General features: G+C 36.3%; 47 protein-coding genes. 17 read left to right on the top strand and 30 right to left on the bottom strand.

What is annotated here, in order from left to right; all coding sequences use genetic code 11:
- Positions 1 to 98: 98 nt before the first annotated feature.
- Positions 99 to 1,172 (bottom strand): branched-chain amino acid aminotransferase, encoded by a 1,074-nt coding sequence (locus AC2A07_RS01890; protein WP_484048967.1) that lies wholly within the window; start codon positions 1,170 to 1,172, stop codon positions 99 to 101.
- Between the two features lie 84 nt (positions 1,173 to 1,256).
- On the opposite strand from AC2A07_RS01890, the gene mnmC2 reads away from it, so the two are divergent.
- The gene (gene mnmC2, locus AC2A07_RS01885; RefSeq protein ID WP_484049163.1) at positions 1,257 to 1,943 is read left to right on the top strand and encodes a tRNA (5-methylaminomethyl-2-thiouridine)(34)-methyltransferase MnmC2; all 687 of its coding nucleotides are present in this window, start codon (positions 1,257 to 1,259) and stop codon (positions 1,941 to 1,943) included.
- 107 nt (positions 1,944 to 2,050) lie between these two features.
- Positions 2,051 to 2,467: an NUDIX domain-containing protein gene (locus AC2A07_RS01880; protein WP_484048966.1), complete on the top strand. Its 417-nt coding sequence runs from the start codon at positions 2,051 to 2,053 to the stop codon at positions 2,465 to 2,467.
- A 23-nt stretch (positions 2,468 to 2,490) separates the two neighbouring features.
- Here AC2A07_RS01880 and AC2A07_RS01875 read toward each other — a convergent pair whose 3' ends face one another.
- Complete coding sequence (locus AC2A07_RS01875) at positions 2,491 to 3,198, bottom strand: DUF4294 domain-containing protein (protein ID WP_314490394.1); 708 nt, start codon at positions 3,196 to 3,198, stop codon at positions 2,491 to 2,493.
- A gap of 52 nt (positions 3,199 to 3,250) precedes the next feature.
- On the opposite strand from AC2A07_RS01875, the gene chrP reads away from it, so the two are divergent.
- Both chrP and rpe read left to right on the top strand, forming a co-directional pair.
- On the top strand, positions 3,251 to 4,327 hold the full coding sequence (gene chrP, locus AC2A07_RS01870; RefSeq protein ID WP_484048965.1) for a chryseobasin maturation metalloprotease ChrP: 1,077 nt from the start codon (positions 3,251 to 3,253) through the stop codon (positions 4,325 to 4,327).
- Between the two features lie 91 nt (positions 4,328 to 4,418).
- Positions 4,419 to 5,069 carry a ribulose-phosphate 3-epimerase gene (gene rpe / locus AC2A07_RS01865; protein ID WP_484048964.1) on the top strand — a complete coding sequence of 217 codons (651 nt, stop codon included), beginning with the start codon at positions 4,419 to 4,421 and terminating at the stop codon, positions 5,067 to 5,069.
- Between the two features lie 256 nt (positions 5,070 to 5,325).
- On the opposite strand, the gene AC2A07_RS01860 is transcribed toward rpe, so the two are convergent.
- The 9 genes from AC2A07_RS01860 to AC2A07_RS01820 all read right to left on the bottom strand — a co-directional run bounded on the left by AC2A07_RS01860 (position 5,326) and on the right by AC2A07_RS01820 (position 15,758).
- Complete coding sequence (locus AC2A07_RS01860) at positions 5,326 to 5,742, bottom strand: nucleoside-diphosphate kinase (protein WP_484048963.1); 417 nt, start codon at positions 5,740 to 5,742, stop codon at positions 5,326 to 5,328.
- Positions 5,743 to 6,062: 320 nt separating this feature from the next.
- On the bottom strand, positions 6,063 to 6,989 hold the full coding sequence (gene rsgA, locus AC2A07_RS01855) for a ribosome small subunit-dependent GTPase A (RefSeq protein WP_314490386.1): 927 nt from the start codon (positions 6,987 to 6,989) through the stop codon (positions 6,063 to 6,065).
- Between the two features lie 106 nt (positions 6,990 to 7,095).
- Positions 7,096 to 8,178: a chorismate mutase gene (locus tag AC2A07_RS01850; RefSeq protein WP_484048962.1), complete on the bottom strand. Its 1,083-nt coding sequence runs from the start codon at positions 8,176 to 8,178 to the stop codon at positions 7,096 to 7,098.
- A gap of 375 nt (positions 8,179 to 8,553) precedes the next feature.
- Positions 8,554 to 9,129 (bottom strand): hypothetical protein, encoded by a 576-nt coding sequence (locus AC2A07_RS01845; RefSeq protein WP_484048961.1) that lies wholly within the window; start codon positions 9,127 to 9,129, stop codon positions 8,554 to 8,556.
- Positions 9,130 to 9,167: 38 nt separating this feature from the next.
- Positions 9,168 to 10,250, bottom strand: coding sequence for a DNA polymerase III subunit gamma/tau (gene dnaX / locus AC2A07_RS01840; RefSeq protein WP_484048960.1), 1,083 nt, complete (start codon positions 10,248 to 10,250; stop codon positions 9,168 to 9,170).
- 85 nt (positions 10,251 to 10,335) lie between these two features.
- Positions 10,336 to 10,965, bottom strand: a complete 630-nt coding sequence (locus AC2A07_RS01835; protein WP_484048959.1) for a TetR/AcrR family transcriptional regulator — start codon at positions 10,963 to 10,965, stop codon at positions 10,336 to 10,338.
- Positions 10,966 to 11,574: 609 nt separating this feature from the next.
- Positions 11,575 to 13,236: an SNIPE associated domain-containing protein gene (locus AC2A07_RS01830; RefSeq protein WP_484048958.1), complete on the bottom strand. Its 1,662-nt coding sequence runs from the start codon at positions 13,234 to 13,236 to the stop codon at positions 11,575 to 11,577.
- Between the two features lie 12 nt (positions 13,237 to 13,248).
- Positions 13,249 to 13,776, bottom strand: a complete 528-nt coding sequence (locus AC2A07_RS01825) for a TM2 domain-containing protein (protein ID WP_484048957.1) — start codon at positions 13,774 to 13,776, stop codon at positions 13,249 to 13,251.
- Between the two features lie 173 nt (positions 13,777 to 13,949).
- Positions 13,950 to 15,758 (bottom strand): hypothetical protein, encoded by a 1,809-nt coding sequence (locus AC2A07_RS01820; protein WP_484048956.1) that lies wholly within the window; start codon positions 15,756 to 15,758, stop codon positions 13,950 to 13,952.
- A 272-nt stretch (positions 15,759 to 16,030) separates the two neighbouring features.
- Here AC2A07_RS01820 and AC2A07_RS01815 point away from each other — a divergent pair, with 272 nt between their 5' ends.
- The 9 genes from AC2A07_RS01815 (at position 16,031) to AC2A07_RS01775 (ending at position 24,518) form a co-directional block, all read left to right on the top strand.
- On the top strand, positions 16,031 to 17,440 hold the full coding sequence (locus AC2A07_RS01815) for a tetratricopeptide repeat protein (RefSeq protein ID WP_484048955.1): 1,410 nt from the start codon (positions 16,031 to 16,033) through the stop codon (positions 17,438 to 17,440).
- A gap of 349 nt (positions 17,441 to 17,789) precedes the next feature.
- Positions 17,790 to 19,145 carry a T9SS type A sorting domain-containing protein gene (locus tag AC2A07_RS01810; RefSeq protein WP_484048954.1) on the top strand — a complete coding sequence of 452 codons (1,356 nt, stop codon included), beginning with the start codon at positions 17,790 to 17,792 and terminating at the stop codon, positions 19,143 to 19,145.
- 187 nt (positions 19,146 to 19,332) lie between these two features.
- Positions 19,333 to 20,007 (top strand): MarR family winged helix-turn-helix transcriptional regulator, encoded by a 675-nt coding sequence (locus AC2A07_RS01805; RefSeq protein ID WP_484048953.1) that lies wholly within the window; start codon positions 19,333 to 19,335, stop codon positions 20,005 to 20,007.
- Position 20,008: 1 nt separating this feature from the next.
- Positions 20,009 to 21,472, top strand: a complete 1,464-nt coding sequence (locus AC2A07_RS01800) for a phytoene desaturase family protein (RefSeq protein ID WP_484048952.1) — start codon at positions 20,009 to 20,011, stop codon at positions 21,470 to 21,472.
- Between the two features lie 11 nt (positions 21,473 to 21,483).
- The gene (locus tag AC2A07_RS01795; protein WP_484048951.1) at positions 21,484 to 22,320 is read left to right on the top strand and encodes a phytoene/squalene synthase family protein; all 837 of its coding nucleotides are present in this window, start codon (positions 21,484 to 21,486) and stop codon (positions 22,318 to 22,320) included.
- A gap of 27 nt (positions 22,321 to 22,347) precedes the next feature.
- Positions 22,348 to 22,815, top strand: coding sequence for an SRPBCC family protein (locus AC2A07_RS01790; RefSeq protein ID WP_484048950.1), 468 nt, complete (start codon positions 22,348 to 22,350; stop codon positions 22,813 to 22,815).
- A gap of 2 nt (positions 22,816 to 22,817) precedes the next feature.
- Positions 22,818 to 23,276, top strand: a complete 459-nt coding sequence (locus AC2A07_RS01785) for a sterol desaturase family protein (RefSeq protein ID WP_484048949.1) — start codon at positions 22,818 to 22,820, stop codon at positions 23,274 to 23,276.
- A 3-nt stretch (positions 23,277 to 23,279) separates the two neighbouring features.
- Positions 23,280 to 24,008 (top strand): lycopene cyclase domain-containing protein, encoded by a 729-nt coding sequence (locus AC2A07_RS01780; protein WP_484048948.1) that lies wholly within the window; start codon positions 23,280 to 23,282, stop codon positions 24,006 to 24,008.
- 87 nt (positions 24,009 to 24,095) lie between these two features.
- Positions 24,096 to 24,518 carry a hypothetical protein gene (locus AC2A07_RS01775; RefSeq protein ID WP_484048947.1) on the top strand — a complete coding sequence of 141 codons (423 nt, stop codon included), beginning with the start codon at positions 24,096 to 24,098 and terminating at the stop codon, positions 24,516 to 24,518.
- 83 nt (positions 24,519 to 24,601) lie between these two features.
- Here AC2A07_RS01775 and AC2A07_RS01770 read toward each other — a convergent pair whose 3' ends face one another.
- The gene (locus tag AC2A07_RS01770) at positions 24,602 to 25,309 is read right to left on the bottom strand and encodes a DUF421 domain-containing protein (protein ID WP_484048946.1); all 708 of its coding nucleotides are present in this window, start codon (positions 25,307 to 25,309) and stop codon (positions 24,602 to 24,604) included.
- Between the two features lie 154 nt (positions 25,310 to 25,463).
- Positions 25,464 to 25,730, bottom strand: coding sequence for a hypothetical protein (locus tag AC2A07_RS01765; RefSeq protein ID WP_484048945.1), 267 nt, complete (start codon positions 25,728 to 25,730; stop codon positions 25,464 to 25,466).
- Between the two features lie 193 nt (positions 25,731 to 25,923).
- Here AC2A07_RS01765 and AC2A07_RS01760 point away from each other — a divergent pair, with 193 nt between their 5' ends.
- Positions 25,924 to 26,301, top strand: a complete 378-nt coding sequence (locus AC2A07_RS01760) for a DoxX family protein (RefSeq protein ID WP_484048944.1) — start codon at positions 25,924 to 25,926, stop codon at positions 26,299 to 26,301.
- 79 nt (positions 26,302 to 26,380) lie between these two features.
- Here the strand turns inward: AC2A07_RS01760 and AC2A07_RS01755 are convergent, their stop codons facing one another.
- From AC2A07_RS01755 to AC2A07_RS01725, 7 genes are all read right to left on the bottom strand, one after another.
- On the bottom strand, positions 26,381 to 27,589 hold the full coding sequence (locus AC2A07_RS01755; protein ID WP_484048943.1) for a hypothetical protein: 1,209 nt from the start codon (positions 27,587 to 27,589) through the stop codon (positions 26,381 to 26,383).
- Entirely contained in the window at positions 27,582 to 28,682 is a 1,101-nt protein-coding gene (gene glf, locus AC2A07_RS01750; RefSeq protein ID WP_484048942.1) for a UDP-galactopyranose mutase, read from the bottom strand. Before glf ends, AC2A07_RS01755 begins: the two co-directional genes overlap by 8 nt.
- On the bottom strand, positions 28,675 to 29,787 hold the full coding sequence (locus tag AC2A07_RS01745) for a glycosyltransferase family 1 protein (protein WP_484048941.1): 1,113 nt from the start codon (positions 29,785 to 29,787) through the stop codon (positions 28,675 to 28,677). Before AC2A07_RS01745 ends, glf begins: the two co-directional genes overlap by 8 nt.
- A 308-nt stretch (positions 29,788 to 30,095) precedes the next feature.
- Positions 30,096 to 31,310, bottom strand: coding sequence for a PQQ-dependent sugar dehydrogenase (locus AC2A07_RS01740; RefSeq protein ID WP_484048940.1), 1,215 nt, complete (start codon positions 31,308 to 31,310; stop codon positions 30,096 to 30,098).
- 2,359 nt (positions 31,311 to 33,669) lie between these two features.
- Positions 33,670 to 35,880: a xanthine dehydrogenase family protein molybdopterin-binding subunit gene (locus AC2A07_RS01735; RefSeq protein WP_484048939.1), complete on the bottom strand. Its 2,211-nt coding sequence runs from the start codon at positions 35,878 to 35,880 to the stop codon at positions 33,670 to 33,672.
- A 36-nt stretch (positions 35,881 to 35,916) separates the two neighbouring features.
- Positions 35,917 to 36,894, bottom strand: a complete 978-nt coding sequence (locus tag AC2A07_RS01730; RefSeq protein WP_484048938.1) for an FAD binding domain-containing protein — start codon at positions 36,892 to 36,894, stop codon at positions 35,917 to 35,919.
- Positions 36,891 to 37,484, bottom strand: coding sequence for a (2Fe-2S)-binding protein (locus AC2A07_RS01725; protein ID WP_484048937.1), 594 nt, complete (start codon positions 37,482 to 37,484; stop codon positions 36,891 to 36,893). The genes AC2A07_RS01730 and AC2A07_RS01725 overlap by 4 nt, the downstream gene beginning before the upstream one ends.
- 892 nt (positions 37,485 to 38,376) lie before the next feature.
- Between AC2A07_RS01725 and AC2A07_RS01720 the strand changes: the two genes are divergently transcribed.
- Positions 38,377 to 39,342 (top strand): bifunctional helix-turn-helix transcriptional regulator/GNAT family N-acetyltransferase, encoded by a 966-nt coding sequence (locus AC2A07_RS01720; protein WP_484048936.1) that lies wholly within the window; start codon positions 38,377 to 38,379, stop codon positions 39,340 to 39,342.
- Positions 39,343 to 39,484: 142 nt separating this feature from the next.
- Here the strand turns inward: AC2A07_RS01720 and AC2A07_RS01715 are convergent, their stop codons facing one another.
- From AC2A07_RS01715 to AC2A07_RS01680, 8 genes are all read right to left on the bottom strand, one after another.
- Positions 39,485 to 40,294 carry a DUF4249 domain-containing protein gene (locus tag AC2A07_RS01715; protein ID WP_484048935.1) on the bottom strand — a complete coding sequence of 270 codons (810 nt, stop codon included), beginning with the start codon at positions 40,292 to 40,294 and terminating at the stop codon, positions 39,485 to 39,487.
- 4 nt (positions 40,295 to 40,298) lie between these two features.
- Entirely contained in the window at positions 40,299 to 42,629 is a 2,331-nt protein-coding gene (locus tag AC2A07_RS01710; RefSeq protein ID WP_484048934.1) for a TonB-dependent receptor, read from the bottom strand.
- A gap of 262 nt (positions 42,630 to 42,891) precedes the next feature.
- On the bottom strand, positions 42,892 to 43,257 hold the full coding sequence (locus AC2A07_RS01705) for a response regulator (protein WP_314490299.1): 366 nt from the start codon (positions 43,255 to 43,257) through the stop codon (positions 42,892 to 42,894).
- Positions 43,258 to 43,276: 19 nt separating this feature from the next.
- Positions 43,277 to 43,861 carry a chemotaxis protein CheB gene (locus AC2A07_RS01700; RefSeq protein WP_484048933.1) on the bottom strand — a complete coding sequence of 195 codons (585 nt, stop codon included), beginning with the start codon at positions 43,859 to 43,861 and terminating at the stop codon, positions 43,277 to 43,279.
- Between the two features lie 7 nt (positions 43,862 to 43,868).
- Complete coding sequence (locus tag AC2A07_RS01695; RefSeq protein WP_484048932.1) at positions 43,869 to 44,699, bottom strand: CheR family methyltransferase; 831 nt, start codon at positions 44,697 to 44,699, stop codon at positions 43,869 to 43,871.
- Positions 44,700 to 45,065 carry a response regulator gene (locus AC2A07_RS01690; protein ID WP_484048931.1) on the bottom strand — a complete coding sequence of 122 codons (366 nt, stop codon included), beginning with the start codon at positions 45,063 to 45,065 and terminating at the stop codon, positions 44,700 to 44,702.
- Between the two features lie 15 nt (positions 45,066 to 45,080).
- Positions 45,081 to 48,704: a response regulator gene (locus tag AC2A07_RS01685; protein WP_484048930.1), complete on the bottom strand. Its 3,624-nt coding sequence runs from the start codon at positions 48,702 to 48,704 to the stop codon at positions 45,081 to 45,083.
- Positions 48,705 to 48,708: 4 nt separating this feature from the next.
- Entirely contained in the window at positions 48,709 to 50,178 is a 1,470-nt protein-coding gene (locus AC2A07_RS01680) for a hybrid sensor histidine kinase/response regulator (RefSeq protein WP_484048929.1), read from the bottom strand.
- A 318-nt stretch (positions 50,179 to 50,496) separates the two neighbouring features.
- On the opposite strand from AC2A07_RS01680, the gene AC2A07_RS01675 reads away from it, so the two are divergent.
- Positions 50,497 to 50,727, top strand: a complete 231-nt coding sequence (locus tag AC2A07_RS01675; protein ID WP_314490284.1) for a hypothetical protein — start codon at positions 50,497 to 50,499, stop codon at positions 50,725 to 50,727.
- On the opposite strand, the gene AC2A07_RS01670 is transcribed toward AC2A07_RS01675, so the two are convergent.
- Positions 50,724 to 51,857, bottom strand: a complete 1,134-nt coding sequence (locus tag AC2A07_RS01670; protein WP_484048928.1) for a 1-acyl-sn-glycerol-3-phosphate acyltransferase — start codon at positions 51,855 to 51,857, stop codon at positions 50,724 to 50,726. The two genes, AC2A07_RS01675 and AC2A07_RS01670, sit on opposite strands and share 4 nt — an antisense overlap.
- A 333-nt stretch (positions 51,858 to 52,190) precedes the next feature.
- Here AC2A07_RS01670 and AC2A07_RS01665 point away from each other — a divergent pair, with 333 nt between their 5' ends.
- Positions 52,191 to 54,674 carry a hypothetical protein gene (locus AC2A07_RS01665; RefSeq protein ID WP_484048927.1) on the top strand — a complete coding sequence of 828 codons (2,484 nt, stop codon included), beginning with the start codon at positions 52,191 to 52,193 and terminating at the stop codon, positions 54,672 to 54,674.
- Positions 54,675 to 54,692: 18 nt separating this feature from the next.
- Here AC2A07_RS01665 and AC2A07_RS01660 read toward each other — a convergent pair whose 3' ends face one another.
- Positions 54,693 to 55,493 carry a Cof-type HAD-IIB family hydrolase gene (locus tag AC2A07_RS01660; protein WP_484048926.1) on the bottom strand — a complete coding sequence of 267 codons (801 nt, stop codon included), beginning with the start codon at positions 55,491 to 55,493 and terminating at the stop codon, positions 54,693 to 54,695.
- Between the last annotated feature and the right edge of the window lie 2,178 nt (positions 55,494 to 57,671).

Here is a 57,671-nt window from a genome sequence, read left to right as displayed (position 1 = left end):
ATATACAGAAGGGTAAACAGTGATAAAATAAATCGCTTCATATAAAGGAAAAGCCGGAAAAAATTCCGGCTTTATATATAGTAACTGATCAGCTTAAATTACGCTGTTTCCCAAACATCTTTTTCAACCAGTACTCTCCAGCCGAATGAATCTTCAGTAAGATTTGTCTGCAGGCTTACCAAATCATTTTTCAACAGTTCCGCATAGCTTTCTTCGGCAGAAAGAGAAGGAAGTTCCAGTTTTTCACCGTTGTATCCCAATGCTTTGAATACTGTTGTCACTACAGCAGTACCCACCCCCCAGACTTCTTTTAAAGTTCCGTTCTGATGTGCTGCTATAACTGATTTTACAGGGATTGGCTCTATTTTGATATCAAGTCCTCTTTTGTTAGCCAGCTGGATAAAACTGTCTCTGGTAACTCCGTCTAAAATTTTCTCTGAAGTAGGAGGCGTATAGATGGTATCGTTGATTCTTACAAAAACATTCATCGTTCCGCTTTCCTCAAAATATTCGTGGGTTGCATCATCCGTCCAGATAATCTGATCGTATCCTTCTTCAATAGCCAATTGGGTCGGGTAGAAAGAGGCTGCATAATTTCCGGCTGCTTTTGCCGAACCTACTCCACCGTTTGCCGCTCTTGAATAGTGATCAGAAATTTTCACAGATACAGGCTCGGAATAATAACTCTTTGCCGGGGTAGCAACAATCGCAAACATATATTTATTGGCAACTCTCGCTTTTAACGCTTCCTCCGTAGCAAAAATCAAAGGTCTGATGTATAATGACATTCCTTCTCCCTGAGGAATCCAGTTTCTGTCTGTATCTACCAGTGCTTTAAGACCGTCTAAGAATATCTCCTCTGTTAATTCCGGCATGGCAAGACGTTTTGCAGATTTATTGATACGTTCAAAATTCTTTTCAGGCCTGAAAAGGAAAACCTGTCCGTCATTGTCTTTATAGGCTTTCATGCCTTCAAAACAAGCCTGTCCGTAATTTACGCCCATCATCGCAGGTGTAAATAATAAAGGACCGTAAGGAACCAATTTCACATCTCCCCACTGACCGTCTTCATATTCACAGATGATCATGTGATCACTGAAAGTATTTCCGAACGAAAAATTATTGGGATCGAAAGTAGAAATTCTGGAGTTTTCTGTTTTTTGAATTATCATTTCTTAAAATTTTTATGATGTTCTACAAATTTAACATAATTTTCCAAATATAAAAATTTTACATTAAATTTGAAAAAAAATACTTTGGAAAGAGAAATAAGAACTACTAACGATGGTAGCAAAACACTGTTTATCAACGAATTAAACGAAAATTACCATTCACACCACGGTGCACTACAGGAAGCAGAACACGTGTTTATCAAAAATGGATTAAATCTAATAAATGATTACGAAATTAACATTTTAGAACTCGGTTTTGGAACAGGTTTAAACGTTTTGGTGACAATTAATGAATATTTAAAAACTGACAAAAATCATGTTATCAACTATTTTACCCTGGAAAAGTATCCGGTAAATGAATCAGAAATAGAGAATCTCTCCTATTCTGATCATTTTGATAACCCTGAATTAAAAAATATTTATCAGAAAATTCATCAGGCGGACTGGGAAAATCTGACAGAAATCACTAAAGGTTTCCACCTGAAAAAGATAAAATGTGACTTTTTTGACCTGAAAAACATCGACTTACCAAAGATCAATCTGGTATATTATGACTGTTTCGGGGCAAGAGTACAGCCTGATCTCTGGGAAATGCCTCTATTTGAGATGGTCTCCGATAAAATGAATGTAAACGGACTGTTAACAACTTACTCATCCAAAGGGAGTGTCAGAAGAGTCTTACAGGAACTGAATTTTAAGGTAGAAAAAAAACAGGGACCGCCGGGAAAACGGGAAATGATCAATGCTGTAAAACTGCAGCCTGAATTGTAAAAAGCTAAAATCTGAATTTTCAACCGTATTTCACTGGTTATATCTCATACCACCTTTCTGCAGACTTCCGGCAAAAATTCCTAAATTAGCTTCACAAAACATACTGTATGATTAATAAAATCAACGTAAGAGTTTATGCCTGTGCTGTAAAAGATAAAAAGGTACTGACTTTATTTGAAGAATATGCAGGACAGCCTTTACTGAAGTTTCCGGGTGGCGGACTGGAATTCGGGGAAGGTCTTACCGACTGCCTCCACCGTGAATTCGATGAAGAGCTTAATGTAAAAATAGATATTGTAGAACACCTGTACACCCAGGAAGATTTCTTAGTTTCAAGATTCAGAGAGAATGAGCAGCTCCTTACTATATATTATATGGTGAAAATTAGCAATGAGGAAGATTTCCTGATCCTTGATCCATGTATAGAAAAAGCTGAATGGCTTCCTATTGACACTGAAGTAAATCCGTTTTCGTTACCTGTAGACAAAATTGTTTTTGAAAAATTAAAAGAAAAATTCCTGTAAAATAATTTTACAGGAATTTTTTATTATTTAGAAACTTTAAAATCTCTTGCTCCGGGATACGGCTGCAGGTAACCTGAGTTCCAGTTAGACTGTAATAAAGATTCCAGAAACTCATCAGTTCTGTTTTTATGAGGATTATATTTATCCTTTAGATCAATGTCTGCTATCTTTCCTTTAACATTCCACCAGAATGCACTCCATCCACCGCGCATTTCTTTAATGATTTCAAAAACATTTTTTCCGGTTGCCCTGTTCATCAGTTTTGCGAACACCTGACCTTCTGTTGTCGTCAAATCTCTCAGCTGCTTCTCATACTGACTGGCAAGCATATTCTGACGGTCTTTGATATACTTCCGTTTTGCAGCGGTATCCATCACTCTCATTTCTACCTGAATATCCCTGTACTGCTGTAGAGCTGTCAGAAATAACGGGTATACCCTGTAAAGCTTTTTATTCAGGAAAAAGTAATAATTTTTGTCCAGCTGATTATTGAATTTGGGTTTATTCAGCAAAACCAGCTCATCCATCACCACTACGGTTTCGCCGTTGATTTCATAGATTTTGGCTTTCTGTCTTTCATCATAATAATACTGATTTCCGAATTCATCGGTTTTCAGCTGATCCTGGGGATATTGGTTTAATGGCTTGGCTATAATAGAATCCCTCTGCTGTCCAAAGGCAGCAACACCAAAAAAGAGCAGAAAAAGAAAGGTGATTTTATGAAATTTCATTATTTTTACACGTATTATAACGAAATTTAACTACAAAAATCATTCCTCAAATATGAAATTCGAGAAGAAATCTTTGAAATTTTTAGAAAAATATTTAAACACTTCATCACCAACCGGATACGAACATAAAGGCCAGGAAGTCTGGATGAATTATATAGCTCCTTATGTTGACAAAATTGAAGTTGACCATTACGGTACCTGCTACGGTATCATTAATCCTGAAGAAGAATTTAAAGTGGTCATTGAAGCTCACGCTGATGAAATTTCATGGTATGTGAATTACATTACTGATGACGGATTGATCTACGTGATCAGAAACGGGGGTTCAGATCAGACCATTGCCCCATCTAAAATTGTCCATATCCACGGAGAAAAAGGAATTGTAAAAGGTGTTTTCGGATGGCCGGCCATTCATACGAGAAGTGCCAATCAGAATGAACCGACCCCAAAAATTGAAAATATTTTCATCGACTGCGGCGCAACGACTAAACAGGAAGTTGAAGATATGGGAATATTTGTAGGATGCATGATTACCTATCCTGACGAGTTTTTTGAGATGAACGACCGTTATTTTGTCTGCAGAGCCCTGGATAACAGGATCGGAGGATTCATGATCGCTGAAGTTGCAAGACTTTTAAAGGAAAACAAAAAGACTCTTCCCTTCGGTCTTTATATTACCAATTCAGTACAGGAGGAAGTAGGTCTTTACGGCGCAGATATGATCGCTGACACCATCAAACCGAATATTGCTATCGTTACTGACGTTACCCACGACACGACAACACCCATGATTGAAAAGAAAAAAGAGGGTGACCAGAAATGTGGTGACGGACCGGTCGTATTTTTTGCACCGAGTATTCATCACGTGATCAGAGAACTGATCATTGACACGGCAAAAAAGAAAGAAATCCCTTTTCAGAGAGCAGCTGCCAGCAGAGCTACCGGAACCGACACTGACGCTTTTGCACACTCTAACGGAGGAGTACCAAGTGCATTAATCTCTTTACCTTTGCGATACATGCACACTACCGTGGAAATGGTTGCAAAAGAAGATGTAGGAAACGTGATTCAATTGATTTACGAAACACTTCTCAACATAAAACCTGAAATGAAACTGAAATATCATTAAAATAGATCTGAGATGCCAGACACGAAATTTATTGATTCACGCAATGTCTCCTGTCTGAAATCTTTTATCTGAAATCTTATACAAAGTAAAAATGAAAACTAAACTCATCGCCCCTTCCCTTTTAGCTGCAGATTTTGGCAACCTCCAGAAAGATATTGAAATGCTGAATAATTCTCAGGCAGACTGGCTTCACGTTGACGTTATGGATGGCAGGTTCGTTCCTAATATTTCATTCGGGTTCCCGGTGATGAAAACTGTTCAGCAGCATACCCGAAAATTCGTTGATGTTCATTTGATGATCGTAGAACCTGAAAAATACGTGGAGGAATTTATAGAATATGGCGCTGATCTGATTTCTGTACATTATGAAGCATGCACTCATCTTCACAGAACAATTAATTTTATTCAGAGCAAAGGAGCCAAAGCAGGCGTTGTTCTCAATCCTTCCACTCCTGTATTAATGCTTGAAGATATCATAGCAGATGTTGATCTCGTATTACTGATGAGTGTCAATCCCGGTTTTGGGGGACAGAAATTTATTGAGAATACCTACAAAAAAATCGCAGAAACAAAAGACCTGATCTTAAGCAACAATTCTACGGCGTTGATAGAGATCGATGGTGGCGTTAATCTGGATAACGCTTCAAAATTATTTGAAGCCGGAGCGGATGTTCTGGTTGCAGGCAATGCTGTTTTTTCGGCAGAAAATCCGGAACGAACCATTGAGCTGATGAAGGTGTAAACTGAAAGATATTTTAAAATGATCTCATATATTAAAAAAAACGACAGATCTAATCATAATATTGACATCAAAAAGGATTTATGAAATTGATAAAATTCAGCAGATTATTTATTCACTTTCTATTTTCTAAAAAACAGCTGTAATTTATTAAAGATATTGTTTTACTGGTGACAAAATGTCACAAAAATTTAAGATTTGATCATAAACAGAAAAATCCGGAAAATTTCCGGATTTTTTATTTAAAAAGAGATTATGATTAAAAAATCTCCTTCCCTGCAAAGTGAAACTGAGCTTCGATTAATGCGTTCTCATCAGAATCAGATCCGTGTACTGCATTCTCTCCGATGCTTCTGGCAAACATTTTTCTGATTGTTCCTTCGGCAGCATCAGCAGGATTTGTGGCACCAATTAAAGTTCTGAAATCCTCCACCGCATTGTCCTTTTCTAATACCGCAGCAACTATTGGTCCTGAACTCATAAAATCAACCAATTCTCCATAAAATGGTCTCTCGGCATGAACTTCGTAGAATTTTTTTGCATCAGCAACAGTCAATTGCGTTAATTTCAATGCTTTGATTTTAAAACCTCCTTCTGAAATTTTTCCTAAAATAGCTCCGATGTACCCATCAGCAACTGCATCAGGCTTAATCATAGTGAATGTAATGTTAGACATAAATGTATATATTTTGATGGCACAAAATTACAAAAAAATTCCAAAGTATAATTTTAATTTTATTTTAACACAAAATAACTTTTATTAAGAAATCTGCCAGGAATTTTTGGCACACTATTTGCAATTATAAATTCGATTCTCATGTTTAATTTGAGTTTTCATGGTTATTAGTTTTTACCCAGCTTCGGCTGGGTTTTTTATTTTCAATAATAACGCAAAAAAATTACATATTTCATAATTATAAAATATGTAATAAGCATATATTTCAAATTATTGCTTCTATTTCAATCAATAAAGCAAAATCTAATTTTTCACTACCGTTAATTTTGAGCGTTTTCTTCTGCCTCTTCCATCAGCTTAATATACGTTGAATATCGGGAATATTGAATTTCGCCGGTTTCGAGAGCGTCAAGAACGGCACATTTCGGTTCATTAATGTGCATACAGTTATGAAATTTGCATTCTTTTCTTTTTCTGAAAATTTCAGGAAAGTAATGCTGCACTTCTTCTTTTTCAATATCAATCATCGCAAACTCCCTTACTCCCGGCGTATCAATTACATTTCCGCCAAAATGCCAGAAATGCATCTGGGCAAAAGTAGTCGTGTGTTTCCCTTTAAGATGGGTATCTGAAATTTCTGATGTACGGAGATTAAGATCAGGTTGCAGCGCATTCACCAGTGTAGATTTTCCACATCCGGAATGTCCGAAAAACACAGATGTTTCATCTTTAAGAAGATTCTGTAAATCTTCCAGATTCAATTTGGAATATGAAGAAATTTCAAGACTGTCATATCCTATTTCCTGATAGAGAAACTGAATATCTTTTACAACTTCTATTTCTTCATCATTAAGAACATCCATCTTATTAAAAAGAATAAGCGGTCTGATATTGTAGGCTTCACAACAGGCAAGAAAACGGTCTAAGAAACCGAAAGATGTTTCAGGATGCTTGAGTGTAAAAATAAAACAGGCGAGGTCAATATTGGAAGCAATAATATGAGCTTCTTTAGAGAGGTTGACTGATTTTCTGATCAGGTAATTTCTGCGTGGTTCGATCTTGGTGATCCATGCGATATCGTCCTGCTCCAGCTGAAACTCAACAAAATCTCCTACAGCCAGTGGATTGGTCAGCCTGGTTTTTATCAGCTTGAATTTTCCACGAATCCGTGCTTCAAAAATTTTACCGGTTTTCATTTCCAAAACCTGGTACCAGCTTCCTGTAGATTTAATGATTTTTCCTTCCATATATATGACTGCAAATATAAGGAATTAGGATTTAGGTAACAGGATTTAGTTGAAGCTGTTGAACGGCGTTCTTCTACATTCCAAACCCTGTTACCTTTCCTGTATATTACTTTCTGTCGATCATGATATTATTTTGCTTTTCGATAGATTCTTCATGAATCGCCTTGAATACTTTTTCAATAAAATCCTGAGACATTCCTGTTTCTCTGGCTTTCTGTACAGCATACTCAGTAATCACCTTCCAACGTTCCGGCTGAAAGATCGCAATATCATTCTCTTTTTTCAGCTTTCCTATTTTTTCTGAAATCTTCATTCGCTGAGAAAGCAGTTCAATCATCTGAAAATCAAGATCAGAAATCAAAGTCCTGTGTCTACCCATTTCATTGTCAAAACCTGCAATACCGGAATTTCTTATTTTCAGATTAGAGATCAGTTCAGCCAGAACTTCAGGGGTTATCTGCTGAGAGGCATCACTCCACGCTTCATCAGGATTGGAGTGGGTTTCAATAATAGCTCCCTGGTAACCTACGTTCAGAGCCTCCTGGGTAATATCTGCAAGACCAGTTCTGTTCCCGCAAATGTGAGAAGGGTCAACCAACATCGGAATATTCGGAAACTGACTTTTAAAATCCAAAGCAATCTGCCAGTTTGGATTATTCCGGTACTTGGTTTTCTGGTAGGTTGAGAATCCACGGTGAATAGCTCCTAAATTGGTAATCCCCTGTCCCAAAAGTCTTTCTAATGCTCCTATCCACAAAGCCAAATCGGGATTCACAGGATTTTTCACCAGTACAATTTTTTCAGTTCCTTTTAAAGCCTCGGCAATTTCCTGAACCGTAAAAGGGTTTACTGTTGACCTTGCTCCGATCCAAAGGATATCAAGATCCGCTTCAAGAGCCGCAGAAACGTGATGAGCATTGGCCACTTCAGTAGCTGTTTTAAATCCGTATTCCTGCTTTACTTTTTTCAGCCAGTTAAGGCCAATCACTCCAACTCCTTCAAAACCATTTGGTTTAGTACGTGGCTTCCAGATACCCGCACGGAAAACCGGAACCTGCGCACCCGTGTTTTTTAATCGCTGCGCTGTTTCCAGCATCTGTGCTTCACTTTCTGCACTGCATGGTCCCGCAATCATCATAGGCTGCGAAAACTCTTTGATCCATTCGTTTTTTAAATCTGTTAAATTCATATTGTAAAGTTATATTTAATTAAATGTTACATTCATTGACAAAGCCTTATAAAGTTTTCTTTATAATTCCTTTCAAAAAATGATATACAAAAATGTTATGAAATCAGGGATGGAAAATGATTATTTTCCGTTTTTTGAGAAAGAAATTCAGTTAGCTATACCAATAAAATCGATAATAATTTCTGAAATTTCTATAATAAGACGTATAAAAACTAAAATAACTGCTAAAGAAATCAGCAGGTGTAAAAGCAGACAGATATGAGAATACTATTTTCTCCACTTTGATGGCAGAATTGTCTATTTTTAGTTTTTAACAATAATTGAATTTTGCGAAAACATTCATTTCCTGCAAAATTATCTGACAAATATATGAAATTATGTGAGATCAAACTTCATTAAATCATTAAGATCTTTTAGTAATGGGTTGATCTCAACAAATCTTTCAAACTTTTTTTTGGTCGTAAGCACCTCTATTTTAAGGTTTTGCAGGTCCTGTTTATATTCAATCTTAATTGCATAATTATTTACTTTTCTTTTAAAATGATTGAAAAATTCACCACTTATTTTGTCAAATTCTACTTTTGCAGACTCTGAAGGATACTGAACCTGTATGATTTTTTCGTCAATTTTTTCGAGTTTGAAAGATTTTATGGCATTAAAAACAAACGGATCTTTGGTTCGAAGCTGCATGAGAAGCAGGTTCCATTCAGCCTGAAGATCTGTTTCTGTAAAATGGTGTTCCTGTAAATGGTCGTTAACGGAAGCAGATACTTCTTCAACTTCCTGTTTTTCTTCTTTATTAATAAAAGAATTAATACTGAAACCGGATGTAACCTTAGGTCTGGAAAGCGGCTTCGAAGCAGTTTTTACCGTAAATTCCTGAGCTTTTTCCTGAATGATCTCAGGTTTTACGACAACTTCCTCCTTTTTCTCCCTGATTTCGGATGGCAACTGTACCTCCTGTTTTTCATGAAGAAATGGAGCTAATATTATAAACTTTTTTTTTTAGTGACTTCTCCGGCCGTCAGAGAAGCAAGTTGCATCAGTGCAATTTCTACCGTAAGCCTCGGATTTTTAGAGTTTTTATAATTGATATCTGCATAATTGCAAATCTCTATGCCGTCAATCAGTTGCTGAGCATTCCATTTCTGAGCCTGCTCTATAAATTTTGCCTTGGTCTGTTCTCCCACTTCTATCAAATCAATCGTTGAAGGATTCTGGGCCATCATCAAATCTCTGAAATGATTTCCCAGACCTGCTACGAAGATATGCGGATCAAAACCCTTTTTCACAATTTCATTAAAAGCTGAAAGCACTTCCGGAATCTTGTTTTCTTTAGCAAAATCAACAATTTTAAGATACTGATCGTAATCTAAAATATTAAGAACTTCTGCTGCTTTTGCAAGCGTAATATTTTTTTGTGAAAAGGTAGATAACCTGTCAAAAATAGAAAGTGCATCTCTCAATGCGCCATCAGCTTTCTGGGCAATAAGGTAAAGGGCATCATCTTCATACCGAATATTTTCTTTAGCAGCAATATTCTTCAGATGATCCTGAATATCAAGAATAGTAATTCTTTTAAAATCATAGATCTGACACCGGGATAAAATCGTAGGAATGATTTTATGCTTTTCCGTTGTAGCCAGAATAAAAATAGCATGTGCGGGCGGTTCTTCTAATGTTTTCAGAAAAGCATTGAATGCTGCAGATGAGAGCATATGCACCTCATCAATAATATATACCTTATACTGACCAACCTGAGGGGCGAAACGTACCTGATCTATCAGTTCACGGATATCGTCAACCGAGTTGTTGGATGCCGCATCCAATTCATAGATATTATAGGCAAATCCGTCTTCTGAAACCGAACCGTCTTTTTCGTTAATTTTCCTTGCCAGAATTCTGGCGCAGGTTGTTTTTCCTACACCTCTGGGACCACAGAAAAGTAAAGCCTGAGCCAGTTGATTTTCTTCAATGGCATGTTCTAAAGTATCTGTAATATGAGATTGTCCTACCACAGTATCGAACTGTTGGGGACGGTATTTTCTTGCAGATACTATAAAGTTTTCCATAGCCCAAAAGTAAGAAATATTGTTCTAATTTGAAAATATAAATTTTCAGATCTATGAATGTCAAAAGTCAAGATTCCCAATATGTCTATTTTTTCTCGTAGGCAAAATCGATGATATCTGAAATAGCCTTCTCAATATGTTTTCTTCCTTCTTCAGATTTTGTATCTATACCACAGAATGTGCTTCCATTGTACGCAGTATAAAGGTTCAGGTGATAAATACCTGCAACCAGTAAGGCTGTAATCGCTCTGTATTCCTGGGATTTTTCACCAAAATGAGGATCAGTGATCTGAGTAAAAAGACCTTCGCCTACTTCTTCCCTCTGCTCAAATATCTTTTTAAGAACCGGGCGGCTTTCCGAGAGTTCCCATACGATAATTTTCTGAAGTTCCTTATTTTTTTTCAGACTTTCAAACTGATTGAGCAAAGCCATTTTTGACATTTCTTTTCCTCCGTCTGAAAGATCCACATCCATCTCTTTTTCATTTACCCTGCTCCAGTAATCCTGAGACCTGATGTACTCATCAATAAGCTTATCAGTACTTCCGAAGTATTCGTAAATTAATTTTTTGTCGAAACCGGCAACAGCGGCAATTTTACTTACCATCAATCCTGAGTATCCTTTGGTTTTCAAAATTTTGCCAACCGCGTTAAGCAATTTCTGTTTGGTTTTTTCTTTATCCCTGATCGGGCCTTGTACAACTTTTCTAGGCATCGTCTATTATTTAGGATTGCAATAGGCAATCAATTATTCTTAATAAAAAACAGTTTTGCAAAGAGATAAGCCCCTTCGTAACCGTTTATTTTTTAATCTTGATCTTTTAATATTGAAACAGAATCACATAAATGTCCCGATTCATTGAAAAGATTTCTAATAAGTACGATATTAATATTGATTTGGATTTGGCTTACTCTAAAATATGTATTCCGCTGAAAAGATTTGAATTTTATCTGATACACAATCAGTAAGATATCAAAATAGTAATCATTAGAACTCAGCCATTGTGATTTGTTGCTGCAAAAGCGCTGAGTAAATTTACGTAATTATCTTTTATACAAAACATTTTTCTCAGTCACTAAAATTATACCAAATAAAATTAGTAATAAAAACCGACTGTTTACTACTTCTTATACAAAATATTAAAAAAAATAAAATAGCGGAATAAAAAACTTAAATTAAAAGCAATCACCTACAAAACATTCATATTAATTATCGAATTAGCTTAAAAATATTTATACAAATATAAAACCATCTGCGCCAATTTTACAAAAAAAAACCTCAATTATTAAATAATTGAGGTTTTTTAGATTAGTATTTTAATCATTAACTGCTTTCAAGCACTTCTTCATACGTAACCGGATCTGCTTCTTTCTGATACTCTTCCCATTCAGCTTCAAGATGTTTATTGACCATCATCTCTTCTTCCAGTTTGAGAGTTTCCCTATATTGCCTAGCTTCTGCTGCCATGGTCCATTTACAGTTGATTCCTATCTGGTCAACGTAAGTCTTAAGCTCGCTGATCCCTAATCTGAAAAATTCTTTTCTTGGGTTTATCTTATTTACCTGACTTTTCAGAAATTTTTTATGAAGCTGTCTTTCCAGAGCCGGAGCATCATCTGAGAAAATCATGGCATGAACATCAAACTCAAAAGGAACACTTGCATCTCCCAATTCACGGACCCGGTCCAGAGGCTCCAAACGCCTGGTCATGCCTATTTTATATACATTTTCACCAAATGAGCCGATATTTGAAATGATATATACATTGCCGGTTCTGGTTTGTTGCGCCATTGAAATTGCCCTTTGATTTTTCTCTTCAGCCACCTGAAGTTTTGACTGCAGTTCTTCAAGCTGCACCTGAAACTGCAGTTTCTGTTCCTCATTGGCTTTTGCTACCTGTAACTGCGCTTTCTCAATGAGGCGCTTAAGAGTATGTTCTTCTTTCTCTGCATCTCTGATTGCTTTCTCAAATTCCCTGCGTGCTTTTTCTTCTTCACGGATCTGCTCCCGGATCTGCCTTTGCTCTTCCTGTTCCTGCATTCTCAGTTCCTGAGTGACAGACCCCCATTTTAACTCCTGGATTCTTGCCTGGTGATAAATATCTGATATTCTTGCATTCCTGAACGCCTTGCCATTAAAATTAACCAGTTCGAAAGCATCATTCATTTTCCGCTTTAAAATTCCGAAATTATCTTTTTTTACCAATGACAGTATTGATTCAACCTTACCGTTATAGGCATCAATCACAAAATCGATGGCAATCGTCCTTCTGTATTCATCGACGTAATCGCACTGCCCGGCCTGTCTGTTAATAATCATTGACCTGTTATTCTGACGAAGTTTTTTCAATTGTTCCCCAGCTTCCTTATGACTGTAATCATCTGCAAGCTCATCAAGCAATGTATAAGATGGAATAATATATTCATTTCCATATCCTTTAATAACATTTTTCATTGCTTTGATGGTTTCTGCAATTTGATCTGCTTCCCGCAAACTTCTGTACGAATCACCTGCTATAGATTCTGCCTTGCTTTCTGCGCTTGCTATGATCCTCTGTGTCTCACGGACTGCATTTTCGTAAAGAAGTTGAATTTCGTAAGTCTTTTTTTCGGTAAGTTCTTTAAGGTTTCTTCTTACTTCTTTTGATTCCTTTTGAGAATTCATAAGTTCAAGACCTGCTTCTTCCCTAAGTTTACAACTGTCTTTTTCAGCTTTTTTGAGAAGATATTCACACTCGACTTTGACATTGATGATATCCTGATATTTACTCAGTTCCTCATTATGCTTTCTCACTCGCTGAAGTTTTTCAAACAAAGTTTTATAATTAATCTGATGCGTTGATATTTCATTACTCAGATCAACAATCTTAACCGTCAGATTTTTGATCTGAGCTTCCTTCTGAGCCAGATCTTTTTTAACGTTATTTAATTTACTGAACGCAAAGGCGGTCAGAATAATCAAAATAATAATCAGTAGAATTTCCATATTGTCATGTTGTTAGTTAATAAATGCCGAAAAATAGTTCCAGTAATCAACCTGAGGATCATTTCTATCAGCATTGAGTTTGTTGACATAAGCTTCATATTCTTTAAATTTCAAATAACCGGGTGCATCTTCTTTTTTTGGATACCTGATAATTTCCCTGTAATTTTTAATCATTTTATTCAAACACCATTCGTAAGAGCTATTTTCGAAACTTGTGTTTTCAATCATATGAAGATCTGTTTTTCGGACATAATCTGCGTAGGAACTGTTTTTCGGAATGACAGGAATTTGTTGTTGTTGTTGTTGTTGTTGTTGTTGTATAGAAATTGATGGTATTGAACTGCTTTGAACCGACTGAACAGGCTGTAACTGAAATCCCTGATTATATCTTATATTGAAACTCCGCTCGTCCATCGTCAGAAAAAGGAGAAATTCAATAAATGCAACCAATGATGGTATTAAAGTCCAGCAAAACAAAAGATATATAATCCCCTTTCCTGTATTTCCCAGATAAAACTGATGAATTCCAAGACCTCCCAAAAAAAAGCCAGAAGGGCTGCACTTGTTTTATTCTTCATAATTATTTAATTTTATTACTACTGCAATGATAATTATAAAAAACACAGGCTTATTACGAGATCCCGTAATCCTGTATAATTAATGATTTTCAGAATAAAAAAATGCCGCTCATCTTCGATGAATGGCATTTCTTACTACTTCAGAACTTCAGGAAAGGAAATTTCGAGAATCTTCTTCCTGTATTCATCCAACTGCATCTTTATTTTTTCTCTGTCATTCCGGAAAAATGATGAATGTCCAAAAACCGTTTGATAATAGATGATTCCGTCCAGAAGATTATTTTTAAACATATTCCATTTTTTGATCCGGGCATGGGTTGCATCTTCCGAAAATTCATCGATCTCTTTGATCAGATACTCGATATACATTTTCAGTTCATTGATAAACATATTTGGACGTTCACGATTTGAAAGAACATTCTCTCTTCCGTAGATATGCCTTATCATTTCTGACAGTGACATCTGCCTGTCAAAATAGGCAAGATTAGGTCCCGGACAAATGACAACTCCTTGTTTTTCTCCTTTTAAAGGAAGATTGTTTTCGATATATGCCGCATTGACCAATCCCACACAGAGACACGCCTTAACCGTAATATCCCCTGCTTTCCGCTTAAACTGTAAATCAGTCATGTCCTGTTTCTGTAATTCAAGTTCTTTCAATTTTAAATCCTGATATTTTTTAGATGCGGTACATATTCCCTTTGGAGAGTATTCTTTACTCAGTGCCAGTAGTTTTTTAGGGCATGAACTTCCGAATTTGCTTTGAGCAGCTTTGTGATTTTTTAAAATTTCGCTGGATGTACCTTTTACGGTATTAAAAGGAATCCCCAAAGGAGATATACTGCTCAGATAAAAATCTTCCTCCTGCGACCGCGCCAGAAGCTTTCTTGTTTCCTCATCCATTGAAGTTGCTTCGGGAACGAGCAGGAAAGGTGATCCCCACCCCACACTGTCTGTACGATAGTTCTCTAATAAAAACTGGTGCTCTTCGGAGGTTCCGACTCCTCCCTGTACTGTAATTTTCAATGGCAAAGGCTGTTTTGGAACCGGTTTTCCTTTCTGTGCAAGAGCCTGAATCATTAAAGAATATGCGACACTGATCAATTCAGGTTTTTTCTGCTTAAATTCTTCCATAATGGGCCCAAGAAGTAAGCCTTCAGTTGCAAAAGCATGTCCGCCACAGTTTAATCCTGACTCAATTCTGTATTCTGAAACCCAAAGACCTTTTTTTGCCAAAAAATTCCCCTGAATCATCGCAGAACGGAAATCGCTTACTTTTAAAATTATTTTCTTACTTATGTGACCGTCCTGATCAGGAAAAAAATCTTCAAATTCCTCTATGTAAGAATAGAGCTTTGGATTCATTCCTGCGGAAAGAACCACCGAAGAACGGAGTTTACTTTCAGCAAAACCTCTGAGGGAAGCGTGTGCATCATTATATTTAATGGGAAGCTGTCTATCATTTCTGAAATTATCTTTATCAACCTTTGTCATAATATTGACGTCAATACTCCCGGGTGAAAGATTTTTTTCCAGGAAATATCTGATCTGACAGCCAAAATAATCTCCATTTTCCAGAATTTTCTCAATCCCTGTTTTAATGTCTGATGTATCAGGAAGCATACTTATAAAATTTTTAAGGCTTTCCCTGTTCTTCACCAGTTCCTGTTTGAAAGTTTTAAACTTTTCATTTACGATATCATCAACAAGATTCAGATAGTCTGTAATTCTTTTCGCCCGGTAATCTTCTGTTTTTATTGATATGTTAGAATATGAAAGTCCAAATTTCTTATTGTAAAATTCCTTTATTTTTTCAATAAGTTCGTCATCAATGATGGATATTACAGAAGAAATCCCGTAGTGTGCAGTCCGTATCGGGCTGTCGATGGTATAAGCCAGTCCCATTACAGGAATATGAAAGCTGTGCATTGGTTTTTTAATCATTTTTAATTGAAATAATAAAATTATCTTTCATTACTAAGAATGAAAGTTAAAATGATCTGAAAACCTGACACCTGATAATTCTCCTTAACCGGCAGATGTAAAATTATCATTTTGAAAAGAATTATACAATTACTATTATTGCAAAATATCCTAAACCTGTCATTTATCATTTTATTAAATACAGGTTTAATTTATTTTTAATTGATAAATTTGAACTAAATTAGCACCACACTTCACAAAATTCTATTTAAAGTATAATCAAATCTGTTAGAATGAAAGGGCTTTTGCTGAAATTTATCTTTTTTTTCACTTTATCATTGAGTATTTTACCAAAAGCTCAAAAAAATGCAGACGTAAAAAAATTCAGACAAAAAGTTCATATCAATTCAGAACTTTTTAATACCAGCATTGATAAAGCCCATCAGCAGTTTGATGTTTTATTGAAAGAATCACGAAGTCTGAAAGATTCCGTTTCAGAAATGAAAATTCTTGACCGCAAATGCCGGTATTTCTACAGCAAAAACCTCACAGACAGCCTCATTGTTTCGTCAGAAAGTCTTCAGCAAAAATCAAGCGAATTCAAAAATGCATATTTTGAGGCAATGGCAAATGTTTACTTAGCTGAGACCTATTCCATCAATAAGTTTCCTGAAAAAGCAATTATTTATCTCAATACGGCCTATGAAATCCTGCAAAATGATCACTCTAAATCAAAAAAAATATTTTACGCTAAAGCAAATATTCTGAACAGCTATTCCAATATTTATCTGGATATTGGTCGGCCCAGAAAAGCGGCTAAAAAAATTCTTGAAGAAATAGAAAGCGCAAAAGAGCTTACAGATCCTGAAGAACGATCAAATTTTCAATACCTGAATTATTCGAATCTTGCAAATATTTACATTCAGTACAATATCGATTCTGCAGATTATTATGTGAAAAAATCTATAGAATTAAAACCTGAAAATCTTCCTTTTGATAAAACGATGATTTCAAACCATATTGTACTGGGAGAGGTGATGAAATCAAGAGGTGATTTTAAAAATGCAGTAATAAATTTTCACAAGGCTCTCTTCCTTATTCAAAAAAATGGAATTGAACTTAATAAAAGTAATGTGTATACTGCACTGCAGGAAATTTACGCAAAAACAGGAGAAAAGGACAGTGCTGATTACTATCAGCAGAAACTGAAACAGCTTGATCTGAACATTTTACAGAGTAAGTATAATTCTCTTCAAAAAGTAATTCAAAAAGATAAGATTGAAGACAGTCAAAAAGCGACAGAAAAAATATTATTCTGGATTACTGCTTTTATAATTCTTGCAGGAATTTTTGTGTTTATCATTTTGATGTTTAAAAGAAAAAATACGAAAGCACAAGATCTTAATCTGCAGGAAACCTACAATCACCTGATTCATCTTCTTAAAAGCAAAGATGAATCTTTTATGTTTGCTTTTGAAAATATTTTCCCCCAGTTCCCAGGTAAATTATTAAAGATAAATCCAGATCTCCAGCAATCAGAGATTGAATTCTGTGCACTCCTTAAACTAAAATTAACGACCAAGGAAATTGCTCAGTACACCTTTATTGAGACCCGCACTGTTCAGAATAAAAAGTACAGAATAAGGAAAAAATTAGAAATCCCTCCAAATGATGACATTTATCTGTTCATAGATAATATATAGTCTGTAAAATCACATCGATTCAAATGCATTACCATTAATTAAATGATAATGCATTTTTTTTTTAATATTCTACATACATGTAAAATTATCTTCAAGATCATCATTGAATTCAAAACTGTTTATAAAAATTAAATATCTGGATATTACAGAATTATTACAAATATACCATATAGACCACAGAGTACACAATGAGTATGTGTTTTATACAACAAATCGTCAAAAAAATTTCGATTTGAATAGACAACAATCTACATTTGTTCAAGATTCCCAATGTAAAAATACACTTTACATTCTTTTTTTTAAGATGTGAAAAACATGATAATATTTATAAAAAATTAAATTAGTAATTATGAAAAAAAACTCCTTTTTTACTTTTGGAAAAACGCTCGCGATCTGTGGAGCTATTCTGAATTTTATCTCTGTGCAGGCGCAGCAGTGGGAAAATACTGGCTTATCTGCAAATGTTTCCGCTGGAAATTCCAGTTTTAATAATCTGGTAATTGACGGTTCCGGAAATTACTTTTTATCTTATTATGATACAACCGTCACTAAAGGTTCTGTACAGAAATTTGACGGAACATCCTGGTCTTACCTGGGAGGAACTCCCGGGATAACTACAGGTGCAGCACTGTACAACTCATTATCTGCAGATGCTTTAGGAAACATTTTCTATACCAATCAGGGCACCGGTTTAGAAGTACGCATGTTCAGTGGGTCTGTATGGTCTTCCCTCACGAGTGCTGTGAGTACTACTGTTAATTATCATGCATCAGCCGTTTCTCCTGCAAATGTTTTATTTACCTATTCATCAGATGGATCGGGCACCGTCAGACGTTTGGTAAATAATGTATGGGAGCAGGTTGGAAATGCTGGTTTTTCCAGTGGAGCATCGTTTGCAGAAATGGTTATAGGAACAAACAACAAAGTATATACCTGTAACATTTCGAGCGGAGTACGGGTTTATGAAAATACCACAACTGCTTCTTCCTCCGATAGCTGGACCATGGTAGGGGGAGCCATTGTAGATGCAGCTTCTTCAGGTGAACAGTACACTTCAGATATTGCAATAGATGGTAATAACAATTTATATGTTGGTTACATTTCAAATTCTGCAAATGGCAGAAAAATCAATGTAAAAAAATGGAACGGCAGCACCTGGAGCCAGATTGGAAATGCCAATTTTTCGGCAAAAGCAGTACAACATCTCGCAATAGCGGTAACTTCCGGGGGAACCCCTTACGTAGTGGCAAGTCAATGGGACAGCAGTGATGGAAATCATTTAAAAAATACAGTATATAAATTTAACAGCGTATCAAACACCTGGTCTCCATTTGGAGGAAACTTTGTTTCAGATGACCAGGCAGTTTATAATGATTTATCTATAGATGCCGTAAATAATTATTTGGTATTAGCTTACTCACAGGGCTCGACGAAGGTAAAAAGAATTTCCTTAGCAACATTATCCGTTAACGATATTCAAAAAGAAATTACTGCTGTCTATCCCAATCCAACAACAGGAATTGTCTATTTCAAAGGAGGAGAGAAAATAAAATCTGCTGAGATTGCCAGTACCGAAGGAAGGGTAATCAAATTTCAAAACAATCCTGAACAAATTGACATTTCAAATCTATCTCCGGGAGTTTATTTTTTAACAGTAAAAACAATTTCAGGAAGAACGACTGTCAAAAAAATCATTAAAAAATAAAATTTTATCATATCATTAGAATAAATTTGGAATTAGGATCGTAAGACTTTGTTAAAAAGTCTTACTTTTTTTTGTTAATAAAGATAAAAAATCATTTTTATGGAATCATTTTTGATACCTACAAATTTATAAATAAACCTTTAATTACACAAAAAGGAATATTTATAAACTACTAATAAATATACGGATGAATGTTGATTTAATAAAAGATGCCATTACTCTTCTTGAAGAATTTAATCTGAATAATAAAAATGCGATGTATTCTTCAGATATCAGAGGATTCAAGGCATGGGTGGCTGACTGTGAATCAAAGAAAAATTCACGACTGCCTTTTCCCGCTGAATGGGATGGCAAAAAAAACGGAAGAACTCCGGAAAGCGCCATCAGTACTCTACTAGTTCATCTATACCGATATGCTAAAACATATTCTAAATCTGCAATCTCCGATTCTGAGTTTTCTACCCAGGAAGATTTCATCTATTTAATCAATCTAAAGTCCTTCGGCACCATGTCTAAAATTGATTTGATCAAAAAGAACATACATGACAAGCCTGTTGGAAATCTAATTATTAACAGACTTCTTAAGCATGGTTGGATTATGCAGAACGAATCATTGCATGATAAACGGATCAAACTTGTTCAGATTACTGAAAAAGGATGTCATGCCTTAGAAAGTCAGATGAAAAAAATCCGTCAGGCTACCCAGATTGTTTCCGGTAATCTCAATCATTCTGAAAAAATGGATCTAATCCGTATTCTCAACAAACTCAACGAATTTCATCACCCAATATACAGCAAAAATATTGACAGCAAAGATCTTTTAAAGACTGTCTACAAAGATTTTTCGTTAGAAAATAATTGATATGAGCAAAATAGCAATCATAGGATCCGGATTTTCAGGTTTATCAGCAGCGTCATATTCTGCTCAAAAAGGTCATGAAGTTCACGTATTTGAAAAGAACAACAGTATAGGAGGAAGAGCCAGAAAATTCACGACAGATAACGGTTATGTTTTTGACATGGGCCCAAGCTGGTACTGGATGCCTGACATCATTGAAAATTTCTTCTCAGATTTCAACAGAAAGACCTCAGATTTCTTTGAGCTGGTCCCTCTAAATCCACAGTTTGAAATGGTTTTTTCGGATGGAATTATGCAGATTCCGCATGACTATCAGGAGATGAAAGATCTTTTTGAAACCACCGAAGAAGGAGCAGGTGAGAGACTGGATGACTTCATGAAGGATGCACAGTATAAATATGAAGTCGGGATGCAGGATTTTGTCAACAAGCCATGCCACTCATGGTTTGAATTTGTTTCGCCTAAGATCGCCAAAAGTGCTTTAAAATTAGATTTACTTTCAAACTTTCATAAGTTTGTAAGAAAATATTTTAAAAATCCCAAACTGATCATGCTAATGGAGTTTCCAGTGATCTTTCTGGGAGCAGCTCCGAAAGATATTCCTGCTTTATACAGCCTGATGAACTATGGTGGTTACAAACTCGGAACCTGGTATCCTATGGGGGGATTTTCAAAAATCATTGATGCAATGGCAGATATTGCAGCAGGACAGGGTGTTCATCTCCATATGGATGCAGCAGTTGAAGCAATCAATATTAAAGACAGTAAAGCTTTTTCGCTTTCAGTAAACGGAACGGATATTGAGTTTGATACTATTATCGCTTCATCGGATTATCATCATACTGAAAATAGTCTTCTTCCTGAAAAATACAGAAATTACAGCGAAGACTACTGGAAAAAAAGAACATTTGCCCCTTCATGCCTGATCTTCTATTTAGGATTCAATGAGAAGATTCCAAACTTGAAACATCATACGCTGTTTTTTGAAAATGATCTTGATCTTCATACGACAGAAATATATGATGATAAAAAATGGCCGACAAAACCTCTATTTTACGTATGCTGTCCGTCAAAAACAGATCCCGGTGTTGCTCCTGAAAACTGTGAAAACGTATTTCTTCTGATGCCGGTAGCTACAGGTCTGGAAGACAGTAACGACATGAGGGAAAAATACTTTAATGAAATGATGCAAAGACTTGAAAAGCATACCGGAACTACTGATCTGATCTCAAAAATAGATTATAAGAAGAGTTACTGTATTGAAGATTTCAAAAAAGATTATAATGCATTTGAAGGTAATGCTTATGGACTCGCCAATACCCTTTCACAGACGGCAGTTCTGAAACCTTCTATAAAAAATAAAAAAATACACAACTTGTTTTATACGGGACAGCTGACTGTACCGGGACCGGGAGTACCTCCATCAATCATATCAGGAAAAATTGCCGCAAACGAAGCCAACAAATAACCAGGATCAATATGAAAAAACTATTTGACGATTTATCTTATAAAATCAGTAAACAGACCACCAAGCAATACAGTACCAGTTTTTCATTGGGAATTTTGGCTTTATCTCCGAAGATCAGAAATTCAATCTATGCCATATACGGATATGTGCGCCTGGCTGACGAAATCGTGGACAGCTTCCATGATTTTGACCGCACTACCCTGCTTGCGCGTTTCAGAGAGCAGACCAATCAGGCACTTGAAGAAAAGATTTCTCTGAATCCTATATTACAGTGTTTTCAGGAGACTATTCACCGATATGAAATTGACATAAAACTGATTGACCAGTTTCTTAACAGCATGGAAATGGATCTTCAGAAAATAGATTATAATTCTGATCTGTACAAACAGTATATTTTAGGTTCGGCTGAAGTAGTCGGCCTCATGTGCCTTCATATTTTTGTAGACGGGAACAAAGAGCAATATGAAATTCTGAAACCTTCTGCCATGAAACTCGGCTCTGCATTTCAGAAAGTAAATTTCCTGCGTGATCTGAAAGATGATTACCAGGTATTGGGGCGCACCTATTTTCCCAATGTTGACATTACCTTCTTCGACAATTCTGTGAAAGAACATATTGAAAATGATATTCAGATTGAATTCCGGGAAGCTCTGGAAGGAATTAAAAACCTGCCGAATTCGTCAAGGTTTGGTGTTTATCTTGCCTACAGATATTATATATCCTTATTCAGAAAAATTAAAAGGACACCCGCAAAAAAAATTATCAATCAGCGAATAAGAATCTCAAACGGAAGAAAATTTTCTCTAATGATGAGCAGTTATGTTCAATATAAAATTTCTTACTTATAGCATTTACTTTTACTCTAAAACAAAAAAATGGTACATCAGCTCAGACGCGAACAACAACTAAACTGTGATATAGAAACTGCCTGGAAATTCTTTTCTTCTGCTTATAATCTCTCAAAAATCACCCCAAAGGATATGAATTTTACTGTCCGGACTCAATTGGACAATGACGAGATTTATGAGGGAATGATTATTGACTATTATGTTTCTCCTCTATTGGGAATAAAGATGGATTGGCAGACCGAAATTACACAGGTCAGTCATCATAAAAACTTCATTGATTTTCAAAAAAAGGGCCCTTATAAACTCTGGAATCATTTTCATGAATTTATCCCTAATGAGAGAGGGGTTTTGATAAAAGATATTGTAGATTATGAACTGCCGATGGGATTTCTGGGAGAGATTGCCCACGGACTGTTTGTGAAAAAGAAACTGGAACATATTTTCAGTTACCGGTTTACTATACTGGAAGAAATGTTTAATTCTAAAAAGAAATAATAATGAATTTTTTAATTGTTGTTGCTACATTTTTTATCATGGAAGGCATCACCTGGATGGTTCACAAATATATCATGCATGGTTTCCTCTGGACTCTGCACAGGGATCACCACGATCACAGCAATGACGGTCCTATTGAACGGAATGATTATTTTTTTGTGATTTTTGCGATTCCTACCATTGCCCTGATGTATTATGGGACTGTCAATAATTTCAATATGTATTTTTACATTGCGATCGGAATTACCATCTATGGAATGGCCTATTTTTTCGTTCACGATATCTTTATTCACCAACGCTTTAAATTTTTAAGAGATACAAAGAATCCTTATCTTCTTGCTATAAGACGTGCCCACAAACAGCATCATAAACATACCGGAAAGGAGATGGGTGAATGCTTCGGTTTTTTATGGGTTCCTGTAAAGTATTTTAATATGTATTTTAATAAAAATAAAAAATAAACCATGTGGCAGTATACTTACCTTGCAGTTAACTTCTTTACGGTGATCATCTGTTTCCTATTCTCATTTCATCCGAAAATTAAGTTTAATCAGTATTTCAAAAGCTTTATACTGGCTTCTTCATTAGCTGCTGTATTTTTCATTATCTGGGATGTGTGGTTTACAAAAGCAGGTGTCTGGTGGTTTAATGATCAGTATCTTATCGGTATCCGGTTTTTAGGATTACCTATAGAAGAACTTATGTTTTTTATCTGCATTCCTTTTTCCTGCGTATTTACTTATCACTGTCTTAATAAATTTTTCAAGCTTGACTGGAAAGAAAATACCGAAAAAATATTTGTGATCATCTTAATAACTGTTCTACTCTGCCTGTCGGTCTATTTTGAACACAAGATTTATCCCCTGATGACCTTTCTTACAACGGCAATCAGTCTTTTTGTCCTTTATTTCATTTTAAAGGTGCAGTGGATTGGTAAGGCATCATTAATTTATCTTATCCTGATGCCGGGATTTTTGGCGGTTAACGGAATTCTTACCGGTACCGGACTTGAGAGTCCTATTGTTAATTATAATCCTGAAAAAATCATTGGAATACGAATTCTTACCATTCCTGTTGAAGACGTTGTCTACGGTTATGAAATGATTTTATGGAACCTTTTCTTTTTCAAGTTGTTTTCAGTAAAAGAAGCTTCAGATGCCTATGGCAAAGCAGATAAAATTATAAAAATCTGATCTATTTTCTTCATCTACATACCACATCAATAATGTAAGGCATAGTATTTGCAACCTTTCAGCAGAACCACTTATACCACAAATATTATGAACGTTACAGATTTGAAGATTAAAAATCTGGTAGATTATAGAGGCCAGATTTTCACCATTACAGAGATTTTTCAGAATGACAATAATGATTATTCTGTAAAAATCGAAAATGACTATCAATGCCTGGCTGTACCAGCAGATGCTATTAATCCTATTACGATCAATGAAGACTGGTTGGTCAAATTCGGATTTTTGAGAACGTACAGTTCAGATCACAGAATCCGATATGAAAGACCGGAATCATTTATTAAGTATGATATTGATTTAAACTCAAAGAAGATCGTTGAAGGTCTGAAAATTTATGGAAATACGATTAAGTGTAAATACATCCATGAATTTCAAAATATCTTTTCTTGTCTTTTCGGTAAAGAAACCGGAATTTCAATAAAAAGTATATTTAAAAATGAAGCCGTTGCATGAACTGCTTCTGATAAAAAAAGTTAATCTCTTAAATTAACTAACGAAATCCCCTGTTTGCACAGGGGATTTCGTTATTCAAATCATTATGTAATTCTCTTTTTATTGCTAGCCTGCACCCAGTTTTCTTTACCACAGTTTTTACACTGTCCGGCATTTCCTTTTTCCTTTTTTTCTGTATAACCACAAAATGTGCAAGAATAATGGCCTCCGAAGGAAATATTTTTTACAGGAAAATCCAGAGAATCCGGCATTACCGGAAGACCAAACAATATATCTTCATCGTTATAAAAAAACAGGCTGATGTCACCGGAAGTTTCCTCAATTGCCGTTTCGATCTGTCCCAAATGAGAAACTCCTTTTAATCTTAATTCTGAGAAAAATTCATCACTTCCTAAATTTTCTTTTTTAAAGTTGTCTATAGAAAAAATTCCCTGTTGGATAAGGCAGATCGGTTTGCCCTCCAGCATATTTTCGAATTTTTTGAATCTTCCGATCATAAATGTCAAAAGGCTGTACACCATGATAATGACCACAAAAACAATGATGGAAGATAAGATTCCCACGTCTTTATAAAACATAGGATCACCGGCAGCTGAACCGAGACCGATAATAACAACCAGTTCAAAAACCGATAGCTGTTTTACTCCTCTTTTTCCTAAAACACGTAAACCAACGATAATGGTAAGAAACATTATTACCGTACGGAGTATGATTTCAAGGAGAAAAGTCCAGTCTTCTCCTCCTAACAAAAAATTCTTCAAATTAAAATCCAGGAATACAGAAAGATACATACATTGTCATTTTTAAAATAGTGTTGTCAAAAATAAGCTAATAAAACAATGGTTCAAATAAAAACCTCCGAATCTGAATTTAAGACTCGAAGGTTTTTCTTTTAATAGAAATTTTCTGAAATAATGATCAGAACTATATTTTACAGTAGATACTTTATTTTAAATCAAAATATCTTCCATATTTGCTCTGCTGAATTTTAGCCATAAAATCATTGAATGCAGGATACCGTATTCCGGTGGCAATATCAATAACAATTTTATTGACTTTCGGTTTTAACCTTAAACGGATCTGATCGAAGCTGCGGTTGTCAGCCTCACATAGAAATTCTTTAATCTCTTTAAAATTAATGGCATTTTCTGCAACAGTTTTTTTTGATTTCTGAAACGGCGTATCGTCCAGAAAAAATTTAATTCGTTCCATAAATTTTAGATTTGGTAGTGATTGCTAATATACGAAATTTTCTTGAGATAATTATGATTACGATCACATTATCAGAATACTATGAAATTTTATTAAAGTAAATATCTTAATCCGTTCCATTCATCTTCCTGTAAGCAGGATATTTCTGAAACATGGTCTGAATTTTGTCTTATCTGGAATATAAAATAGTATTATGGATACAAAAAACATAGCGAGAATTGCATTGGGAACAATGCTGGTTGGCGCAGGAATAGCACATCTGAGTTTTGCAAGAAAAGAGTTTCAGGCTCAGGTCCCGGATTGGGTTCCGTTAAAAAAAGATGACACGGTAGTTTATTCAGGTATAGTAGAAATTGCATTAGGCGCAAGTATCATTGCAACTCCAAAAAAATACCGTTCTACCCTTGGGAAAATTACAGCAGCCTTTTTTACAGCTGTTTTTCCGGGTAATATTTCTCAGTACAAAGACAGGAAAGACGGATTTGGCCTGGATACAGATCAGAGAAGAGGAGCAAGACTGTTTATGCAGCCTGTTCTGATTGCCTGGGCATTGGGATCTATGAAAGATTAATCTACAGTCCTGTAGAGAATAAGTGTAAGGTTACTGTTATCCAAACAGTAACCTTAACTTTTTAAGCGTACGCAGTAATTTAATGATCTGCAATCATTGTGCTGATCTGTTTTTCAGCATTAAGAGTAGATTGTATATGTTCTGTAAAATCTCTCAGAGCACTAATACTTTCAATATGTGCCTCCCTCTTTAGTGAAACAGGATCAAAAATATCCCATATTCCACTGTGATGCCAGTCCTTCAGATCATCCCAATCCGGCCGGTCAACAACAGGATAAAAACAGCAGCCTAAAAGGGGAATTCCCGTTTTCAGAATAGAAATACATTCTTTTTTTATGGAATTAATCCATTTAGCACGGTCTTCTCCCGGATGACTGGTCTCTGAAATAATCATTGGTCTCCCATATCTTGTAAACACAGTCTCCATTAAAGAATGAAGAGTTCTGAATAAAGGATGAGGAGGTTCTTCAGCCCACGGAAGGAATTCATGGGTCTCATTGATCCATTGATTGTTATAATAGTAATTGACGCCAATAATGTCAAGATATTCTGGTTTACCTCTCAATTCGGGACACATAGCCCCTGAAAGTATATCATGAACCTGAAACTGCTCAAAATGTTTCTTTTCTGCATACAAAACGGACTCCGTATTACCGGGGTTGTCTGATATGATGCTTACTAAAGGTTCAGTTACTAAAATCCTTACAGAAGAATCAGCTTCTTTCATTAATTCTATCCCTTCGATATAAGCTTTCATTAAGGCATATTTCACTTCCCAACCGTGTCCCGTGCAATAAGGTGATGCTCCCCGTACGTCACCGCCAAGCCAGGAAATAAAACTGACCTCATTGATCGGAGTGATAATTAAAAGCCCCTCAGGCACAATACGTCTGTACATGATTACAAATTCACGACATAATTGACTGAATCTTCGTGCAAACATCGGATGAAGCGGCGTAAGGTCATCCGGAAAACCAAAATGACAGATATCCCAGACCACCTGAATATTTTTACTTCGGGAAACTGTGATGATCCGTATCACTTCTGACCAGTCATACTGATATGGTCTTGTTTCCACTGTACTCCAACGAATGCCTTCACGGATGGTTTTAATACCAATGTCATTGAGCTGATCATAATCTGCTTCCAGAAAACGGTCATGCCCGGAAACTTTATATAAGTCTACCCGTTCTCCAAATGCATTCTGTTGGTCTGCACATTCAAAACCGCCCATCAGAAAACTTTTGAACGGATTGATATTGGATGGAAGAAAGTCATTGTCAAACATTCTCTTCCCTGCTTTTTATTTTACGGAAAAGCGCCAGTGACTGCGCAACAACCTGATCCATATTGTAGTATTTATAAGTTCCGAGACGACCAGTAAAATATACATTTGGATGGTCATCCGAAAGCTTTTTATACTGATTGTAAATTTCCTGGTTCTGCTTTCTGGGAATCGGATAGTAAGGATCACCTTCTGCCGTCGGATATTCATAAACGATGGTGGTCTTATCATTTTTCTGTCCGGTAAGAAATTTAAACTCTGTAATTCTTGTATAAAGATTGGAAGTCGGATAATTCACTGTTCCGGTTTTCTGATAATTTTCCTGATTCAGGGTTTCAAACCTGAAATCGATCGAGCGGTAGGGTAATTTTCCGTAACAGTAACCGAAGTAAGCATCAATAGGACCTGTATAAATCAATGTTTTGAATGGAATAACATCAACAATATCTTTATAATCGGTCTGCAGCATGATACTGATGTTTTTGTGGGAAAGCATCTTTTTGAACATTTCAGTATATCCGTTTTTAGGCATTGCCTGAAAGCTGTCTGTAAAGTAACGGTCGTCTTTATTAGTACGTGTCGGTACACGGGCAGTTACAGAAGCATCAAGCTCTGAAGGATCAAGATCCCACTGTTTTTTTGTATATCCTTTGAAAAATTTCTCGTACAGTTCTTTCCCCACTACATTCAGTACGACATCTTCAGAGGTCAGAATCGGACTTCTTTTCTCCGCCTTAGAAGCAAGAAAATCTGTAACTTCATCAGAGGTCAGGTTTTTACCATACAACTCATTAATCGTGGTCAGGTTAATAGGAATTGGAACAAGAAGGCCGTCCACACTTCCTAAAACACGATGTTCATAAGGCCTCCAGTCGGTAAACTTCCCAAGGTAGCTGAATACATCTTCAGAGTTGGTGTGAAAAATATGAGGTCCGTATTTATGAATCAGAATTCCCTCCTCATTATAATAGTCGTAGGCATTTCCTGCAATATGATCACGCTTGTCAACAATCAATATCTTCTTTCCTTCTTCTGCCAGGCGTTCTGCCAGGACAGCTCCGGCAAAACCGCAGCCTACTATTAAAAAATCATACATGATTGATTTCCTTTTTTACATGGTTAACGGTTACGCTGTTAATGAAACTGTTCATTTTACTGAATGTATTATCCCATGAGTCATTCTCCAGAAAATGATCAACGGTTCTTAACCAGTGATCCTGTTCTTTATCATCAAATATCTTTTCAGCTGCATCAATGAACGAAGCTGCATCATCGATGATGTGAACCAGACCTGCATTGCCGTAAGGCTGAACAACATCTCTGATTGCTGTTGATATTACAGGCTTCCCAGCTGCCAGATACTCAGGGGTTTTGGTTGGACTGATAAACTCTGTTGATTCATTCAAAGCAAACAGAATCAGTGCAATATCCCAATGTGCGATGTAAAGAGGCAGTTCAGTATAGGATTTTGGACCCAGGTAATGGATATTTTCTGCCCTTGGTAAATCGTCCGGATTTATTTTTACAACAGGACCTATAATGACAAATTGCCAGTCAGGACGTTTTGCAGAAACTTCTCGGAGCAGTTCAATATCAAATCTCTCATCAACAACACCAAAAAAACCTAATCTTGGAAAACCAATCGCTATCTGATCTTCCGGTTCCTGTTGAACTTCTCTGGCTTTTCCGAAATGCAGTTTATCGATACTGCTTGGCATTGCATGAATGTTGTGATGTCTGTTTTTTTTCGCCTGATAAAGAGAATGGCCTCCTGTGAAAACAACATCTGCCTTACTGAATAATTTTTCCTCCAGCTGTACAAGCTGTGGAGGAGCAAACCTGAATGCAGACAGCTCATCCATAGAATCGTAAATAACCGTCTCGGGATTAAGATCATCGGTAAACTGAAGCGCCATAGGAGTATAATACCAGGTGATATAATTTTCAATATTATACTCTTTTAATAACTGACCGATAAGATCCCGGATTCTTTCATTTGTTGTATCATCATGTCTTGTAACTAACAATTCTACAATATAAACCCCATCCTGTACATTGACAATGTACATATCCGAATCCCCGATCTTCGGTTCTTCAAAATAAAATACCTGATACAGCTTTGAAAACCTTGTTAAAAGATGCTGAGGACGCTGGTAAACAAAATTCCAAGATAAATGACTAAAACACAATAAATACTTCATTTTTTATAACATAATTAATTGCATACAATTTAATTAAATCATTTATTAATTATTATGATTTCAAACATATATTTCAAAGTTTATAAAAATGAAAATTTTGCCCTAAAATAATTTAAAAATCAATAATTACATCATGATTTCTTATATTTTTTCAGATATCAATTCCGGAAGGTTGGATGATAATTTTTTTTAACCATCTAAAAACTCAAAAGCAGATAATATATCATCAATTTCTGAATGCTCCATTGTTTAATGACAAAAGCGTCTCCATTGGAAACGCTTTTATAGTACAGATTTTTATATAAAATTTATTGCTTGCGGATTTTATACAGTCTCCCCGCATCAGTAACTGCATACAATGCATTGTCTGTTCCCTGGGTAACATCTCTGAAACGTTGATTTTCTTCAGTCAACAATCGCTCTTCGCCGATAACTTTGTTATTTTCAATCACCAGTCTTGCGATATGCATCCCGCTTAATGATCCGATAAACAAATTATTTTGCCATTCAGGCATATTATTTCCTTTGTAGAATGTCATTCCACTTGGAGAAATTACAGGATCCCAGTAATAAACAGGTTGCTGCATTCCAGTCTGTTGCTGAATACCCCCTCCGATGACTGCACCACTATACTCTATTCCATAAGTGATTGTTGGCCATCCGTAATTGGCACCTGCCTGAATACGGTTGATCTCATCACCACCGCGTGGTCCATGCTCCCCCTGCCACAGTTCTCCTGTTACAGGATGTATTGCCAGCCCCTGAGGATTTCTGTGACCAATACTGTACAGTTCCGGCAAAGCTCCTGACTGCGTAAATGTTGGATTTCCTGAAGCAGGCTGACCATCTTTCGTGATCCGCAAGACCTTACCGATTGCTGCAGTCACAGACTGAGCCAATGGTCTTGTAGACAAATCTGAACGTTCACCAGTACTGACAAAAAGATTTCCTGTGGAATCAAATAATATTCTTCCGCCATAATGAAGATTTCCTGTTGATGCCGAAGGATTGGCTCTGTAAATGACTACAGGATTTTCAACCGTTGTTTCAGAAGCTGACAATCTGCCTTTTGCCACTGCAGTAACAGTACCGCCTGTAACATTTTCAGAAAAAACCCAATAAATCATTCGGTTTGAAGAGAATTGAGGATCAAGACATAGTCCGAGTAGTCCTCCCTGACCTGTAGAATTCACTGCAGGCAGTCCTGTGATCGGGCTACCTACTGTTCCTGTATTGGTTACAATTCTCATGGTTCCGCTTTTTTGCGTAATCAACAGTCTTCCATCAGGAAGACCCGTAATTCCCCATGGCGCAGAAAGCGCAGAAGTAAGAATGGTTTTCTGATAAGGTGTTGTAGTTCTCACTGCGTTTACTCTTGTCTGACCCGGAAATGCAGGAGTATAACTGGTATTTGCGGGATTGGTTTCTACCGGCGGAAACACCTCTACGTTTTCAAGATCATCTGAACAGTTTGCTAAAAGCATCGACGATGCAATCAATAAGTAATGAAGTTTACCTTTCATAATTAAAATTTTGTTGTTTTAGTGATTATGGTTCTATTTCAGGACTAATGATAATCATGAAATACAAAAATGAGAATATCAAAGTTTAAGCCAACTGATTATTTAAATAGTAAACTGTGAGTTATTTTCGTTTTGCCTGTAAAATTCCAACAGTCAATTTGAGCAGGTTTTTGCAACAATCCATATCAAGAATTTTTAGATAAGTATAAAAATCATAAACATTCTGTAAGATTCTTAACCCTACGATTGCAAGGAATTTCATTTAAGATTCTGAAAATATTTTTAGGTTGCAACGGCGTGCTACTCAGCAACGGCAGAATGCTTTACTAATTTCAAATTTAACGCAACACAAGACCAAGTTTTTTACCAGCTTTCTGTTCTCAAGATAAACAAAGCCGTAAACTTATCTATGAAATACAAAGATTCTAACCGTCCATTCGAGTAGGTTTTGAAAAAACCGTATCGATAATTTTTGAACAATGGACAAATTTTGTTTTAAGTTCACTGGTTCTCGATACAAATTCTTTAAGAATTTTACTCGACCTGGCGGATTTTTAAATGTCGCTTAACTTAAAATAACAGAATCAATTTAAATAGTAAACAGATTCAACTCTCAGCGCACAGTTTGTCATTGATTTCATCGAATCTTCGATTTCCGGAGGAATCTAAACCCCAAAAATCATGGCTTATCATGAAATTGCATAATTAATTTTCTTAACGCAAAGTTTTATTATGCAAGCTGCTTAGTTTTAAGGAGCAAAGAGTGGCGGCGTAGCCGCTGATGAAGCATACTTTATAAGAATCAATTTCATTGATTCCTCTTTAATTATTCAAGATTTAACGCAAGGCAATACAAAGTTTTGTGCCAACAGCTTTACGATTTTAAGATAAACAAAGGCGTAAACTTATGAATGAAATACAAGGATTCTACACGTCCATTCAAGTAGGTTTTGAAAAACCGTATCGGGAAGGTTGTGATTGAAAGGTTGTCAGTAGTTCACTGGTTCTCGATACATTTTTCTCCGCTTCGCTGCGAAAAACACTCGAACTGACGGATTTTTAAAAGTTGTTTAACTTCTAGACATATTAAAATTAGCGTACCGTTTGTCATTCTGAAAGAATCTCAACATCAATTTTAACGCTACGATCGCAATTTTTTTTAATGATCCTGAAAATATTTTCTGGTCGTAAAGGCTTTACATTCAGCAACGGCGAAGTGTTTTAGTTATTTAAGATTTAATGCACGGCAAGACAAATTTTTTCAACAGCTTTACGTTTTTAAAATAAATAAGGGCGTAACGTACTGATAACAGACAAGGTAAAAATTCTCATCCTATGGAAGGGTGGCGAAAATTCGTCAGAATTTTTGACGGGGGGGTATATACGCAAAAAAAGTATTTTATCTGTCAATTTGAGTAAGTTTTGAAAAAACCGTATTGAGAAGTTAGTGATTCAAAGACTGACCGCGGTTCACTGGTTCTCGATACATTTTTCTCCGCTTCGCTGCGAAAAACACTCGAACTGACGGAGCTCGACCTGACCGATTTTTAAAGTAGCTTAACTTTCAGTCATATTAAAATTAGCGTACCGTTTGTCATTCTGAAAGAATCTCAACATAAATTTTAACGCTAAGTTCGCAAAACTTTTTTTTCATAATCCTGAAAATATTTTTCGTTCGCAAAGGCGTTACACTCAGCAACGGCGATGTGCTTTAGTTATTTAAGATTTAACGCAAGGCAAGACAAGGTTTTTTTACCAGCTTTATGCTTTCAAGATAAACAAAGCCGTAAACTTATCAATGAAATACAAGTTAAAAATTCTCTATGGAGGGGTGGCGAAAATTCAATAGAATTTTTGACGGGGTGGTTATAAGCAAAAAAAGTATTTTATCTGTCAATTTGAGTAAGTTTTGAAAAAACCGTATTGAGAAGTCAGTGATTCAAAGACTGACAGCGGTTCACGGGTTCTCGATACATTTCTCTCCGCTTCGATGCGAAAAACACTCGAACTGACGGAACTCGATCTGACGGATTTTTAAAGTCGCTTAACTTTCAGACCTATTAAAATTAGCGTACCGTTTGTCATTCTGAAAAAATCTCAACATCAATTTAAACGCTATGGCCGCAAAGTTTTTTAATGATCCTAAAAATATTTTCCGGTCGCAAAGGCGTTACACTCAGCAACGGCGAAGTGTTTTAGTTATCTAAATTTAACCTTCTGTATAACCACCCCCGTCTTCTTCCCTTGGAAGAATCCAACCCTACATAGCAGGGGAATTACTGTGATGGGGTTAAAAATAGAAATAATAATGCCCTCAGAATAATCATGAGGGCAATGTTTTTATCTGAGTAATCTATGTTTAGAAAAACTGATCCGGAGTAATCGGGAGATTTCTGAAACGCTTACCCGTTGCATTGTAAATTGCATTGGCAATAGCAGGCGCAGCACCAATGATACCAACTTCACCCAAACCTTTCGCACCGGTCGGGTTAAGGTTCATGTCAGGTTTATTGATAAATGCCACTTCAACAACCGGTGCATCAGCATTCACAGGAAAGTGATACCCTGCCAGATCATTGGCAATGATGCTTCCGAGTTTTTTGTCCAGAGACATTTTCTCCATCAGCGCCATCCCTATTCCACCTACCGCAGCACCTGAAATCTGATTGGCAGCAGGTTTCTGATTAACGATCTTTCCACCGTCAACAACAACAACCATTTTATCAACCACCACTTTTCCTGTCTTTATATTGACTTTTACCCTGCAGAAATGAGCGGCAGATGAACAGAATGAAAATTTGTTTTTCTCATCCCCTGGGCCTGATGTTGCTTCAACTTCGACTAAAGTTATATTATTTTTAGAAAAGACGTCCTGATAAGAGAGAAAGTCACTTCTATCCTTCTGAAAAGAAATCCCTGAATCAGAAAGTACAATATCTTGAACTTCCGCATTTTTAAATTTTTGATTTAAAGACGAAGCATATTCTGCCAGCTTTAGTTTAAGAGCGTCACTCACCGCAACCACTGCTCCACTGATCGAAGACAATCCTGTACTTCCTCCCTGGCTTCCAGCAGCCGGCAGATTAGAATTCCCCAATTCAATTTTTATTTTATTTCGTGAAATTCCTGAGGTTTCGTGCATAATGTTGACCATTCCGGTTCCTGTACCGGTTCCTATATCAGTCATGGCAGTCTGAAGAACGATATTTCCATCTTTGCTCATCCTGATTCCTGCTCCAGCCTTATTTCGCCCTGCATTCCACATTCCGACCGCCATACCGTAACCAATATTCCAATCTCCCTCTTTTACGGATGCGGGAACAGGATTACGTAAATTCCAGCTGATCATTGCAGCCCCTTTTTCTACTGCTTCTCTCAAAAAATTGGTTGACCATGGCAGTCCTGTCTCTGGATTTGTCACTGTTGCTAGGTTTTTATATCTGAGCTGAACAGGATCCATTTTGAGCTGATAACTCAATTCGTCCAGCGCACTTTCTACAGCAAAATCTCCGGTGCAATCTCCGGGACCACGCATCCAGGTCGGTGCACTGAGATTTAACGGTACCACCGCATTTTCAGTTTTCAGGTTATCAAACTGATAAATTAGCCGGGTTACTCTTGTAATCCCGTCACTGAACTGATCATAAATTGCACAGCCATTTTTTGCCTGATGCAGTACACCTGCAATTTTTCCATCCTGGTTGGCTCCCAATTTTATTCTCTGCCAGGATGCAGGTCTGTATCCTACAGAATGAAACATCTGCGGTCTTGTGAGCATTAATTTAACCGGCCTGTTTACCTGTTTAGCTCCTAACACAGCTGCCAATACGTGAGGCCATACTTTTAAGCCTGATCCAAACCCACCACCTACATATTCACTGATTACATGAATGTTGTCGGTGGGAATTCCAAAAAGACCCGAAAAAGTTTTCTGTACCCCGTTGACCCCCTGGTTTTTATCGTGCAGCCTTAATTTATTATCCTCATACCAATCGGCAATTGTGGCATGCATTTCCATTGGATTATGAACTTCTTCAGCAATATTATACTGCTGATCAACCAAAAAAGGTGCATTGCTCCAGTTTTTTTCATTTCCCCTTTCTTTTCCTGCAGATTTTAATTCTACTTTATTTTTAGCCTGATCAAAGTCTACATCAAATGCTTTGGCTGTGTATTCAACTTTGACCAGTGATGCTGCATAGGTCGCTTCTTCCAATGTTTCAGCAATGACCAATGCAACCGGCTGTCCTTTGAAATAAACAGTATCGGTATGAAAAACCGGCAGTCCGAATTTTGATTCTTTAATTTTAGCTTCGTCAGCAAATCCTGGAACTGAAGGTTTTTTCAGATGCGAAATAACATCAATAAGACCTTCTGCCTGTTTTGCTGCGTCTGTATTGATTGATTTTATAGTCCCTGAGGCTATATCACTTGTCACCAGCACTGCGTAACAGAGATTTTTCACATCATATTCTGCAGCATATTTTCCCAGTCCCTTCACTTTTGCAACAGCTTCTACACGACCTTCGGCAGGCATTACAAAATCAGTTTTATCGTCAAAAAATCCCATGTCTTTAATTTTAAAATTTATTAGAAATAAAACTGTTTAAAGATTGACCGCATTTTTCAGCGCAAGTTCTACAGCCCCTTTCAGCATCGGAACCTTATATCCATTGTGAGCCAAAGGTTTTACCTTATCTGTGACAATTTCTGAAGCCTTTTTAAATACTTCTTCGGATGCTTTTTTACCTTTTAAGTAATCTTCCGCCTCATACCATCTCCATGGTTTGTGCGCTACACCGCCTGAAGCAAGCCTTGCATTCTTAATGGTACTTCCTTCCATTTCCAAAGCAGCGGCGGCTGAAATCATCGCAAATGCGTAAGATGTTCTTTCGCGCAGTTTGATATAAGCATATTTTTTATTGAACTGGTTTGCCGGAACCTCTATATGGGTGATCAAAGCATTCTGAGGTAAATTATTGTCTAACCATGGTGTATTCCCGGGTAATTTGTGAAAATCCTTAAAAGGAATCACGAACTTTTCATTTTTAGAACTGAGCCCATGAACATTGGCGTCAAGTGCACTTAAAGAAATACACAAATCAGAAGGATGAACGGCAACACACTGATCACTGTAACCTACAATGGCACTCATTTTATTATCACCCGTTAAAGCACTGCAACCACTTCCTTTTTTTCTTTTATTACAGGGGGTCGTAAGATCATAAAAATAAGGGCACCGTGTTCTCTGCAATAAATTTCCTGCAGTACTTGCCATATTCCTGATCTGAGGAGAGGCACCGGCCAATACTGTTTTTGTGATCAACGGATAGCTTTTCAGCAAATCAGAGTTGGTAGCCAAGGAAGTATTACGAACCATCGAACCGATAGTAACAGAGTTCTCTGACAGTTTAATCTCAGCCGGTAATGCTGTCGATACATCGACCATTCCATCAGGCTGTGCAATGTTTTTCTTCAGAAGATCAACTATATTGGTTCCTCCTGCAACAAAATCTCTATTTTGATTTTTAAATTTTAAAGCTTCAGCGGTAGACTTTGCTTTTTCAAATGTAAATGGTTTCATAATGCTGCAACTTTTTGTATGGATTCAACAATTCCGTTATAAGCACCACACCGGCACAGATTCCCGCTCATAAACTCTTTAATTTCTTCAACTGATCCTGTATGCCCTTCCTTCACACAAGCTACAGCAGACATAATCTGTCCGGGTGTACAATATCCACACTGAAAGCCGTCACATTCAATAAATGCTTCCTGCATCGGATGAAGCTGATCTCCGGAAGACAGGCCTTCGATCGTGGTCACTTCTTTTCCTGGAACCATTGCTGCCAGGGTAAGGCAACTTAATGCTCTTTCCCCGTCAATATGAACGGTACATGCACCACACTGTCCGTGGTCACATCCTTTTTTAGTTCCTGTAAGATTGAGATTTTCGCGCAAGACATCCAACAATGTTGAACGGCTGTCAGTTTTAATTTCATGTACTTTTTTATTGACAGAAATTTTAATCGGCAGTATACTTTTTTTAGGAAGAATAAAGTCTTTAACATCCTGATAAAAGGCTTTTACAGATGTTGGTATAGAAGCAAAAACAGCTACGATCGCTGTACTTTTTAAGAAAGATCTTCTGCTTTGGTTGGTACTTTCAGACATATCTGATATTTTTTGATTTGGAACCGTGTGTTGAAAAATTGTTTCAATGATATCAAATATAAAGAAAAATCTATGCAAAAGTCACTAACACAATCTCATCAGATTGCTATTTATCCTTATTTATAATGATAATAAATTGAGTTTTGATAATTCAAGTTGGAACCTTAGTCTTTTATTTTGTATTATTCTTCGTTGTAAGTGAATTTGAATATGCAGTGTTTTGTACTGTATGATTTGAACACAAAGTACACAAAGATTTTTTATCAAATTTCTGTTTTTAAGGTTCACAAAGCCGTTTCACTTGTATAGGCTCACGAAGTTTTGTTATTACGATTTGTTACAGGTGTTAAATTATGTTTGAGATTGTTTAGTAATAATACTACATATTTGAACACAAAGAGCACTAAGTTTTTTACCAAATTACTGTTTTTACGGTTCACAAAGCCGTTTCACTTGTATGAAATCAGGAAGTCTCTTTGTTACGAATGGTTACGGATATTAAATTAATGTTTGAGATCGTTTAGTATTCCTACTGCATATCTGAACACAAAGAGCACAAAGTTTTTTTGAATACCCGTTTTAATCATAACATTAAGATCATCAGTCATTTTGTCATTGACTATGTCGAATCTTAGATTTCCGGAGGAATCTAAATTGCTTTATGTTCAATGTGTTGAGCACTTATATAAGTTCTCAAAGTTTTTTTTACGACTATTTAACGATGTAAAAATAATATTGGAGATCGTATATTCTTTATATCGTATATTTTTATACTAAGGGACAATTGTTTTTATCTGATAATATTTTAAATTTCATCTAATCAAAAATTATTTTATATTTGCATAACTGATTATATAAATGATTATTTAAAAGTTTTAAAAATATCGTCAATATGGAATTCTTTAATAAAACAGGTAAAATGGCATTAGGCACAAGGCTCAGGATGCTGACCGCAAAAATGACAGATGATGCTGCAAAAATCTATGACCTTTATCAGATTGATTTTTCTCCAAAATGGTTTCCTGTCCTTTTTATTCTTGCGGAAGAAGGAGGAAAAACCATCACTGATCTTGCAGATGAAATCGGCCACTCACAGCCTTCTGTCACTAAGATCATCAAGGAAATGACTGCTGCAGGATTGATTGATACACATCTCAAATCTGAGGACAGACGAAGAAATACAGTTGGTCTCACAGAAAAAGGAAATGAGATTTCACGGAAAATAATAGAGGTGCAGTGTGTAGATATTGATCATGCTGTTGAAGATATGATGAGCGAAGCGAACCATAATCTGTGGGAAGCGGTTGCAGAATGGGAATTTTTACTTGAACAGAAGTCCCTTCTGAAAAGAGTGCAGGAACAAAAAAAGAAACGGGAAAGTAAAGAGGTGAAAATTGTTGATTATCGCCCGGAATATCAGGATGCTTTCCGCTCACTCAATGAAGAATGGATTTCAAATTATTTCAAAATGGAAGAATCTGATTACAAAGCGCTGGATCACCCTGAAGAGTATATTTTAGAGAATGGTGGAAAAATTTTAGTCGCCTTATACCAGAATCAGCCCCTTGGAGTCTGTGCCTTGATAAGAATGAATGATCCTGAGTATGAATTTGAAATGGCTAAAATGGCTGTTTCCCCAAAGGCTCAGGGAAAAAGTATCGGAACTCTCCTTGGTAAAGCTGTGATTGAGAAGGCTAAAGAATTGGGCGCTAAAAAATTGTACCTTGAAAGTAATACGGTACTGAAACCTGCCATTAACCTATATTATAAATTAGGTTTTGAGAAAATTACAGGGCGGCCTACTCCGTATGAACGTTGTAATATTCAGATGGAGCTGAACTTACATAAAAATGTTTAAAATTATCTGACTGAAGTTTAGTTAACAAAATCAGATATATTCATTCTGAAATATAATTATTTGGAAAACACCGGAATCTGTTCTTTTTATAAACAGAAGAAACAGGATTCCGGTGTTTTTTATTTTAAATAATCAGTAAGATTTACTGAATCACATAGCTTCTTTTACTGATGGTATGTGCCGAAAAGTATCCTAATGCATCATTGCTGATATTGCTGGGCGGATTTGATGGTGTAACCCCGCCCCCTGGACCGCCACCGTCAATGATCTGCAGTAAAGCCGTAAAATAAGTAAACACGTGGGTATCAATACACTGCATTTCCACATTAACCGTATCACCGACTTTAGCTTTTTCGCTTTCACCGTCTTCATCATCGTTGGGAAGCAGAAGAGGTCTCTGATTTATCATTCCGTTATTTACATTATCAGAAAATGCAGCAAACATTTTATTGGGATTACTGTTCAGCGTGTAGGTGAAAAGATACCTGTTGCCTAATGAGGCAGGATCTGTAAATATCGGCAGAAGCGTGTATGAAAGTTCGCCCGCAACCATGAATGAATCCTGTTGGAGATTCTCCAGTAGTACAGGCTGTGGCATTGTACTTTGTGCGGTGTACTGCTTACCTTCTGCAGAAATCTTTAAAGTATAGGTTCTTCCGGGTGCAGTCGTAAAAGCAGTCGTTTCGTAGTATCCTTCACCGACATATTTTAAAGTTTCGGTCTGCCCCGCATTATCACTCAGTACAACAACAGCGTTACTTACTGCAGGATAGCTGTTATTCTGTGTAAATGCTACGGATTTAGTAATTTTCACATAATACGGTCCCGCCTGATTGGTTACATTCCCTTCAATGACGATATTTCCGCTCTGATCGTCAAGATCAAGATCAATTTCTTTCTCGCAACCGGTGAATAAAAATAACGGGATAATTAATAAAAATATGTTTTTCATTGAATTAAAATTTGAAATTATAGGTAATATTCGGTACAAACCGGAAAAGTGAAGTCTGCATGGCCCGCGTTGTTCCCGGTTTGTCGGGATTATCTTCAAAGGTAATGGTGTACGCATTTTCTCTTCCGTACACATTATAGACTCCGAATGACCATGAACTTTGGAACCGTTTGTTTTTTCCGGGTTCATAGGTCGCACTTAAATCCATTCTGTGGTAGGCAGGCATTCTGTCAGCATTCCGTTTGCTGTACTGAAAAATGGTCTGTCCCTGGAGCTCGTATTTTCCTGTTGGAAAGGTCACTGCATTTCCTGTACTGTAGAGAAACAGTCCTGAGAAAGACCACTTCGGATTCAGCTCATATGTAGCGACCACTGATAAATCATGGGTTTTGTCAACTCTGGCGTTATACCAGTTGTTGTCATTAATCCCGTTTATTTTTCTTTCTGTTTTTGAAAGGGTATAAGAAATCCAGCCGGTCAGTTTTCCGCTTTTCTTCTTTGCAATGACCTCAAAGCCATAGGCCCTCCCTTTCCCAAACAGCAATTCACTTTCAACATCTGCAGCTCCGTCGAAAACGATCTCAGCTCCGTTTTTAAAGTCAATCTGATTCTGCATTGATTTATAATAAACTTCTGCGTTGATTTCATAATTATTATTGTTGAAATTTCTGCTGTACCCTGCACTCACCTGATCGGCAATTTCAGGTTTTACAGTATAGCTGCTGCCAATCCACTGGTCGGTAGGGTTTCCACTGCTGCTGTTACTGAGCAGATGAAGGTTTTGGGTATTCCGTGCATACCCCCCTTTGATACTGCTCATCTCATTAATTCTGTAATTAGCAGTGATCCGAGGTTCTAAATTAACGTATGTTTTCCCGAATTTTCCTTTTTCCAAAAATTTATTGCCGGTCAAAACACCGTTATCATACAGATTAAACGTATCTCCACCTAAAACACTGAACATAGATAACCTTAAACCATAATTGACCGTCAGTTTTTCTGTTGCTTTGAAATCATCATTGACATACACTGCATTTTCCCATGAATATCTCGAGTTACGGGGAAAACTGCTCACACTTGTTCCGGAAGCACTGCTCGGTGTAATCGTATGGTAAATTGACTGCAGGCCAAAACGCACAGAATGTTTATTTCCTGCAAACCAGCTGAAATCCTGCTTGAGGTTCCAGTCCCGAATCTGTGAATCAAGACCAAAAGTATTGTCGTTGCTTGTAAGGCTGACTTTGTAATCGTAATTGCTGTAAATAAATGAAGTATTGGAGAAGAGTTTGCTGTTGATAATGCTGTTCCACCGTACCGTAGCTGTTGTATTTCCCCAGTCTGTCGCAAACGTATTTCCCAACCCCAAAACATCCCTTCCGAAATATCCGGACACATACAGACGGTTGTTTTCATTGATCTGGTAATTAGCTTTCAGATTTAAATCATAAAAGTACAGCTTGCTGTCTTTAAAATCATCTGTTGCTTTCAGAAAAACATCTGCATAGGTTCTTCTTCCTGAAACGATAAACGATGACTTTTCTTTCTGAATCGGTCCTTCAACACTCAGCCGGCTGCTGATCAGACCTATTCCACCGTTGACATTATAGTCTTTGTTGTTTCCGTCTTTCATCTTCACATCCATCACTGAGGAAAGACGGCCGCCATATTGTGCAGGACTGTTTCCTTTAATGATGCTTGCATCCTTCAGCGCATCACTGTTGAAGGTGCTGAAGAAGCCTAATAAATGGGATGCATTATAAACCGGTGCTTCGTCAAGCAAAATTAAATTCTGGTCTGTTGCTCCGCCTCTCACACTGAAACCGCTGCTGCCCTCGCCGTTACTTTTGATTCCCGGCAAGAGCTGAATTGTTTTTAAAACATCCTTTTCTCCAAACAGAACAGGAAGCTTCTCAATGCTTTTAATGCTTAATGTTTCTGTTCCCATCTGGGCAGAAGACAGGTTTTTATCTTTTTTAACTGCTGAAATGACCACTTCATCAATCTGTGCAGTCCTTTCGGTTTCCTGGGTAAGAATCAAATCCAATTTTACATTCTGATCCAGCTGAACCTGCTGTCTGTAAGATTCATAACCGCCATAAGCAACTGCCACCGTATAATTTCCCTGAGGAAGCGAAAGGGAATAAAAACCATATTCATTCGCTGCTACGCTGACCGACGGATCCTCTTCTACTTTTATAGTGGCTCCGATAACGAGTTCACCGTTTTTTCCGTCCCGGACCGTTCCGCTGATGGTCCGCCGTTCCTGAGCAAAAGCTGTAATGCTGAAAACCGACAGCCCGGCGGTGATAAAAATTTTACAATAGATTGCCTGCATTCTCTGATGTATATATTAAGAATAATCGTTTTAAAAATTTGAAAGCTTAAAGATAAGCTTAAATTAACTGGACTCAAAAGTGAATAAACGGATATATACCTTTTAAATTGCCCTTATTCTGTGTGAAATTTTGTTCATAAAAAAATCCCCACTTTTGAAAGTGAGGAAAATTGAGATTTTATTGAGGTATTATTTCATTCTTTTAAATGGATACTCCAAACTGATCCGACAGTAAATTTTGTTTCATATGAATCTACTGTGGTTAATCTTTCACATACTTTGCCACCTTCTCTTCCAGATCATCAAGGTTAAATGGTTTTGCAACGTAATCGTCTGCCTGTGCACTTTTGGCTAAAGCAACAATATCATTATTAGCCGTTACGTAGATCACAGGGATGTTTTTGTATTCTTCATGACTTTTCAGAAGTTTTGTTGCCTCTACCCCCCCGATATTGGGGATCCAGTTATCCATGAGGATTACATCAGGATTAAACTGAGAAACTTTCTGGATAATATCATGTGATGTCTCTGAAATCTCAACGTCATAACCACCTTCTTCAAAAATGATACTGATCACCTCAAGAATCACCTTATCATCATCAAAAATTAAAATTTTCTTCTTGTTCATATTTTTTTTTATTTAATTATTATTGAATGGTATTTAACTGATTGATGAGTTCTGCCAGATCTTTGGGATTGACCAGCCGGTCATAATTGACCCGCTCGGATCCCTGCCTCGGCATATAGTCAACTTCAGCGGTTTCCGGATTTTGAATCCAGACTTTTCCATTATTTTTTTTTATATAATTTAAACCTTCCACACCATCAGCATTAGCTCCTGAAAGCAAAACTCCGATCAGATTTTCTCCGAATGTTTCTGCAGCAGATTTGAATGTGACATCAATTGAAGGCCGTGAATAATTGATCTTTTCTGAGCTGTCGAGCGAAACCGTATTTTTATTTTCAAACAACAGATGATAATCAGCAGGCACTATATATATAGCATTCTTCTGAATTTCTGTTTTGTCGTCAACCTCAATGACCTTTATTGAAGTAAACTGCTGCAGAAGCGTCGGAAGAATACTGGTGGAATACGCTTTTCTGTGAACAACCAGCATAATCGGAAAATTCATATTTCCATCCAGGTGTCTGATCATTTCCATAATGACCTGCAGGCTTCCTGCAGAGCCTCCAATTACAATTAATTCAGTAGTATTTCTCTGTACTGCCACGCTGAAATTAATTATGTTCTACTTTTTTCCAGATTTTCTGATCTTCGATCTGGTGATAAAATTTATCTAAATTGGAAAACCTCAATGTTTCTTTTGAACCCAAAGCGAGGTAACCCAAATTTTCAAGACTGGCATCAAAAAGATTAAAAACACGTTCCTGCAAAGCTTTTTCAAAATAAATCAGTACGTTTCTGCAGATAATCAGCTGAAAACTGTTAAAGGAGCTGTCAGACACAAGATTGTGTGTCGATAAGATCAATTTTTCCTGAAGGCTTTTATCAAAACGAACGCTGTCATAATTTGCTGTATAGTATTCTGAAAAATCTTCTTTTCCTCCGGAAAGCATGTAGTTTTCAGAATATGTTTTCATCTGATGCATCGGAAACACACCTGATCTTGCCGTTTCTAATACCGAAGGATTGATGTCTGTTCCATAAATCAGGCATTTGTGATAAAGATTGGCTTCTTTCAACAAAATGGCAAGAGAATAGGCTTCTTCCCCTGTGGAACATCCGGCTACCCAAATCCTGATCAGAGGATAAGTTCCCAGCTGCGGCAGAATTTCTTCCCTCAATTTTTTAAAAAAGTGTGGGTCGCGGAACATTTCTGTGACATTAACCGTAATTTCTTCAATAAAATGTTTCAGATAATCAGGGTCATTCAAAATGGTATACCGCAATTCTGCAAAACTGGTAAAACGGTCAATCAGACAGATTCTGTTAACACGTCTTTTAAAAGAGGCCTTACTGTACAAAGAGAAATCGTATCCGTACAGCTCGTACACATCTTTGATCAGAAACTCAATTTCTTCGTCTTTTACGATACTAGGCTCCAGCATTTAAGACAGTTTTTCTATGGCACTTAATAACTGATCCACATCGATCGGTTTCTTTACATAATCCTGCGCTCCGGCATCCAGACACTTCTGACGGTCTTCTACCATTGCCTGTGCTGTCACTGCAATCACCGGAACATGTTGAATAGACGGAGTCTGACGAATCAGTTTCACTGCTTCATAGCCATCCATTTCCGGCATCATCATATCCATCAATACCACACTGATATCCCGGCTTTTCTCTAAAATCTGAATCGCTTCCCGTGCCGTTGTACAGCTTTCCATCTGAAAACCACGGGCTTTTAATGTGAGTCTTAGAGCAAATATATTGCGTGGATCATCATCCACAATTAAAATCTTCTTTTGCATGAGAGAATCTGTCATTTAATTTTCATATAACCATACCCGCAGCAGGGAAAGCAGCTGATCAATATCCACAGGTTTTGTAATATAATCTGAAGCTCCTGCCTGTATGCACTTATCACGGTCACCAATCATTGATTTTGCGGTTACTGCAATAATCGGAAGCCTTCTGAATTTCGGCATTTTCCTGATTTCCTGAATGGTTTCGTAACCGTCCATTTCAGGCATCATCATGTCCATCAGAATCACATCGATATCCGGATGTTCCTTAATCTGCTCAAGCGCCTGAACACCGTCCATCGCTAAAACAACTTCCACTTTATATTTTTCCAAAGCTTTGGTTAATGAAAATATATTACGGACATCATCATCGGTAATCAGAATTTTTTTACCGCTCAGAACTTCCGTCAGTGAACCCAAAGTTTTGTTTCTGATGGTTTCTACAGAACTGTTTTTTTCCTCGACCAGATGTAAAAACAACCCGACTTCATCTAAGATCCGCTGATAAGAATGTGCCGTCTTCACGACAATAGAATCTGCGTACTGCTTAATCTGCAGTTCTTCCGATGTAGATAAATTCCTTTCTGTAAAAATAATGATTGGCAAATTTTCTAACCCTTCATAACTTTTGATCGATTCGATGATTTTATAAGCATTTCTTCTGTTGGCTCCGATGTCTAAAATAACACAGTCAACCCGGTCTGTTTTGAATGCCCGCACACTGTCCTCTACATTGTCTTCAACGGATAACGAGATGTCAAAATTGCTCAGGAAATATGATAAAGCACTGGCATGTTTAGCATTTTCCTCGACAATCAGTACTTTCTGAGGTGATTTTTTTAGGGCATCCTCAATCTTTTTAAATACATCAGTCATCTGTTCCATGGCAACAGGTTTATTAATGAAATCAATTGCCCCTTTCATCAGACTTTCCTGTTTTACATGAAGAGATGACATCATGTGTACAGGAATCGGTTTGGTCTGCGGGTTAGATTTTAATTCATCCATTACTTTCCAGCCGTCTTTTACAGGAAGCTGAACATCAAGCAGAATTGCAGCAGGATGATACTGCATTGCTGCTGAAAGTGCATGATCTCCTCTCACGACGACTACCCCTTTGTAGTTTTGCATCCTCGCATATTTCAGTAAAGCAATGGCAAAATTGGTATCGTCTTCAACAATAAGAATGACTTTATCATCTTTTGAAATACTGTCCCTGTCATCATCAACATCTTCGGGAATTTCCAAATGCTTGAAAGCTGATGAAATTTCATTTTCGTGATAATCAATGATCTGTTTGATTTCCTCTACATCTTCTAAAATGACATCAACTAAATTCTGATCTGAATTTACAGTACTGTTACTCTGATTCCCTTTTAATTTTTCACTCACCGGAATGATCAGACTGAACTCACTGCCTTCATTAACTGTGCTTTTCAAATCTAAATAACCACCCAGTAATTTGGCGATTTCACGGCTGATCGACAGTCCCAAACCGGTACCTCCGAATTTACGCTGCGTTGATCCGTCAGCCTGTTGGAAGGCTTCAAAAATAATTTTCTGCTTGTCTTCCGGAATTCCGATTCCCGTATCTTTTACCGAGAAAACAATAAAGTCTTTGTTTTTATGATCTCTTTTGATATTTAATTCTACACTGCCTTCTTTTGTAAATTTCAAAGCATTGGACAGAAGATTTCTGAGCACCTGATCCAATCGCAGACGGTCTGTTTCGAAGCTTTTCTGTACATCTTCTTCAATGTTGATATTAAATTCAATTCCTTTTTCTTTCACTAAAGGATTCATTAAATTTTTCAGGTCTTTTACCACTTCATCGATAGCAACATCCTGGTATTCCAGAGACATCTTACCGGACTCGATTTTAGCAAGATCTAAAATCTCATCAATCAATGTAAGTAAACTGCTTCCTGAGCTCTGAATTACTTTGGCAGATTCAATCTGATCTTCATTCAGGTTTTCATCAGGATTCTCAGCCATCAGACGTGATAGCAGCAGAATAGAGTTCAGAGGGGTTCTCAGTTCATGCGACATATTGGCAAGAAATTCTGATTTATACTGCGTACTTAATGCAAGTTCTTCTGCTTTTCTCTGGATCTCTATATTCCGTTCTGCAATCAGCTGATTTTTTTCTTCCAATAATTTTGAGCGTTCTTCGAGTTCGGTATTGGTCTGCATCAGCTCTTCCTGCTGTACCTTCAGTTCTTCCTCTGAGGCCTGCAACTTCTGGGTCTGTGCTTCAAGTTCCGTATTCAGATTTTCCAGTTCAGAATGCTGTACCTGCAATTCTTCGGACTGTGCCTGGGTTTCTTCCAGAAGACGCTGTTCTTTTTCCCTGCTTTTTGCAGCCCGTAAAGAGACGGCAATATTTCTTGAACATTCAACAAAATAATCGATCCTCTCTTCCTCAAAGTTTTTATCAGAACTCAATTCAAGAACGCCAATTGTACTTCTGTCTGACATTACAGGAACCAGTAAAATTGCATTGATCTTAACTTTACTGCTGGCAAAGGTTACGGCAAAGTCATTTTCATCTAAATTATTGTATGCTTTCGGTTTTTTCTGTACGAAAACCTGTCCTACCATGCCCTCACCGGAATCAAAGAACTGTTTCATATTGTTTTCCAGACCGAAAGAACTGTTCAGTTTCAGTTTCCCCTCATCCATCAGATAAATGGCACCGTTGATACAGTCTCCATATTCAATAAGCTGATTAAGAGAATCGGTAGTCACCTGTTTTACAGATTTGTTTCCCACCAGAGCTTCATTAAGTAAAACCAAGCCTTTCTGACGCCAGTCATTTTTATTGATTTTATCAAAAGAAATTTTAAGAGAATCTGTCATGTGATTCAGCGAGTCAACCAGATCACCCAAGTCTCCGTCATACTCGTCGGCAACCCGTTGGCTGTAATCACCATGTGAAACACGGTTAGCCACCTGCTGGATAACATTTACCCGCTTGGCAATTTCAAGATCCTTCGCTTTTAATTCCTTTTCAAGCTTTTCTCTCCTGATCAGATCATTTCGCAGTTTCACATAGAAAAACGCAGTGACGGCAATGGCTGCAATCGATGAAAAGATAATAAACAGTACAGTTGTACTGGATGAGCTGTCAAGATCCCTGTTTTTATTTTCCAGCTGTGCTTCTTCAAATTTCACAAAATCCCGAACGATAGAACGGCATTTGTCCATATATCGTTTGCTCATCTCAATCTGCTGCTGAGTCATCTGAATTCCCTTACGCCTGCTATCTACAAAAAATTTCAGGTTTTTGATATTCGCATCTACATTCTTTTCGAGATTCCGAAGTCGGTTTAGCTGAGACGGCTCTGTAATGTCGAGTGATTTTGCATTTTCAATGGAATGCGAATAGGCCTCTAAACTTTTATTATACGGTTCAAGAAAGCTTTCTCTTCCGGTAAGCTGATAACCGCGATTCCCGGTTTCGGCATCTAAAAGTGCTATTAAGACATCTTTAACTGCGGTAACAGACCTTCTGCTTTTTGAAACGCTTTCGCGGTGCTGCATCTGATTCCTGATACTCCAATATGATGCGACCGAACTCGCAATTAAAATAAATAAAGAAAATCCAATTCCGAACTGGAGATTTCTTATCACTTTTTTCGGCATAAAATTAATTTAAAGGTAATGTGAAATAAAATGTAGAACCCTCTTCTACTTTACTCGAAAGACCAATGGTTCCGTGATGCTGCTTGATGATTTCCGAGCAGATATACAGACCTATTCCCATCCCCTGGAACTGAACCGATGATTCTTCTACACGGTAAAATTTACGGAACACTGCATCCTGCTTAAAATCAGGAATTCCAATTCCAAAATCTGTCACGCTTACCTTCACTTCATCTTCATCAACGAATGTGGTCACAATAACCTGATTGCTTTCCGGAGAATATTTTATTGCATTCGTTAAAAAATTGATGAGAACCTGCTCAATCCTTATTGCATCAAAATTAATCCATTGACTGATCTTACCAATATGGCGGTCAATTTTCACATTGGGATTATCATGAGTCTGAAGAATGGTATCAATCGTATTGTTGATCAGTTTCTCCAGGTCTGCAGGCTTTTTGTTGATTTTAAGTTTGCCGTTTTCTATTTTTGAAACATCCAGCAAGTCTGTAATAAGTGTGTTTAACTTTTCAATCTGATCTAAGGCTTTCGTCACAAAAACGGCTTCCTGATTCCCTGCATTGACTTTAAGTTTCCGATCCAAAAGCTGCATATAGGCTTTAATACTGGTCAATGGTGTTTTCAGTTCGTGACTCGCAATACTGAGGAATTCATCTTTTTCTTTTTCTACTTTTTTCTGATCTTCAATATCGGTAAAAGTACCTACCCAGTTTTTGATCTTTTCATGCTGATAGACGGGTGACATTCTCAATAAATGGTATCTGTAATCTTGGGTATCCCTGTTTTTAATCCGGATCTCCAATTCAAGTGCTTTTCCTTTTTTCCTGCACCGCTGAAACTCTTCTTCGATATTCAGATCATCTGTATGGGTTTCCGGAAAATGCTGGTCAGATTCAGAATACTCATACCATTTTCTGTTGACGAAGTTGACTACTCCGTCTTCATTTAAAGTAAATGCTATTTGGGGTAAAGCTTCCAGCATAAGATGGAAGTGCTCGATTTCAGATTTCATAGAAACCTGTGCTTCCCTTCTTCCTTTCACTTCAAGTTCTAAACTTTGCTGAGTCTTCTTCATCGCAAGATTATTTTCCTGCAGATTGTAAAAGGTCTTCACTTTGAGCATCAGAATTTCCGGATCAATAGGCTTGGTTACATAATCCATTCCTCCTGAACTGTATCCGCGGGTGATAAATCTTTTGTCTGTATTGACCGCAGATAAAAATATGATTGGTATTTCTTTTGTTTTACTGTATCCGGCAAAAGTCTCAGCGACTTCAAATCCGTCCATTCCCGGCATCTGGACGTCTAAAATAATTAATGCATAATTATTTTTTAATGCTTTTCCTAAAGCTTCTTCTCCGGAACTTGCAGTATCCACCTGAAAATCTTTAGATTCCAGTAATTTTTTTAACGAAAAAATATTGTTTTGGTTATCATCAACAATTAGGATCATAAGACATAAAATAATCTGGTAACGGGTTACACTTCATTAAGCTACCAAAAATACTCACAAATTTTCAAAAAACATATTATTATCTTAGGAATATTAAACGCATAAACGATTAATTAGAAAAATTGAGAATAAAAATATTTCACCCGTAAACTTCCGATAATAAGCTTCCTGGTCACTGATTGATACCACACACCGTGAATTATCCTTACTTTTATATTGTAAATTTATAAATTTCTACAAAAAGAGATATACTATAATAACTTGTTTAGTAATATTTGGCACAGTTTGTTCTGTTCAATGAATTATAAAATATATCTTATGACATATCAGGAAGCTGTTCAGCACAAAAAAGAATCGATAGAAAAAGCAGACGAATCTCTGCTAAAACTTTATCACATTGTTATTACCCCGGCAAATACCGACGACAGCTATAAACATATCGAAGATTTCACTAAAAATCCGGCAGCATTTGATGATGAAAGCTGTAAAAAGTACTGTACTGATGATCAATATGAAGTGGTAAGTTTTAAGAAAGAAGACAATAATTAAATATCCCTATATTTCATTTTATTAATGACCGGGTTTGCGTACATGGTTAAAAAGCCTGTTTTTAACAGCTCATCAGAACTGTCAATACGCATGACCAGTCTTCTTTCAAATACTTTTTTTTCTCTTTCGGAGTAATGATCAGAAAATAATTTGGTTTGGTATAACAGATCATACGCAATATAATTCGTGGGCCATAATTTGTAATTTTGGATCACGGATCTGTCTATCAACTGTGCTACTGCCTGCAACTGTTTATTTTTATTGGGAATTGAGTTGATGATCTCGTCATATTCTGAATTTAAAACATTTCCGGCATGAAGATGAATCCTTTTTTTCTGCCCAAGTACTCCACTCATCATCGTATTAAAATCCTCATCTTTTGTTTTTATGTAGATCTCATCATTGTGTTTTGCCAGAAACTGAGGCATTTTCAGTACATCCGTCGGATCATACTCATACGAAATAGATAATGGAACTATTTTCAGTTTCTTAAAAAATTCAGGAAGTGAGTTTCCTTCAGAAGCCATCGCGAGCATTTTTAAAACTCCCTGTTGCGTGGAATCATTACCATCCTTGGTACGGCCTTCCCGTTGAGCAATCCATACTGAACGGTTTTCAACGGTAATCAGTTGAAAAATATATTCAGACATCAGCCTGGAGCTTTCTAACTGCTGGCGTAATGGCAATCCTCTCTGAACCAAAAAATTACGGTTCAGTTTTGCCAGTTTATGCAGAAAAGTCTGCTGAACCAGATTGTCTCCGATAGCAGATGCTGTCATTATGTGCCCATTTTCAAGCAATATAAGATTTAGCAGTGAAGTATCCAGAATAATATCCCTGTGATTGGATACAAAAAGGTACGCTGTATTTCTGTCTAACCGGTCAAACCCTGAATGGGTCAATCCCTGTGAACTGGTTTCTAAGATTTTCAGAATGGTATACGAAATAAAGTTTTTCTGAAAATCGTAGATCGACTGAGTTTCTTTTAATTTTTCTGACCAGATTTTATCATTTACACAGGGAAAGGTAAAATTCATCAGCGCTTTCATCATAGGATGGCGGATAATACTGTGCACAGCTTCATTGACTTCGCAGTCTTCAAAAGACCTGATTTCATCAAACTTTGACATGGAACTCCTAAGGTTTTTAAAACAATTTGCAAAAGAACAAAAAAAAATTGAGGTCTGCCTATCAAATCCGGAAGATATTTATGCATTGAATACTGATGTACAACAACATTTTAATGGTATCAAGGACTGTTTCCACTCATTTAAAATCAATAATGAAGCACAGAAGAAATTAAATATGATTAGCAGATTTATTATTATTTAGTCATTAAGAAGATGATTTCTCATATAAATAGTATTTCATTAAAAATATATTTAATATAATATCATTTTATGAGTAATATTATTGTAAAATGGAATACGTTTTGTTTACTATCGAATCTGAACTAACCTCTGATGGATAAAAACAAAATTAACCTGAAAAATAAACGCAAAAAATGGCTTTTAAGCATTTTAGCTGTAATAATTATTCTTATTGCTGCTTTTCCCTTTGCACTGAACTTTTTTTTACAGAGAAAACTTCCTGATGTAATCAATAAAAAAACACCTTATCAGCTTGAACTTAAAAATTTTGATTTAAGTCTGCTGTCAGGAGATTTTACAGCAACAGATCTTAAAATTTCAACGAAGAATCCTAATGACAGAAAAATCACTCAGATTAAAGGATCTGTTAAGAAAATTGAAATTCGGGATTTCAGCATATGGAAAGCTGTTTTCAATAAATCATATTATGCAGATCAGTTTCTATTATCAGATTCTAATGTAAAAATCCGTCTTGCACCCAAAACAGATAAAGAGAAAAAAAAGACTGAGAAAACAGACCTTCACATCAATAACATTGTGTTTAGCAATGTTTTTGCCGATGTCGTAAATGCAGAAGGCAAACCTGTATTCACAGGCAAAAACATTAACATTAAGCTTAAAGATATTGAGCAGAACAGCAGTAACTCAAAAATCCCTCTTGCCTTTAAAGAGTTTAAAATCGATGCGACAGATGTTCATATCGGAGTCAATGAATTTTACCAGATCAATGCAGACCGGATCTACGCGGCAGATAAAACTTTAGATCTCAGAAAATTTCATCTTATGCCGATTCAAAAGCCTCAATACTATAATGCAAAAAACATTTTTGACTTTTCCTCCGCACGTCTCCTGGCAAAAGATTTTAATATCAGTAAAGATTCTCTGATTGTTTCAGATATTATTTTTACACAACCTGATTTAAAAGTGACTTCAACAGGGAAAAACACAATTGAAAAGGATAAAAATCCGAAAGAAATCGAAATGAAAATCGGATTGAAAAACATCGACTTTCAAAAAGGTAAGATTGCAGTATTGCAGAGCAACAAGGATAAAACCGCCTCGGTAGACAATTTTAATTTTAAGCTGACCAATATTGTTTTTGATAAAAATACGGTTAAAGAAAAAATACCCTTCAGATTTACCAATCATGACATAGAGGCTGACAATATTTATTTTAAAGCCAATAACCTTCAGGCATTAAAAATCAAAAAGATTTCCTCGCGAAATTCCAATATCATCATTGAAAAATTCCAGATGATCGCACTTGGAAAAAGTAGCAGTAAAGATTTATACAATGTCTCTACTGATGAAATTAAGATAAGCAACAATAAAACGAAGTATATCGGTCAAAAACTGAATATTCAGTTTGATGGTCTGGAACTGAAAAACCCGGACATCAAAATTATTTCAGCTATTCAAAAACCGAAGACGAAGAAAGGAAATTCTGAAACTCCGGAATTCAGTGCAAAATTCGGCTTTATCAAAATTTCAGACGGTAAGATTTCACAAACTAGTGCAGGAAAAGAAAAACTTGCAGTAGGAAAGCTTGATATCAGGATCAATAATATTATATCCAATAATGCACAGCTTAAGAAAGACCTTCCGATCAATTATTCTACCCATTCGATTAATGCTAAGAAAGTATTCCTTGATGCCGGAAAATATTATACACTGAAAGTAGGTGACCTTAAAAATTCCGGAAAACAGACTGAAATCAGTGATCTGCAATATATTCCAAAATATTCACGTGCTGGATTCAGCAAAGTGATTGCCAAAGAAAGTGATCTTTATACGATTACTGTAAAAAAAATCGGAATTACAGATTACGACTCGAAGCTTTTTAAAAATCAAAAGATCGATGTAAGTAAGGTAGATATTGACGGACTGAAATGCAATATCTATCATGATCTGGCACCGCCGGATGACAATGAAGCAAGATATCTTTTCAGCAAAAAACTTCGGGGAATGAAAATGCCGATGTTTATCAAAAATGTTTCCATTAAGAACTCGGGACTCGAATATGAAGAAAATGCAGAAAACAGCAATATCCCGGGAAAACTGACTTTTAATCAGTTTGGAATAAAGATCACTGATGTTAACAATGGAAAAATCAAGGGCCGCCCTACGGTAATTACCGCTGATGCGCAATTTGCTTTTTACGGAACAGCTGACACAAAAATAAACTGGAAATTTGATGTCATGAACCCTGAAGATAAATTCACCATTAACGGGAAAATACTGAAACTTTCTGCAGAAAATGTGAACCTTTTTGTACGTCCCTATTTGAACGTAACCCTTGACGGAAATATTGATTATCTGAAATTTGACTACTATGGGAACAATGCCGGGATTGCCGGAAATTTCTACTTCAAATACAATGACATGTATGTGAATTTTCTTAATAAAAAAGGAAAAGAAAGAAAAGTTCTCTCAACTGTTGCCAACTGGTTTGTAAAAAATGAATCAACCGGTGAACCTGATCATGTAGTGATTGAGAAAAAAAGGGAATCTGACAGAAGTTTTTTCAGTATGCTGTGGCAGGGAATCATGGAGGGTCTTAAAAAATACCTGATTTAAAAAATAATAAAACCTATCTTAATTTGAATTAAGATAGGTTTTTATAGTCTGCATCACTCCAAAATTATTATTACAGAGAGCCTCAAATTTTGCAGCTTCTTTTACTGAAGGATGTGCATTTTCCATAGCAAATGAATATTCAGCTTTTTTCAGCATTTCGATATCGTTCATATAATCGCCAAACACCATAGTCTGTTGCGGACTGATATTGAGAGTCTTCTGAAGTTTTTCCAATGCATTTCCTTTGTTGATATCTTTGTTCATGATATCTAACCAGTATTTTCCAGAGACCACTACCTCCAGGTTATATTTTTCAAACTGCTGTAATGCAGGATGCAAATGTTCTTCAGCTCCTTCAGAATGATAAACAGCGATTTTAAAAATGCTGTCATCCAGGCTATCAGTAAGATCATTCACTTTCTGATTTCCAGTATAAAACTGACTTATATAATCAATAAATTCCTGATTTTCAGTTTCGTAGTAGGCTTGTTTTTTACCTGACACGACAACCGCCGCACCGGGAATTTGTCTTACTGTACTGATAATTTCTTCCACATATAATTCTTCAAGCCTGTCGGCAAAAAGTTCTTCATTTTTATAGATCATGTAACCGCCATTTTCTGCAATAAATGCCATTTCATTTTCAATAGTTCCGAAATATTTTGTTATTCCCAACATCTGTCTGCCGCTTGCCGGTACAAAAAGAATATCTCTCTTTTTCAGTTCTTCATAAATTTCAGGGAATTCTGGACTTATTTCGTGTTTTGAGTTGAGAAAAGTTCCGTCCATATCGGTCACAATCAGCTTAATATCCTTCATAAATCATATTTTTCTTTACAGAAATCGTTCATTAACATCAAATATAGCGGATAATTTTGAGTTAATGAACCCAAAAAAGAAATGATAACAGTATTTTAACAATAACTGTTGGCAAGAAGTAATGCAATCAAAAGCTCTTCTTATCTCTTTTCTTTTTAGCAGAAAATTACAGCGAGTATATCAGCAGGATTATTAAAAATTTTAAAATGCATTTGTACAGGTATGATACTATTGATAAATAACAACATATACAAGAAATCATTCTAAATTTAGAAAAACACCAACTAACATAAAACACAATAAATCAGCTATTTACAATACTTCTACGTACGGATTTATAAATTCCGACAACACAACTTTGTGATTGACGAAAAACTCATCTACCTTTGAAAAAGAAAAATAGGAAAGATATTTAAAGCAAATAATTGACTTATCTATAGACACCAAACCATCACATTATATTAGAAAAGGCAAAGCGTTATGTTTTGCCTTTTGTTTTTTAGACTATCCTGCTTATTAAACAATTTTCAGGAATTTTTAATTTTAAATCAGTTCTGCTATCTGCTTTATGAAAGTGCATTTAAGATCGTATATCATATGAAAGCAAATAAATCAACATAATACTCGATTCAGATTCACCAGGCTTTTTTAATTCCTTCCAAGATCACTTATCATATTTATTCCTGAATACCAGGAGATAAAATTTTTATTTAAAGGAAATCATTACCATATCGCATTTTATAAAGTCTTTTAACTGTATATAAAGCAATTTTATGTACAAATTTATAAATACTCACAACATCTATTTGTCAACAATAAAAATCAGATCTATCTTTGAAGTAAGAAAAATGAGAGAGCTCTTTTCTAAAGCATATAAACAGACCGCTTATTCACAAGGACACCAAATTTATCACATCATATTAACAAAGGCAAAGCATTACGTTTTGCCTTTTGTTTTATATAATGATCAATACAGAATTTAATTTAAGATCAGCGTCTGGATATATACTAACTTGATGCAAACGGAAGTAATAAATTTAGGTTTATATAGTATTATCTTTTTACATAGTAAATCAGCAGATAGAAAAATAATTTAGCCGCTTTTTGTTCAAAAAGCTAATTAAAATACATATAAAACAATTTTATTGTACAAATTTATAAATCCCGACAGCAAACATTTGTGTGCATTTCAAAACCGTTCTATCTTTGAATAAGAAAAGTAAGAAAGATATTTTTAAAGCAAATAATAACTTCTTTATAGACACCAAACCATAACATTATATTGACAAAGGCAAAGCATTATGTTTTGCCTTTTGTTTTGTATATCTACCATCCTTTTTTAGCTGCCTCTATTTTAGAGACTGAATAGAAGATCATGAATTTGAACAAAAACATCTCAACAGTTTTGTGAGATCACAGATTTAATTCCATGTATTTCAGCATAACTTTTTATTTAAATATCAAACATTATGGAGAGTTGAGAAAAAAAATCAATAAAATTGATTCTTATCAAGCCTTCTTCATCAGCGGCTTTGCCGCCCATCTTTGCTCCTTAAAACTAAGCAGCTTGCATCATAAAACTTTGCGTTAAGAAAATTAATTATACAATTTCATCAGAAGCCAGGATTTTCTGGGTTTAGATTCCTCCGGAAATCGAAGATTTGATGAAATCAAAGACAAACTGTGCGCTGAGAGTTGAGTCTGTTTACTATTTAAATTGATTCTGTTATTTTAATATGACTGAAAGTTAAGCGACATTTAAAAATCCGTCAGTTCGAGTAGAATTCTGAAAGAATTTGTATCGAGAACCAGTGAACTTAAAACAAAATTTGTCCAGTGTTCAAAAATTCTCGATACGGTTTTCTACAAAAACCTACTCGAATTGACATGTAGAATCTTTGTATTTCATTGATAAGTTTACGCCTTTGTTTATCTTAAAAGCATAAAGCTGTTGAAAAAAACTTTGTTTTGCCTTGCGTTAAATCTTGAATAATTAAAGGGAGCAAAAGGAGTAATCAATGAAATTGATTCTTATAAAGCAAGCTTCATCTGCGGCTCTGCCGCCACTCTTTGCTCCTTTAATTTAGCGGGTTGAAAGATAAAACTTTGCGTTTAAAAAAAATTAACTCTGCAACTTCCTTACAAGCTAAGCAAAAATTTTCTTGGTTTAGATTCCTC

The organism is Chryseobacterium sp. HNCC26DJ238, assembly GCF_057180465.1.
This window is presented reverse-complemented; position numbering and strand designations above follow the sequence as displayed.

What these genes read in the sequence shown, in the direction of transcription:
- AC2A07_RS01890 (WP_484048967.1), bottom strand. Translation starts at nt 1,172, where the DNA reads ATGATAATTCAAAAAACAGAAAACTCCAGAATTTCTACTTTCGATCCC.
- AC2A07_RS01880 (WP_484048966.1), top strand. Translation starts at nt 2,051, where the DNA reads ATGATTAATAAAATCAACGTAAGAGTTTATGCCTGTGCTGTAAAAGAT.
- AC2A07_RS01875 (WP_314490394.1), bottom strand. Translation starts at nt 3,198, where the DNA reads ATGAAATTTCATAAAATCACCTTTCTTTTTCTGCTCTTTTTTGGTGTT.
- chrP (WP_484048965.1), top strand. Translation starts at nt 3,251, where the DNA reads ATGAAATTCGAGAAGAAATCTTTGAAATTTTTAGAAAAATATTTAAAC.
- rpe (WP_484048964.1), top strand. Translation starts at nt 4,419, where the DNA reads ATGAAAACTAAACTCATCGCCCCTTCCCTTTTAGCTGCAGATTTTGGC.
- AC2A07_RS01860 (WP_484048963.1), bottom strand. Translation starts at nt 5,742, where the DNA reads ATGTCTAACATTACATTCACTATGATTAAGCCTGATGCAGTTGCTGAT.
- rsgA (WP_314490386.1), bottom strand. Translation starts at nt 6,989, where the DNA reads ATGGAAGGAAAAATCATTAAATCTACAGGAAGCTGGTACCAGGTTTTG.
- AC2A07_RS01850 (WP_484048962.1), bottom strand. Translation starts at nt 8,178, where the DNA reads ATGAATTTAACAGATTTAAAAAACGAATGGATCAAAGAGTTTTCGCAG.
- dnaX (WP_484048960.1), bottom strand. Translation starts at nt 10,250, where the DNA reads ATGGAAAACTTTATAGTATCTGCAAGAAAATACCGTCCCCAACAGTTC.
- AC2A07_RS01835 (WP_484048959.1), bottom strand. Translation starts at nt 10,965, where the DNA reads ATGCCTAGAAAAGTTGTACAAGGCCCGATCAGGGATAAAGAAAAAACC.
- AC2A07_RS01830 (WP_484048958.1), bottom strand. Translation starts at nt 13,236, where the DNA reads ATGGAAATTCTACTGATTATTATTTTGATTATTCTGACCGCCTTTGCG.
- AC2A07_RS01820 (WP_484048956.1), bottom strand. Translation starts at nt 15,758, where the DNA reads ATGATTAAAAAACCAATGCACAGCTTTCATATTCCTGTAATGGGACTG.
- AC2A07_RS01815 (WP_484048955.1), top strand. Translation starts at nt 16,031, where the DNA reads ATGAAAGGGCTTTTGCTGAAATTTATCTTTTTTTTCACTTTATCATTG.
- AC2A07_RS01810 (WP_484048954.1), top strand. Translation starts at nt 17,790, where the DNA reads ATGAAAAAAAACTCCTTTTTTACTTTTGGAAAAACGCTCGCGATCTGT.
- AC2A07_RS01805 (WP_484048953.1), top strand. Translation starts at nt 19,333, where the DNA reads ATGAATGTTGATTTAATAAAAGATGCCATTACTCTTCTTGAAGAATTT.
- AC2A07_RS01800 (WP_484048952.1), top strand. Translation starts at nt 20,009, where the DNA reads ATGAGCAAAATAGCAATCATAGGATCCGGATTTTCAGGTTTATCAGCA.
- AC2A07_RS01795 (WP_484048951.1), top strand. Translation starts at nt 21,484, where the DNA reads ATGAAAAAACTATTTGACGATTTATCTTATAAAATCAGTAAACAGACC.
- AC2A07_RS01790 (WP_484048950.1), top strand. Translation starts at nt 22,348, where the DNA reads ATGGTACATCAGCTCAGACGCGAACAACAACTAAACTGTGATATAGAA.
- AC2A07_RS01785 (WP_484048949.1), top strand. Translation starts at nt 22,818, where the DNA reads ATGAATTTTTTAATTGTTGTTGCTACATTTTTTATCATGGAAGGCATC.
- AC2A07_RS01780 (WP_484048948.1), top strand. Translation starts at nt 23,280, where the DNA reads ATGTGGCAGTATACTTACCTTGCAGTTAACTTCTTTACGGTGATCATC.
- AC2A07_RS01775 (WP_484048947.1), top strand. Translation starts at nt 24,096, where the DNA reads ATGAACGTTACAGATTTGAAGATTAAAAATCTGGTAGATTATAGAGGC.
- AC2A07_RS01770 (WP_484048946.1), bottom strand. Translation starts at nt 25,309, where the DNA reads ATGTATCTTTCTGTATTCCTGGATTTTAATTTGAAGAATTTTTTGTTA.
- AC2A07_RS01765 (WP_484048945.1), bottom strand. Translation starts at nt 25,730, where the DNA reads ATGGAACGAATTAAATTTTTTCTGGACGATACGCCGTTTCAGAAATCA.
- AC2A07_RS01760 (WP_484048944.1), top strand. Translation starts at nt 25,924, where the DNA reads ATGGATACAAAAAACATAGCGAGAATTGCATTGGGAACAATGCTGGTT.
- AC2A07_RS01755 (WP_484048943.1), bottom strand. Translation starts at nt 27,589, where the DNA reads ATGTTTGACAATGACTTTCTTCCATCCAATATCAATCCGTTCAAAAGT.
- glf (WP_484048942.1), bottom strand. Translation starts at nt 28,682, where the DNA reads ATGTATGATTTTTTAATAGTAGGCTGCGGTTTTGCCGGAGCTGTCCTG.
- AC2A07_RS01745 (WP_484048941.1), bottom strand. Translation starts at nt 29,787, where the DNA reads ATGAAGTATTTATTGTGTTTTAGTCATTTATCTTGGAATTTTGTTTAC.
- AC2A07_RS01740 (WP_484048940.1), bottom strand. Translation starts at nt 31,310, where the DNA reads ATGAAAGGTAAACTTCATTACTTATTGATTGCATCGTCGATGCTTTTA.
- AC2A07_RS01735 (WP_484048939.1), bottom strand. Translation starts at nt 35,880, where the DNA reads ATGGGATTTTTTGACGATAAAACTGATTTTGTAATGCCTGCCGAAGGT.
- AC2A07_RS01730 (WP_484048938.1), bottom strand. Translation starts at nt 36,894, where the DNA reads ATGAAACCATTTACATTTGAAAAAGCAAAGTCTACCGCTGAAGCTTTA.
- AC2A07_RS01725 (WP_484048937.1), bottom strand. Translation starts at nt 37,484, where the DNA reads ATGTCTGAAAGTACCAACCAAAGCAGAAGATCTTTCTTAAAAAGTACA.
- AC2A07_RS01720 (WP_484048936.1), top strand. Translation starts at nt 38,377, where the DNA reads ATGGAATTCTTTAATAAAACAGGTAAAATGGCATTAGGCACAAGGCTC.
- AC2A07_RS01715 (WP_484048935.1), bottom strand. Translation starts at nt 40,294, where the DNA reads ATGAAAAACATATTTTTATTAATTATCCCGTTATTTTTATTCACCGGT.
- AC2A07_RS01710 (WP_484048934.1), bottom strand. Translation starts at nt 42,629, where the DNA reads ATGCAGGCAATCTATTGTAAAATTTTTATCACCGCCGGGCTGTCGGTT.
- AC2A07_RS01705 (WP_314490299.1), bottom strand. Translation starts at nt 43,257, where the DNA reads ATGAACAAGAAGAAAATTTTAATTTTTGATGATGATAAGGTGATTCTT.
- AC2A07_RS01695 (WP_484048932.1), bottom strand. Translation starts at nt 44,699, where the DNA reads ATGCTGGAGCCTAGTATCGTAAAAGACGAAGAAATTGAGTTTCTGATC.
- AC2A07_RS01690 (WP_484048931.1), bottom strand. Translation starts at nt 45,065, where the DNA reads ATGCAAAAGAAGATTTTAATTGTGGATGATGATCCACGCAATATATTT.
- AC2A07_RS01685 (WP_484048930.1), bottom strand. Translation starts at nt 48,704, where the DNA reads ATGCCGAAAAAAGTGATAAGAAATCTCCAGTTCGGAATTGGATTTTCT.
- AC2A07_RS01680 (WP_484048929.1), bottom strand. Translation starts at nt 50,178, where the DNA reads ATGATCCTAATTGTTGATGATAACCAAAACAATATTTTTTCGTTAAAA.
- AC2A07_RS01675 (WP_314490284.1), top strand. Translation starts at nt 50,497, where the DNA reads ATGACATATCAGGAAGCTGTTCAGCACAAAAAAGAATCGATAGAAAAA.
- AC2A07_RS01670 (WP_484048928.1), bottom strand. Translation starts at nt 51,857, where the DNA reads ATGTCAAAGTTTGATGAAATCAGGTCTTTTGAAGACTGCGAAGTCAAT.
- AC2A07_RS01665 (WP_484048927.1), top strand. Translation starts at nt 52,191, where the DNA reads ATGGATAAAAACAAAATTAACCTGAAAAATAAACGCAAAAAATGGCTT.
- AC2A07_RS01660 (WP_484048926.1), bottom strand. Translation starts at nt 55,493, where the DNA reads ATGAAGGATATTAAGCTGATTGTGACCGATATGGACGGAACTTTTCTC.